The organism is Nonomuraea sp. NPDC048892 (assembly GCF_040649735.1).
GTDB lineage: Bacteria > Actinomycetota > Actinomycetes > Streptosporangiales > Streptosporangiaceae > Nonomuraea > Nonomuraea maheshkhaliensis.
On record NZ_JBEZFZ010000023.1, the window covers coordinates 1 to 57,671 of the forward strand.

Consider the following 57,671-nt stretch of genomic DNA (forward strand, 5'->3'; position numbering starts at 1 on the left):
CCATCCGCCCCCACCACCGCCACCGCACCCGGCGACCGCACCACCTGCCCCTCAAACAACTCCACCAACGACCCCGCCGACACCCCCACACCCGTCTCATTCCACCCCTCCACCACCTGACGCCACTCACCCTCACCCATCACCTCAACCCCACTCACCCGCACCGCAGGCTGAGTGGTCACCACGTCGAGCACCCGCGCCAACCGCGCCACCAGCAACTCGGCTGTCCGCCGGTCGAACAGGTCGGCCGCCGCCACCAGCGACCCCCGCAGCCCGCCCGCCCCCGGCACCTCCACCACCGTGAAGTCCAGGTCGAACTTGGCCGCCGTCGTCCCCGGCGAGATCCCCTCGGCGTGCACCCCCGGCAGGCTCAGCGTCGCCTCGGCGTTGTTCTGAACCTTGAACATCACCTGGAACAGGGGATGCCGCGCCATCGACCGCGCCGGCGCCAGCTCCTCCACCAGCCGCTCGAACGGCACGTCCTGGTGGTCGAACGCCTCCAGGCTCCGCTCCCGCACCCGTGCCAGCAGCTCGCGGAACGTCGGGTCCCCCGACAGGTCCGTCCGGACGACGAGCGTGTTGATGAAGAAGCCGACGAGGTCGTTCAGCGCCTCGTCGTTCCGCCCGGCGGTCGCCGCTCCCATCGGGAGGTCGGTCCCGGCGCCGAGCCGCGACAGCAGCACGGCGAGCGCGGCCTGCACCACCATGTACGTGGTGACGCCCTCCAGCCGCGCCAGCTCGGCGAGCCGGGCGTGCACCTCGGCCGGCACCTCGATCGGCACCAGGTGCCCCCGGTGCGAGGCCGTCTCCGGCCTGGGCCGGTCGAAGGGCAGCTCCAGCTCCTCAGGCGCTCCGGCCAGCGCCGCGCGCCAGTACGCGACCTGCCCGGAGATCAGGCTGTCCGGATCGTTCTCGTCGCCGAGCGACTTCCGCTGCCAGAGCGTGTAGTCGGCGTACTGCACGGGCAGCGGCTCCCACTCCGGGATCGTGCCGGCCACCCTGGCGCGGTACGCGGCGGCGAGGTCGGCGGCCAGCGGCCCCATCGAGGCCCCGTCCGCGGCGATGTGGTGGACCACGACCACCAGCGCGTGCTCGTCCGGCGTCACCGTGAACAGGCAGGCCCTGATCGGCGCCTCGGCCGCCAGGTCGAAGGCGTACGCCGCCGCCTCGGCGACCGCGCCGGGCAGCTCGGCGGCGGTGACGCCGGCCGTCCCCAGCTCCCAGCCGAGCTCGTCGGCCGCGAGGATCCGCTGGCAGGGCTCCCCGCCGGCGACGGGGTAGATCGTGCGCAGCACTTCGTGCCGCCCGATCACGTCCAGGAACGCCGCGTTCAGCGCCGCCGCGTCCACCCCTCCCGACAGCGACAGCGACACGGGGATGTTGTACGTCGGGCTCGGCCCTTCGAGCTGGCCGATGAACCAGAGCCGCTGCTGCGCGTACGACAGGGGCACTCGCTCGGGCCGGTCCATCCGCGCCAGCCCCTCGCGGGCACTGCCGGCGCCGGCCAGCCGGGCGGCGAGCCGCTCGACCGTGGACGCCTCGAACAGGTCCTTCAGCGGCACCTCGACGCCGAGCGCGGCCCGGATCCTGCTGACCAGTCGCACCGCCAGCAGCGAGTGCCCGCCGAGCCGGAAGAAGTCGTCATCGACCCCGACGCTCTCCAGCCCCAGCACCTCGGCGAACGCCTCGCACAGCGCGGCCTCCTCGTGGGTGCCGGGCGGCCGGCCGGAGCCGGCGGTGTACGCGGGAGCAGGCAGCGCCTTGCGGTCGAGCTTGCCGTTGACCGACACGGGCAACGACTCCAGCACGACCACGGCCGACGGCACCATGTACTCCGGCAACCGCTCACCGGCGAAGCGCCGTACCGTCTCCTCGATCCCGGCCCGGTCACCGGCCGGAACCACGTAGGCGACCAGCCGCACGTCCCCCGGCACGTCCTCCCGAGGCACCACCGCCACCTGCCCCACCTCGGGACAGTCGGCCAGGACCAGGCCGACCTCGCTCGGCTCGACCCGGAACCCGCGGATCTTCACCTGGTCGTCGGCCCGCCCGGCGAAGAGCAACTCGCCGTCGGCCGTCCAGCTCACCCGGTCGCCGGTCCGATACATCCGCTCGCCCACTTCGAATGGGCACGCCACGAAGCGCTCGGCCGTCAGTCCGGGACGGCCGGTGTAGCCGCGGGTCACCTGGATCCCGGCGATGTGCAGCTCTCCGACGACGCCGGGCGGCACCGGCCGGAGGAACTCGTCCAGCACGTACGTCCGCGTGTTGGCCACCGGCCGCCCGATCGGCACCGAGGACCCGTCCCAGCCGGGCGGGCACCGCCACGCGGTGACCTCGATCGACGCCTCGGTGGGCCCGTAGTAGTTCTCCAGCCCGACCCCGCCCAGCACCTCGGTGAAGCGCCGCGTCGCGTGCACCGGCAGCGCCTCACCCGAACACGCCACCCACCGCAGCCCGCCGCACTGCGCAGCAACCGGCTCGGCGAGGAACGCCTCCAGCATCGATGGGACGAAGTGGGCCACATCCACCCGCTCACGGCGGATCAACTCAGCCAGATAAGCCGCGTCACGATGCCCGCCGGGCCGGGCCAGGACCAGCACGCCACCCCACAGCAGCGGCCAGAAGAACTCCCACACCGACACGTCGAACCCGAACGACGTCTTCTGCAACACCCGGGTCCCCTGCGGCAGCCGCAGCCGCTCCTGCATCCAGGCCAGCCGGTTCACCACACCCGCATGAGGCACGACGACACCCTTGGGCCGCCCCGTCGAACCCGACGTGAACATCACATAAGCCGCATTCGCGCCGGTCGGCACGCCGCCACGCTCCACGGCGGTCAACGCCTGGCCGGGCTGGGCCGCCAGCTCCGCCCGTACCGCCGGATCGTCCAGCACGACCCGCGCGATCCCGCCGGGCAGCCGCACGCCGGACGAGGTGATCACGCACACCGCGCCGGCCTGCTCCACCAGGTACGCCATCCGTTCGGCCGGATAGTCGGGATCCACCGGCAGATAGGCGGCCCCGGCCTTCAGCACGGCCAGCAGCGCCACCACCAGATCGACGCCGCGTTCCAGCGACACCCCGACCACGGACTCCACCCCGGCGCCACGGGCCACGAGCAGGCGCGCGAGCCGGTTCGCCCGCGCGTCCAGCTCGGCGAAGGTCAGCTCCGTCCCGTCGCCCACCACCGCCGTCGCGTCTGGAAGCGCGGCCGCCCGGGCCTCGAACAGCTCCGCCAGCGTGCCGGCCGGCCGGTCCGCGGCGGTGTCGTTCCACTGCTCCAGCACCCGGTGCCGCTCATCGGCGTCCAGTACGTCCACGTCGCCCAGCCGGGTGCCGGGTTCGGCGGTCAGCGCGTCGAGCACCCGCAGCCACCGCGCCACCAACTGCTCGGCCGTCTCGCGGTCGAACAGGTCGGCGGCGGCCCGCAGCGTGCCGCGCAGCCCCGGCGTCTCGCCCTGAGGGCCGGCGAGCTCGGTCAGGCTCAGCTCCATGTCGAACTTGGCCGGCGGCTCGTGCACCGGCAGCTCGGAGACCCGCACGCCGGGCAGCCGCAGCGCGGCCTCGCCGGTGTTCTGCAGGGTGAGCAGCACCTGGAACAGCGGATGCCGGGCCATCGACCGCGCCGGCGCCAGCTCCTCGACCAGCCGCTCGAACGGCACGTCCTGGTGGTCGAAGGCGGCCACACTCGACTCGCGCACCCGGCCCAGCAGCTCGCGGAACGTCGGATTGCCGGACAGATCGGTGCGCAGGACGAGCGTGTTGACGAAGAAGCCGACGAGGTCGTCCAGCGCCTCGTCCATGCGTCCCGCGTTCGGCGACCCGATCGGGACGTCGGTGCCGGCGCCGAGCCGCGACAGCAGCACCGCCAGCGCGGCCTGCACCACCATGAACGTCGTGACGCCCTCGGCCCGCGCCACCTCGGCCAGCCGCGCGTGCGTCCCGGCCGGGACCTCGACGGGGACGGTGTGCCCCCGGTAGGAGGGCACGGCCGGGCGCGGCCGGTCCACCGGGAGCGCCAGCTCCTCCGGCGCGCCGGCCAGCGCGTCGCGCCAGTGACGGAGCTGCCGGGCGATCACGCTGTCCTCGTCCTGGTCCTCGCCCAGCAGGTCCCGCTGCCAGAGCGCGTAGTCGGCGTACTGCACCGGCAGCGGCTCCCAGTCCGGCGCCCGCCCGTCGCGGCGGGCCGCGTACGCCGCCGACAGGTCCCGCGCGAGCAGGCCCATCGACCAGCCGTCACCGGCGATGTGGTGCACGACCACGACCAGCACGTGCTCGTCCGCCGCTGCCGAGAACAACCACGCCCGCACCGGCACTTCAGCCGACAGATCGAACGCGTGCCCCACGGCCGCACCGACCGCCGCGTCCAGCTCCTGCGGCGCCACCTCGACCGCCGCCAGCTCCCACTCCAGCTCGGCCGACGGCACCACCCGCTGGTACGGCTCCCCGTCCACCTCGGGAAAGACCGTCCGCAGCACCTCGTGCCGCTCGATCACGTCCCGCAACGCCGCCTCCAGCGCCACGGGATCGACCCCGGCGGACAGGCGGAGCACGGCGGGCACGTTGTAGGTGGCGCTCGGCCCTTCGAGCCGGCCGATGAACCAGAGCCGCTGCTGCGCGAACGACAGCGGCACCCGTTCCGGCCGCTCCACCACGCGCAGCGCCTTGCGCGCCGCCCCCGCCTCGCCGATCCGGGCCGCCAGCGCCGCCACCGTCGGCGTCTCGAACAGCCAGCGCAGCGGCACCTCCGTGCCCAGCTCCGCCCGGATCCGGCTGATCATGCGCACGGCCAGCAGCGAGTGGCCGCCCAGCCGGAAGAAGTCGTCGTCCACGCCCACGCTCACGCCGTCCAGCCCCAGCACGTCGGCGAAGGCGCGGCACAGGAGCTCCTCCAGCGGCGTGGCCGCGGCCCGGCCCCGGCTCGGCTCCTCCTGGTCCAGAGCCGGCAGGGCGGCACGGTCCACCTCGCCGTCCGGGGTCAGCGGCAGCGCGTCGAGCACGACCACCGCCGCGGGCATCAGGTGCCTGGGCAGCCGGTCGGCGGCGTGGCGGTGCAGCAGGCGGGGCCGTACGTCCGTGCCCGCGACGTAGGCCACCAGGCGGACGTCACCGGAGGCGTCCTGACGGGCGACCACCGCGGCCCGCGACACCTGCGGGTGCGCCGCCAGCACCGACTCCACCTCGCCCGGTTCGACCCGGAACCCACCGATCCGCACCTGGTCGTCGGTCCGGCCGAGGTGTTCCAGGCTTCCACCGGCGGTCCAGCGGACGAGGTCGCCGCTGCGGTACATACGGGCGCCCGGCTCGTACGGGCAGGCCACGAACCGCTCCGCCGTCAGACCCGGCTTGCCCACGTAACCGCGTGCCACCTGGGCACCCGCGAGATACAACTCACCCGGCACACCGGGCGGCACCGGCCGCAGGCGCTCGTCCAGCACGTACACCCGGCAGTTCGCGACCGGCCGCCCGTCCCGGACACACTCCTCCATCCCGCCCGCCCCCCGGTACGCAGGCCCTCCCTCGACCGCCGCCCCGGACACCAGTTGCGCCCACAGACCCGCCATGGGCGCTTGGGGTGCCCACACGACCTGATTCGCCAGCGCGGCATGCGTCACCACCACAGCCTTGGGGCCGGGCTCGTAGAGCACAGACGCCGCCTGCTCCGGGGCCGGCACGTGCTCCGGCCGGGCGGGAGTAACCTCCGCCGGCCGCCGCTCGGTCTCAGGGGCGTCGAGCACGAGCAGCCGCACCGGCCCCTCAGCCGGCCGCCGCTCCGCTTCCAGGTCGTCGAGCGCGAGCGGCTGCGCCGATCGCCCCGGGAGCTTCGCCGCGAGGTCGGCGCTGGTGAGCGCCAGCGCGGCGCGGCTGTCGGCCAGCATGAAGGCGATCCGCCCCGTCGGGTCCGCGGGGTCGATCGGCAGGCAGGCCGCCCCCGCCTGCCACACCGCCAGCGCCGCGACGACCGCCTCGGCTCCGGGCTCCAGGCACACGCCCACCACCGACTCGGGGCCGACGCCCTCGCTCACCAGCACCCGCGCCAGCCGGCCGGCCCGCTCCCGCACCTCCGCATACGACATCACGCCACCGGCCCAACGCACCGCCGCCGCGTCGGGCGTCCTGACCGCCTGCGCCTCGAACGCCGCCACCACCGAAGCACCGGTGCCGCCGACAGCATCGCCGCCGATCTCGCCGCCGGTGCCAGCACTGGTGCCGGTCTCGCTGCCGGTGCTGGTGCCGATGCCGTTCCACTCCGCCAGCACCCGCCGCCGTTCCGCAGCGTCGAGGAGTTCCACCTCGCTCAGCCGTACCGACGGCTCGGCGGTCACCGCCGACAGCACCCGCACCAGCCGCGACACCAGCAGCTCGGCCGAGGAGCGGTCGAACAGGTCGGCGGCGGCCAGCATGCGCCCGCGCAGCCCGGCCGGCGCGCCGTTCGTGTCGAAGACCTCGCCGGCCAGCACCTCGATGTCGAGCTTGGCCGCCGAGTCACCGGGCGGCAGCTCCTCGGCGCGCACGCCGGGCAGCCGCAGCGACGCCTCGCCGGTGTTCTGCGGGTTCAGCATGACCTGGAACACCGGGTGCCGGGCCATCGACCGCGTCTGTGCCAGCTCCTCCACCAGCCGCTCGAACGGCACGTCCTGGTGGTCGAAGGCCGCCAGGGTGGCCTCGCGTACCCGGTCGAGCAGGTCGCGGAACGTCGGATCCCCCGACAGGTCGGCCCTCACCACCAGCGTGTTGACGAAGCAGCCGACCAGGTCCTCCAGCGCCTCGTCGGTACGCCCGGCGTTGGCCAGCCCGAGCGGCAGGTCCGTCCCCGCTCCCAGGCGCGACAGCAGCACCGCCAGCGCGGACTGAACCACCATGAACGTGGTCACGCCCTCGGCCCTGGCCAGCTCCACCGCGCGGGCGTGCACCCCGGCCGGCACCTCGACCGGCACGCTGTGACTCCGGTAGGAGGGCATCGCCGGGCGCGGCCGATCCGCCGGCAGCGCCAGCTCCTCCGGCGCCCCGGCCAGCGCGTCCCGCCAGTAGGCCAACTGCTCCGACAGCACGCTCTCCGGGTCCCGTTCGTCACCCAGGAGTTCCCGCTGCCACAGCGCATAGTCCGCGTACTGCACCGGCAGCGGCTCCCACTCAGGAGCCCGCCCCTCGCAACGGGCCGCATACGCCGCCGAGACATCCCGCCCCAGCGGCCCCAAAGACCACAAGTCGCCCGCGATGTGGTGCACGACCACGACCAGCACGTGCTCGTCCGGCGCCACCGAGAACAGCCACGCCCGCACCGGCACCTCGGCCGACAGATCGAACGCGTGCCCCACGGCCGCACCGATCGCCGCGTCCAGTTCCTCGGGTGCCACTTCGGCCGTCGTCAGCGCCCAGTCCAGCTCGGCCACCGGCAGCACGTGCTGGTGGGGCTCGCCGTTCACGGTGGGGAAGACCGTGCGCAGCACCTCGTGCCGGCCGATCACGTCCCGCAGTGCCGCGTCCAGCGCCGCCCGGTCGACCTCGCCCGACAGGCGCTGGGCGATCCGGATGTTGTAGATCGCGCTCGGGCCTTCCACCTGCGCGATGAACCAGAGCCGCCGCTGCGCGAATGACAACGGAATCATCAGGAACCCTCCCGGGTACGCATCGGCCGTAGCGCCGGTCTGGCCGGCTTCCTGTCTCCGAGCTGTCGTGCCAGCTGGGCCACCGTCCGCGCGGTGAAGAGCGTGCGCAGCGGCACCTCGACGCCGAGCGCGGTCCGCACCCGGCCGGCCAGCCGCACCGCCAGCAGCGAGTGGCCGCCCAGCGCGAAGAAGTCGTCGTCGACCCCGACCTCGGGCAGCCCGAGCACCTGGGCGAACAGCTCGCACAGGGTCTCCTCGCGGACGCCGGCCGGCTTGCGCCCGCCGCCCGCCCGGTACGCGGGCGCGGGCAGCGCCTTGCGGTCGAGCTTGCCGCTGGTGGTCACGGGCAGCGCGGCCAGCGTCACGACGGCGGCTGGCACCATGTGCGCCGGCAACCGCTCGGCCGCGAACGCCCGCACCGCCTCACCCAGTCCCACATCCTCGGTCTCCCGTCCGTCGTCCTTCTCCGGGACGATGTAGGCGACCAGGGACTTCGTACCCGGGACGTCCTCTCGCGCGATCACCGCCGCCTGGAACACCCCGGGATGGGCGGCCACCACCGCCTGCACCTCTCCCGGCTCGATCCGGAAGCCCCGGATCTTCACCTGGTCGTCGCCACGTCCGGCGAACACCAGCCGCCCGTCCTCCGTCCACCGCACCCGGTCCCCGGTCCGGTACATCCGTCCGCCCTCCGGGCCGAAGGGGTCGGCCAGGAAGCGCTCGGCGCTCAGCCCGGGGCGGCCGGCGTACCCGCGCGCGACCTGCGCGCCGGCCAGGTACAGCTCCCCGGCCACGCCCGGCGGCACCGGGCGCAACCGGTCGTCCAGGACATAGGCCCGGGTGTTCACGTTGGGCCGGCCGATCGACACCTCACCCCCGGAGTCCCCGGGGTCCCGGGAGTCCCCGGACATCGGCTCGTCCGTCATCGCGGAGCAGACCGTCACCTCGGTCGGGCCGTAGGCGTTCACCAGCCGGCGCCCCGGGCCCCAGCGCGCCACCAGCTCAGGCCCCAGCGCCTCGCCGCCGGCCACCAACGTCCGTACGCCGGCCAGGTCGGAGGGCGTCAGCACGCTCAGCGACGAGGGCGGCACCAGCGCGTGACTCACGCGGAGCCGGGCCACCACCTCGGCCAGGCCGGCGCCAGGCAGCAGGTCGTGGGCGTCGGCCACCACCAGGCAGCCGCCCGACCACAACGCCACCAGCACCTCCCAGCAGGCGGCGTCGAAGCCCGGCGAGGCCAGTTGCAGCACCCGGTCTCCGGCGCCCACCTGCCATCCCCCCGCCGTCAGCAGGTTGACCGCGCCTTCGTGGGTGACCATCACCCCCTTCGGCCGCCCGGTGGAGCCGGAGGTGTAGATCACGTACGCCAGGCAGCCCGGCACCAGTCGCCCGGCACGCTCACGGGCGCTCAACCGCTCGCCGGACAGCCCGCCCAGCTCCGTCACGACCGCCGGATCGTCGACCACCACCTGCCGCACGCCGCCGAGCCCGCGCCCGGCCTGCGCCGAGGAGGTCACCACCAGCGCCGCGTCCGCGTCGGCCAGGGAGAACGCGATCCGGTCCGCCGGATACACGGGGTCGAGCGGCAGGAACGCGGCGCCCGCCTTCAGCACGCCCAGCACCGCGACGACCCACTCCACCCCTCGCCCCAGCACGAGGCCGACCGTCGACTCCACCGCCACGCCCCGGCCGATCAGCAGCCTGGCCAGCCGGTTCGCCCGTTCGTCCAGCTCCGCGTACGACAGCTCCGCCTCGCCCGAGGCCACCGCGACCGCGGCGGGCGACCGGGAGACCTGCGCCTCGAAGAGCTCGACCAGCGTCGCGGGCGCCACCTCCGCCGCCGCGCCGTTCCACTCCGTGAGCATCCGGCGGCACTCGGCCGTGTCGAGCACGGACACGGAGTGCAGGGGCTGATCCGGCTCCTCGTCGAGGGCCGATTCCAGCGCGGTCACCAGGCTCTCCGCCGCCGTCCGCACCAGCGCGGCCACGGCATGGGCGTCGATCGGCGCGACGGCGTCCACCGCCAGCCTGATGGCGTCGCCGTCGTCGTCCGCGAGCAGCGCGAGCGGGTAGTTCGTGCGCTCGTGCGCGTACACGAGACGTACGCCCTCCATCGACTCGTCCCAGCGCGCGCCGAGATCCTGCCCGGTGTTGCGCCGGTAGTTGAGGATGGCGGTGAACAGCGGCGTGTCCCCCGTCACCCCGCTCGCCTGCTGCGCCAGGGTGAGCGGCGCGTGTTCGTGCTCCAGCAGCTCCCCGAGCTGGGAACGCATCTCGAACACGGCGTCGCGGGCGCCGATCGCGCCCGTGCGCACACGTACCGGAAGGGTGTTGATGAACGGGCCGGGCACACGGTCGGCGCCCAGGCCCGCGTTCATCCGCCCGAACAGCACGGTGCCGAAGACCACGTCGTCCCGGCCGGAGACCACCGCGATCACCCGCGCCCAGAGCACGTGCAGCACCGTCGCCGGGCTGACGCCGAGGCGGCGCGACACCTCGCGCAGGCGGCCGACCAGCTCCGGCGCCGCCTCGATCGGCGCGCGCACGACGCCGGCGCCGTCGCCACGCACGTCCACCACGCCGTACGGGGCGGTCGGCTCCTCGACGTCGCCGAGCAACGCGCCGAAGTACCGCTCGTGCTCGGACCGCCGCACCCCGCCACGGGCCTGCGCCACGAAGTCGCGGAACGGCAGCGGCTCGGGCAGCTCGTCCCCGCGTCCGGTCATGATGGCGAGGATCTCCGCGAGCAGCACCTCCAGCGCGGTGCCGTCGCGCACCATGTGGTGGGCGCGCACCAGGACCAGCCAGCGCTCGCTGCCCGGCTCGGCCGCGAGGTGCGTGTCGAGCAGCGGCGGCCGGCCCAGGTCCATGATCCGGCCGCCGGCCGCGACCAGCTCGGCCACCGGATCCGCGCCGCGCGGGTCGAGCACCACCTGCTCGACCGGCAGCGCGGCCCGGCGCCACACCACCTGGACCGGCTCGCGCAGCCCTTCCCACACGTACGAGGTGCGGTAGATGTCGTGCCTGGCCACCACCTGCCGCAACGCGTCGAGGAAGGCGTCGAGCCGCTGCCGCGAGTCGAACCGCAGCACGGCCGGCATCACGTACGCGTCGTCGCCGCCGCCGGCGAGCAGGTGGTGGAAGAGCAGCCCTTCCTGGAGCGGCGCGAGCGGGTAGACGTCGGCGACGTTGGCCGCCCCGCCTTCGACCGTGGCGACGATCCGGTCGATCTCCTCGGTGGTCAGCTCCACCAGCGGCAGCATCTCGGGGGTGATCTCGGTGGCGCCGGGCGGGATGAGGTTGGGCGGCGGCGTGACGCGGTCGATGCCCGCCGATCCGGCGAGCGCCGCCACCGTCGGCGTGTCGAACAACGTCCGCACCGACACCGAGACGCCCCGGCCGCGCAGCAGCTCCACGAGGCGGACGGCGAGCAGCGAGTGGCCGCCCAGCTCGAAGAAGTCGTCGTCGACCCCGACCGCGGGCAGCCCGAGCACCTCGGCGAACGCGGCGCACAGCGCCTCCTCGCGGGGGCTGGACGGGCCGCGACCGGCTCCCGTGGCGGCGGCGTGGTCGGGCGCGGGCAGGGCGTGGCGGTCCAGCTTGCCGTTGGCGGTCAGCGGCAGCGACTCCAGCACCACCCAGGCCGACGGCACCATGTGGTCCGGCAGCCGCTCGGCCGCGAAGGCGCGCACCACCGACGGCAGTTCGCCCGCGCCCTCCTGATCGACCGGCACCAGGTATCCGACCAGCCGCACGTCACCCGGGGCCGCCTCGCGGGCCACCACCGCGACCTGGTCCACGCCCCGGCACCTGGCCAGCACGGCGCCGACCTCGCCCGGCTCCACCCGGAAGCCGCGGATCTTGACCTGGTCGTCCACCCGCCCGGCGAAGACCAGCTCACCGCCGGGCGTCCAGCGGGCCCGGTCGCCGGTGCGGTACATGCGTCCGCCGCCGAAGGGGCAGGCCACGAACCGTTCGGCGGTCAGTCCCGGACGCCCGAGGTAGCCGCGGGCCAGTTGCGCGCCGGCGACGTAGAGTTCCCCGGTCACGTTCGCGGGCACCGGCGCCAGGTGCTCGTCCAGCACGTACAGGCGGGTGTTCGCGACCGGCGTCCCGACCGGCACCTCGCCGCCGGCCCGCAGGCGGGTGGTCGCGACGCCGATGGTGGTCTCAGTGGGGCCGTAGTGGTTGAACACCGCGCAGCCGCGCCGCTCCGCCGCCGCGAGCAGGTCTTCCACCCAGCCCGGCGCCGCCGCCTCCCCGCCCAGCACCAGCGCGCGAGCGGGCAGCAGCGGCTCCGGCTCGCCGAGCGCCGCCAGGTGGGAGGGCACCATCTTCAGGTAGTCCACGCTCAGGTCGCGCAGCGCCGCCGGGTCGGTGGCGGCGTCCTCCGGCACGATGTGCAGCCGCCCGCCCCTGGTCAGGGCCGCGAAGAGCACCGTGTTGCCCAGGTCGGTCGCCTGGCCCTGCACCAGCGCGTACCGGCCGTCCGCCATGCCCAGCCGTTCCGGCACCGAGGCGACGTAGTTGGCCAGCGCGGCCTGGGTGACCACGACCCCCTTCGGCCGGCCGGTCGAGCCGGAGGTGTAGATGACGTACGCGGCCTGCCCGCCGTGCATCGCCCGCTCGGGCCTGGTGGCGGGCGCCATGTCGAGGCGCATCCTCGCGAACGGGTCGTCGAGGGTGAGCATGCGGCTCGGGCCCGCGGGCAGCTCCTCGGCCAGCTCCGCACTGGTGACCGTGAGCACGGCGCGGCTGTCGGCCAGCATGAACGCGATCCGCTCCACCGGCTGGCGCGGATCGATCGGCACGTACGCCGCCCCGGCCTTCCACACGCCCAGCAACGCCGCGACGAGGTCGGCGCCCCGCTCCAGGCACACGCCCACCACGGACTCGGGCCCGACGCCCTCGCCGATCAGGACCTGGGCCAGGCGGTTCGCCCGCTCGTCCAGCTCGGCGTACGAGACCTCGATCCCGTCGGCCACCACCGCGACCGCGCCGGGATCCTGCGCCTCGAACCGCTCCAGTACCGGGACGTGAAGCCCGTCCGCCGCCGTGTCGTTCCACTGCTCCAGGACCAGCCGCCGGTCGGCCTCGTCGAGGGTGTCCACACCGCTCAGCGGCAGCTCCTCGCCGCCGTCGAGGGCCTGTTCGAGCGCGGTCACCAGGTTGGCGGCGGCGGTGCGGACCATCAGGCCGACGCCGCGGGCGTCGATCGGGCCGACCGCGTCCACGGCCACCGACGTGCTGTCGCCGTCATCGTCGATCAGGACGACGAGGGGGTAGTTGGTGCGCTCGCGCACGGACAGCAGCCGGACGCCGTCCATCTTCCCGTCCACTCCGGCGCCGGTGTTGTGCCGATAATTCAGGAACGAGGTGAACAGCGGCGCGTCGCCCGCGATCCCGCTGGCCTGCTGGGCCAGGGTGAGTGACGCGTGCTCGTGCTCCAGCAGCTCGGCGAGCTGGCCGCGCATGGCCGACACCGCCGCCAGCACGCCCAGCTCGCCCGTACGCAGTCGTACCGGCAGCGTGTTCATGAACGGGCCCGGCACCCGATCCGCGCCGGTCCCGGCGTTCATCCGGCCGAACAGCACCGTGCCGAACACCACGTCAGGGCGGCTCGACGCGGTGGCGAGCACCCGCGCCCAGGCCACGTGCAGCACCGTCGCCGGGCTCACCCCGAGCCGCCTGGCCACCTCACGCAACCGCCCGTGCAGCCCGGTCCCGAACGGGACCACTTCGTGCACGGTGTCGGCACCGTCGCCACGCACGTCCACCAGCCCGAACGGCGCCGTCGGCTCCTGGACGTCGCCCAGCAGCCGCGCGAAGTACCGCGAGTGCTCGGCGTCCTCGACTCCTCCGCGCGCCTGGGCCACGAAGTTCCGGAACGGCAGCGGCTCGGGCAGGTCGGCTCCCTGCCCGGCGAGGAACGCGGCCACCTCGGCGAGCAGCACCTCCAGGGCGGTGTGGTCCCTGACCACGTGGTGCATGCGGACGAGGGCCAGCCACCGGTCATCGCCGGGGACGGCCGCGAGGTGCACGTCCATCAGCGGCGCCCGGTGCAGGTCCATCGCCGAGCCGGCCAGCTCGACCAGGGCGCCGGCGGGGTCGGCGCAGTCCGGAGCCAGCGTCACTTCCTCGACCGGCAGCACGGCGTGCCGCCGCACCACCTGCACCGGCTCCCGCAGCCCCGACCACACCAGGGAGGTGCGGTAGATGTCGTGCCGGTCGACCACCCGCTGCAACGCCTCGGCGAACCGCTCCGCCCGCTGCCGCGAGTCGAACTCCAGCACGGCGCGCAGCACGTACGCATCCTCGCCGCCGTCGGCCAGCAGGTGGTGGAAGAGCAGCCCTTCCTGGAGGGGCGCGAGGGGGTAGATGTCGGCCACGTCGGCCGCGCCGCCTTCGACCGTGGCGACGATCCGGTCGATCTCCTCGGCGGTCAGGTCCACCAGCGGCAGCAGGTCCGGGGTGATCTCGGTCGCGCCGGGCGGGATCAGGTTCGGCGGGACCTCCACCTGCCGGGGCCCGGCCGCGGCGGCCAGCCCGGCCACCGTCGGCGTCTCGAACAAGGCCCGCACCGACACCGGCACACCCCGCGACCGCAGCCGCTCCACCAGCCGGATCACCAGTAGCGAGTGGCCGCCGAGCCGGAAGAAGTCGTCGTCCACGCCGACGCTGTCCAGGCCCAGGACTTCGGCGAACGCGGCGCACAGCAGTTCCTCGCGGGCGTCGGCCGGGGCGCGTCCGGCTCCTGTCGTGTACTGGGGGGTGGGGAGGGCTTTGCGGTCGAGCTTGCCGTTCACCGTCACCGGCAACTGCTCCAGTACGACCACGGCCGACGGCACCATGTACTCCGGCAACCGCTCGCCGGCGAAGTGCCGCACGGCCTCCTCGATTCCGGCCCGCTCGCCGAGCGGGACGACATAGGCGACCAATCGCACCTCTCCCGGCACGTCCTCCCTGGGCACCACCGCCACCTGCCCCACTCCAGGACACGCGGCCAACATCTCGGTCACCTCACCCGGCTCGACCCGGAAACCCCGGATCTTCACCTGATCGTCGGCCCGCCCGGCGAACAACAACTCACCCTCCGCGTTCCAGCTCACGCGGTCGCCGGTCCGATACATGCGCTCGCCCACCTCGAACGGGCAGGCTACGAACCGCTCGGCGCTCAACTCGGCACGGCCCACATAGCCGCGAGCCAACTGGATTCCCGCCACGTACAGCTCGCCGACCACACCCGGTGGCACCGGCGACAACGACTCATCCAGCACATACGCCCGGGTATTGGCCACCGGCCGCCCGATCGGCACCGACGACCCCTCCCAGCCAGGCGAGCACCGCCAAGCCGTCACATCGACCGACGCCTCGGTAGGGCCGTAATAGTTCTCCAGCCCAACCCCGCCCAGCACTTCGAAGAACCGCCGCGTCAGGTGCGTCGGTAGCGCCTCGCCGGAACACACCACCCACCGCAAGCCATCGCAATCGGCAGCGGCCGGCTCAGCCAGGAAAACCTCCAGCATCGACGGCACAAAATGCGCCACATCCACCCGTTCGCGACGGATCAGCTCTGCCAGATAGGCCGCATCACGATGCCCACCCGGCCGGGCCAACACCAGCACGCCACCCCACAGCAGCGGCCAGAAGAACTCCCACACCGACACGTCAAAACCGAACGACGTCTTCTGCAACACCCGGGTCCCCAGCGGCATCCCCAACCGCTCCTGCATCCAGGCCAGCCGATTCACCACACCCGCATGAGGCACCACCACCCCCTTCGGCCGCCCCGTCGAACCCGACGTGAACATCACATAAGCCGCAGCCGACCCCGGGACCACCACTCCCAGCCGCTGACCCGACAGACCCACCGCGTCATCGGGATCCACCACCTCCACACCACCGAAGTCAGCCCTGGCCACCAACCACCGCGCTCCCGCATCCGTCACCATCACGGCCACACGATCAACCGGCAAACCCGGATCCACCGGCAGATAAGCGGCCCCCGTCTTCAAGACCGCCAGCAACGCGACAACCAGATCAACCCCACGCTCCAAACACACCCCCACCACCGACTCCGCCCCGACACCACGCCCCACCAGCAACCGAGCCAGCCGATTCGCCCGTACATCCAGCTCAGCGAAGGTCCACTCCACCCCGTCACCCACCACCGCCACCGCGTCAGGAACCGCAGCCACCCGCGCCTCGAACAACCCTGCCAACGACTCCGCAGGCACCTCCGCACCCGTGTCGTTCCACTCCTCCACCACCAGCCGCCGCCCGGCCTCATCGAGCACGTCCACCCCGCTCAACGGCAGCTCATGCCCACCATCCAAGGCCACTTCGAGCGCGCTCACCAGGTTGCCGGCGGCGGTGCGGACCATCAGACCGACGCTCCTGGCATCGACCGGCGCGACCGCGTCCACGCCCACCGACATGCTGTCGCCGTCGTCGTCGATCAGCACGCCGAGCGGGTAGTTGGTGCGCTCACGCACCAGCAGCAGCCGTGCCCCGTCCAGCCCCGCGTCCACGCCGGCGCCGGTGTTGTGCCGGTAGTTGAGGAACGAGGTGAACAGCGGCACACCGCCCGCCACCCCACAGGCCTGCTGAGCCACGGTGAGCGGCGCGTGCTCGTGCTCCAGCAGCTCGGCCAGCTGACCGCGCATGGCCGACACCGCCGACAACACGCCCAGCTCGCCCGTACGCACCCGTACCGGCAGCGTGTTCATGAACGGCCCCGGCACCCGATCCGCGCCGGTCCCGGCGTTCATCCGGCCGAACAGCACCGTCCCGAACACCACGTCGCGCCGACCTGAGACAGCCGCCAGCACCCGCGCCCACGCCACGTGCAGCACCGTCGCCGGGCTCACCCCGAGCCGCCTGGCCACCTCCCGCAACCGCCCGTGCAGCTCAGCCCCGAACGGCACCACCTCGTGCACGGAGTCGGCGCCGTCGCCACGCACGTCCACCAGCCCGAACGGCGCCGTCGGCTCCGCCACGTCCCCCAGCAGTTCGGCGAAATAGCGTCCGTGCTCGACGTCCAGGTGCCGTGACTGCGCCACGAAGTTCCGGAACGGCAGCGGCTCGGCCAGCTCGGCTCCCCGATCGGCCAGGAACGCCCTCACCTCGGCGAACAGCACCTCCAACGCCGTGTGATCGCGCACCATGTGATGCATGCGGATGAGGACCAGCCACCGGTCATCTTCGGGGGCCGCCGCGAGGTGCACGTCCATCAGCGGCGCCCGGTGCAGGTCCATCACCGAGCCGGCCAGCTCCACCAGCGCGCCGGCGGGATCGGCACAGTCCGCTGCCGGCACCGTCTCTCGCACCGGCAGCACGGCCTGTCGCCACACCACCTGCACCGGCTCCGGCAGCCCGGCCCAGACGATGGAGGTGCGGTAGATGTCGTGCCGATCCACCACCCGCTGCAACGCCTCGACGAACCGCTCCACCCGGTCCCGCGAGTCGAACTCCAGCACCGCCGGCGTCACGTAGACGTCCGTACCGCCGTCGGCCAGCAGGTGGTGGAAGAGCAGCCCTTCCTGGAGCGGCGCGAGCGGGTAGACGTCGGCCACGTTCGCCGCGCCGCCCTCGACCGTGGCGACGACCCGCCCGATCTCCTCGGCGGTCAGCTCCACCAACGGCAACATCTCCGGCGTGATCTCGGTCGCGTCGGCGGGGATCAGGTTGCCGGGCACGTCGGTCTGCCCGGTGCTCACCGACGCGGCCAGGCCCGCCGGGGTGGGGGTGTCGAACAGGGCGCGTACCGAGACGGAGACGCCGCGCGAGCGCAGGACCTCGACGAGCCGGATCACCAGCAGGGAGTGGCCGCCGAGTCGGTAGAAGTCGTCGTCGGCGCTCACGCTCTCCAAGCCGAGCACGTCGGCGAAGGCGGCACAGACGATCTCCTCGCGCGCGTTGGCGGGGGCACGACCGGTCCCGGCGGCGTATCGGGGGGCGGGGAGCGCCTTGCGGTCGAGCTTGCCGTTCACCGTCACCGGCAACTGCTCCAGCACCACCACGGCCGACGGCACCATGTACTCCGGCAACCGCCCCGCCGCGAAGCTCCGCACCTCCTCCGCGAGCCGCGCGCCGTCCCCATCAGGAACCACGTAGGCGACCAGTCGCACCTCTCCAGGCACGTCCTCCCGCGCCACCACCGCCACCTGCCCCACCCCAGGACAAGCGGCCAGCACCTCAGTGACCTCACCAGGCTCCACCCGGAAACCCCGGATCTTCACCTGATCGTCAGCCCGACCGGCGAACAACAACTCGCCCTCGGCGTTCCAGCTCACGCGGTCGCCGGTCCGATACATCCGCTCGCCCACCTCGAACGGGCACGCCACGAACCGCTCAGCACTCAACCCGGCACGACCCACGTAACCGCGAGCCAACTGGAGTCCCGCCACGTACAGTTCGCCGACTACACCCGGCGGCACCGGCGACAACGACTCATCCAGCACATACGCCCGCGTATTAGCCACCGGCCGCCCAATCGGCACCGACGACCCCTCCCAGCCCGGGGAACACCGCCAAGCCGTCACATCGACCGACGCCTCGGTTGGGCCGTAGTAGTTCTCCAGTCCCACCCCGCCCAGCACCTCGAAGAACCGCCGCATCACATGGAGCGGCAACGCCTCACCCGAACACACCACCCACCGCAAACCCCCACAACCAGCAGCGGCCGGCTCAGCCAGGAAAACCTCCAGCATCGACGGCACAAAATGCGCCACATCCACCCGCTCACGGCGAATCAACTCCGCCAGATAGGCGGCATCCCGATGCCCACCCGGCCGCGCCAACACCAGCACCCCGCCCCACAGCAACGGCCAGAAGAACTCCCACACCGACACGTCAAAACCGAACGACGTCTTCTGCAACACCCGCTCACCCGGCGACAACCCCAACCGGGCCTGCATCCAGACCAGCCGATTCACCACACCCGCATGCGGCACCACCACCCCCTTCGGCCGCCCCGTCGAACCCGACGTGAACATCACATAAGCCGCATCCAACCCCGAAACAGCCACCCCCAGCCGCTCACCCGACAAACCCACCGCGTCATCGAGATGCACCACCTCCACACCACCGAAGTCAGCCCCGGCCCCAGCCACCACCCAGCACGCCCCGGCGTCCGCCACCATCACCGCCGCCCGATCCGCCGGCAGCTCCGGATCCACCGGCAGATAGGCCGCCCCCGCCTTCAACACCCCCAGCAACGCGACGACCAGATCAACCCCACGCTCCAAACACACCCCCACCACCGACCCCATCCCGACACCCCGACGAGCCAGCAGTCGAGCCAGCCGATTCGCCCGCGCGTCCAACTCGGCGAACGACACCTCCACCCCGTCGCCCACCACCGCCACAGCTCCAGGCGACCGCGCGACCCGCGCCTCGAACAACCCTGCCAACGACTCCGCAGGCACCTCCGCAGCCGTGTCGTTCCACTCCTCGACCACCAGCCGCCGTTCCTCGGCGTCGAGGATCTCCAGCCCCCCGACGCGGTCCTCGCCGGTGGCCATCGCCAGCCACCGCAGCACGCTCAGGTATCGGCGCGACACGTCACCGGCCGCGTTCAGGTCGTGCAGATCCGGGTTCACGTCCACGTTGACCTGCAGCCCCGACCGCTCGTAGAGGTCGATCCGCACCCCGTTGACGCTGCCGGTGGACAGGTTGTGCGCGGTGACGGCGCAGTCGCCGAAGCGCAGGTCGTAGTCGAACGCCATGACGTTCACCAGCAGCCCGCACAGCTCGCCCTCGGCGATCCGCAGGTCGGTGTGCAGGTCCTCGTAGCGGTAGCGCTGGTGCCGCAGGCCCTCCCTGATCGCCTGGGAGGTCTGGCGGAGCAGGCCGGCGATCGTGGTGGTGCCGGGGTCGACGGTGAGGCGCAGCGGCAGGATGTTGGAGGTCATGCCGGGGACCGTCATCTCGCGCTTGCCGGTACGGGCGCGTACGGGGATGCCGACGACGACGTCGCGTTCCCCGGTCATCCGGTGCTGGTAGAGGGCGGCGGCGGCGATGGCCAGGCCGGCCAGGCTGGTGCGCAGGCGGCGCGCGGCGGCCTTGAGATCGGCGGCCTCCTCCTGGCCGACGGCGTCGGTGTGCCGGAGCGGGGCGTGCTGGGCGCGGCGGAGCCGGTTCGAGCCGCCGGCCGTCACGATCGGGAGGTCGGCGAGCCGGTCGAGCCAGTACCGGCGGTCCTGCTCCAGGTCGGCGGACTCGCGGTAGGCGCGGTCGGCGTCGAACAGCACCGACACGGGTGCGATGGCCCCGTCCTCGACGGAGCGTCCTTCGAGGAGCGCGGTGTAGAGCTCGGCGGCGCGGGTGGCGATGAGCATGCCGCCCTGGCCGTCCATGGCGCAGTGGTGCACCCACGTGTACCAGTAGGTCAGGTCGTCGGCGAGCTTGATGAGCGCGCTGCCGTACAGCGCGCCGCCGTCGAGGTCGACGGCCTGGCGCAGGTCGGCGCGCATCCAGGCGTCGGCGGCGGCACGCGGGTCGGGTTCGGCGCTGACGTCCACGACGGGCACCGGGTAGTCGGCCGCGTCGTGCACGTACTGCAGGGGGACGCCGTCGACGACGCGGAAGCGCAGGCGGAACGTCTCGACCTCGTCGGCCCGGCGGCGGGCGGCGCGTTCCAGCAGCTCCAGGTCCACCTCGCCGTGGATCTCCATGTACTCGGCGACGCGGAAACTCCAGTTGCCGGGCGCGAAGCGCTGGGCGTACCACATGGCGAGCTGGCCGGACATCAGTTCGTGGAGTTCGCCGTGAGCTGCAGCCATTCCCGAGCACCCCAATTCGTTCGACACGCCTGCTGGACGGGCGGCGCCGAGTCCAAACCTTCTCCGGCCGGAAATCCGGTCACGGGCGCGAGCGCAAAACCGGCCTTCAATGCGATTGATGCGGGATTTACGCGCCGACCACTATGTCCCAGGGCCGAGTTCGGGATCAATGGTGGCGTTCAACTGCTCCGCCGCCGCAGTTGCACGCCCGCGAGCAGGGATAAAGGCGCGCTTGACGGGCCGAGAAAGGCCCTGACACGGTAAGGCGTCCCGCGTTCCGCCGGGCGCGGGAAAGGATGAAGAATGTGAGGCACCGGCATGCCGGAAATGTCAGCGCCGCCGCATATCGATTTGGTGGATCCCGCACTCTACTCACACGGTGACCCGTTCGCGCAATGGCGTTGGCTGCGTGCGAACGCGCCGGTGCACTGGCAGCCGCCGGCCGAGTTGCCCGGATTCTGGTCGCTGACGCGTTATGACGACGTGCGCACGGCGTACCGGGACGCGGAGACGTTCAGCTCCGCGCAGGGCATCCTGCTGCGTCCGAAGGAGCACGGCGCCGACCCGGGAGGCGGGCGGACGCTGGCGCTGACCGATCCGCCGCGGCACCGCCGGCTGCGGGCGCTGGTGGACGAGTGGTTCGCGGTCCGCTCGATCCGGGCGCTTGAGCCGGAGCTGCGCGAGATCACCCGCGGCGTGGTGGACCGCGCGCTCGACCGCGGGACCGTCGACTTCGTCGCCGACGTCGCGGCCCGGGTCCCGCTGTACGTGATCTGCCAGATGATGGGCGTCCCCGAGACGGACTGGGAGCGCCTGTACGAGCTGACCAGCCAGGCGTTCGGCGGCGGCGACCCGCTCACCCGCAGGTTCGCCCACCTGGAGATCCTCGGCTACTTCGAGACCTTGCACGCGGCGAAGGCCGCGGACCCCGGCGACGACCTGGTGAGCGTGCTGGCCACGGCGGAGGTGGACGGCGAGCGGCTCAGCCCGGACGACGTCATCCTCAACTGCGACAACCTGCTGGTGGGCGGCACCGAGAACACGCGCATCGCGGCGGCGGGCGGCATGCTCGCCTTCCTTGAGCGCCCCGGCCAGTGGCAGGCGCTCGCGACGGACCGGGACCTGCTGCCGTCCGCGGTGGAGGAGGTGCTGCGGTGGACGTCCACCGCGACGCACATCATGCGCACCGCGGTCCGGCCGGTCGAGATCCACGGCCGGACCATCGAGGCCGGCGACAAGGTGGTGTTCTGGCTGCCGTCGGCCAACAGGGACGAGCGCGTCTTCGACGACCCGGACGTGTTCGACGTGCGGCGGCAGCCGAACCGGCACCTGGCGCTGGGCTTCGGCGAGCACTTCTGCCTCGGCAGCGTGCTGGCCAGGGCCGAGCTGCGGCTGCTGTACGGCGAGCTGCTCGGCCGGGAGGTGCGCGTCGAGGCGGACGGCGAGCCCGAGCTGCTGGACTCGATCGTGGTCAACGGGCCCGGGCGGCTGCCCGTGGTGCTGAAGCGGGCCGGCTGAAGCAGGCGCCGGCAACTCTTAGGGGACGGCTCAGTCCGACATGGCGACCAGGACGCGGCGGTCACCGGTATAGGGGCGGCGGCCGTGCCCGACGGCGACGTTGTCGATGACCATGAGGTCGCCCTGCTTCCAGTCGACGTCCACGGCCAGCTCCAGCCCCCGATCGTGCACGTGCAGGACGTACTCGTCAGGGATGGGGCTGCCGTCGGCGAGCGTCACCGACTGCGGCAGCTCCTCGGGCGGCAGGATCTGGGCCAGCTCGCGGGCGATGTCGTCGCCGAGCGCGGCCGGGTGGAAGTGGTCGGCCTGGTTGAACCAGACCTCCTCGCCGGTGACCGGGTGCCTGATCCAGGCGGGCCGGACGGGGCTCACCATGCGCAGGCCACCGTCGGACGTCCAGTTCCAGGTGAATTGTCCCTCGTCGAGGAACGCCTCGACCTGCTTCCTGTCGTCGGTCTCGAACGTCTGCTTCCAGCTGCGGCCCAGGCCGAACCCGTCGTGCAGATTCTGCGCGTAGCGGATGCCGCCGGCGAAGGCGTCCCGTACCTTCTCGTCGAGCGACGCGAGCCAGAGCGTGCCGTCCACGACGGGCGTGGCGCCGCCGGAGCCCGGGGTCGTGGCGCAGTAGAACAGCAGCCGGCTGGGCCACTTGTGGCTGTAGGACAGCTCGTTGTGCATCGCGATGGTCTGCTCGCTCGGGTACTCGGTGGAGGTGTAGACGTTCCCCGCGGCCACCTTGGTCCGCGGCGACGTGCCGTGCGTGTACGCCAGCCGGTTCGGCAGCAGCAGGCCCATGACCTCGTCCAGCTCCTGCTCGCCCACCTCGAAGTCGCGGAAGACCACGACCTTGGCCCTGGTGAGCAGGTCACCGAAGTCCCCCGCCGCCGCCAGCGCGCGGCGCAGCCCCTCCGCGCCCCGCTCGGGGCCGTCGGGCCGGACCTCGGCCGGCTTCCAGTCGTTGTGCGCACTCATGAAGAAGACCTCATCTCCGCGGCTCATGGTCGGCCACATCCCGGGCGAGTATGCGGGTCGTGTCCCCGCCCGGGCGAGGTCGTTCAAGTGCGGCGGCGCGCCAGTTGGACGGGTGTTCGACGGGCCCGAGCGGCGCGTGCCATGGTGGGCGACATGCCGTTCGTGAGCACCAACGGGATCCAGCTCAGCTACCAGCGTTCGGGCAGCGGTGACCCGGTCCTGCTCATCATGGGCTCGAACGCCGCGGGCCACGTGTGGACCATGCACCAGACGCCGGCGCTGAACGCCGCCGGATACGAGACGATCGTGTTCGACAACCGGGGCATCGCGCCGTCGAGCGCGCCTCCCGGTGACTACACGCTGGCGGACCTGGTGGCCGACACCAAGGGGCTGATCCAGGCCCTGGACATCGGGCCGTGCCGCGTGGTCGGTACCTCGATGGGCGCCATGATCGCGCAGGAGCTGGCCCTGGAGTGCCCCGAGCTGGTGCGCTCGGCGGTGCTGATCGCGACGCGGTCGCGCTCCGATGTGACCAGGCGGGCGCTGACACGGGCCGACCGGGCGCTGCGGGAGAGCGGCGTCGAGCTTCCTCCCAGGTACGAGGCCATGCGCACGGTCCTGGAGATGTTGTCCCCCGCGACGCTGAACGACGACGCGGCCGCCTCCGGCTGGCTGGAGATCTTCGAGCTGACCACGGGCGCGGGGCGCGAGTCGGCGGGCCAGCTCGGCGTGGACACGGTCGGCGACCGGCGGGCCGCCCTGCGCGGCGTCACTGTGCCGTGCCGGGCCATCGCCTTCGCCGACGACCTGATCTGCCCGCCGCACCTGGTGGCCGAGGTGGCCGACGCCATCCCCGACTGCGACCTGGTGGAGCTGCCCGGCTGCGGCCACCTGGGCAATCTGGAACGCCCCGACGCGGTGAACGCCGCGATCATCGAGTTCCTGGACAAGAACTGATCATCCGGCCTGGGCCCGGACGAAGCGGCTCAGGCGGGCGCAGCCCTCAGGGATGAGGGAGGCGGGCAGGTAGCTGACGGACAGCCGGATGGCGTGGTCACCACCGCCCTGCGGATAGAAGTACGACATCGGCGTCCAGATGACCCCGAACTCCTCCGCCGACCGGACCAGGGCCTCGTTGCCGGCCGCGAACGGGACCCGCAGGGTCAGAAAGAAGCCTCCTGTGGGCTCGTTCCAGCTCACGCTGAGCTGCTCCGCGTCGGGGAAGCAGGCGGCGAGCTCGCGCAGCGTGACCCGCATCGCCTCGCCGTAGTGGGCGGCCGGGCCGGTGTTGAGCTCCGACGTACGTCCCCGAGCGGCGAGCAGCATCCCGGCCACGACCGCCTGGCTCACGGCGGAGGTGTTCACCGTCACCATGCTCTTGATCTTGGACAGCTCGTCGGCCAGCAGCCCGCCGCCCTCGACCGGCTGGTCGGCCACGGCGTAGCCGACGCGCGCGCCGGGGAAGAGCGTCTTGGAGAACGAGCCGAGCTGTACCACGCGGCGCTCACGGTCGAGCGCCTTGAGCGTGGGCAACTGAGGGCCGGGGCTGACCATTCGGTACGGGCTGTCCTCCAGCAGCAGCACGTCGTGCCGGGCGCACACGCGCAGCAGCTCCTCGCGGGTGCCGAGTGGCATGGTGGCGCCGGACGGGTTGGAGTGGTCGGGCACCACGTAGAAGGCGCGGGGACGGCGGCCGCGGGCCCGTTCGGCCAGGATGACCGCCTCCACGTCGGCGCAGCGCAGCCCCTCCGCCCCCTCCTCGACCACGGCCGTGGCGACGTCGAGCAGCCGGGCCGCGCCGGTGATGCCGACGTAGCAGGGGCTGGAGACCAGCAGCACGTCCTCGGGGCCCCTGATGAGGGCGCGGAGCGCGAGCAGCATCGCCTCCTGCGCGCCGACGGTCACGACGATGGACGCGGGCGGCACGTCGATGCCCTCGTCCGCGCGCAGCGAGGCGGCGACCAGCTCGCGGATCTGGCCGTTGGTGGGGCCGTACTGGTAGAGGGCGGAGCGGACCTCGGCGGGCGTGGCGCCGCCCCGCTCCAGGTGCTCGACGTAGCGGCGCAGGTGGGTGAAGACGTCCTCGGTGTCGAAGAAGCCGTCGTGGGGGCGACCGGGGGCGAACGAGAGCGCGTCCGGGTAGCGGTGCGTGATCTCGTTGAGGAAGTTCATGGTGTCGAGCAGCGGATCGTTCAGGCTGCCGTGCAGGTCGTGCCTGCGCAGCGTGACACCACCCGCCACAGGCTCGGAAGGCGCCGGCGCGGTCGTCGTCACAGCGGCCGGGAGCTCGGACGCCGCCGCGGCCGGGGACGCGGCGGTGAGCAGGGCCGGGCCTGCGTCGCGAGGGGCCGGGACGCCGGTGAGGAGCATGGCCTCCGCCAGCTCGTCGATGACGATGCCGAGCACTCCGGCCACGCCGTCGCTCCCGCCCGCGGCCAGCCCGTGCAGCACGGGCCGCCCGAGCAGGACGGCGTCCGCGCCCAGGGCCAGGCAGGCCAGGACGTCGGCGCCACGGCGCACTCCGCCGTCGACAAGCACGGTGCAGCTCCCGCGCAGCGCCGCCGCGATCTCCGGCAGCACGTCGAACGTGGCCGGCGCGCCGTCGAGCTGCCGCCCGCCGTGGTTGGACACCACGACGCCGCCGGCCCCCGCCTCCCTCGCCAGGACCGCGTCCGAGGCGGTCAGCACCCCCTTGACCAGCACGGGCAGCGAGCTGATCGAGCGCAGCCAGGCGACGACCGACCAGTCCAGCGCGGCGTCGAACTCGGCCGCCGCGTGCCCGCCGGGCGAGGAGAAACCGGTGCCGGTCAGGTTGGCCGGTGCCACACCGGACGGCAGCAGGAAGCCGTTGCGCAGGTCGCGCACCCGGCGCCCCAGCCGGGGCGCGTCGGCGGTCAGCACCAGCGCCTCGAAGCCGGCCGCCTCCGCCCGTTCGACCAGCCGCCGCGTCGTCGTACGGTCGCGGAAGCAGTACACCTGCAGCCACAGTGGCGCTGAGGCGGCCGCGGCGATGTCCTCGAACGTGCGCCCGGCGAAGGTGCTCACCACGAGCGGCGCCCCGGCGCGGGCCGTGGCGACCTCCCCCTCGGGGTCGGCGAGCGTGTGGTAGGCCATGGGCGCGACGCCGATCGGCGCGTCCCACACCCGGCCGAGGACCTCGGTCTTGGTGTGGGGCAGGCCGAGGCCGGTCAGGACACGGGGGCGCAGCCGTACGTGCTCGAAGGCCGCGAGGTTGGCGGCGAGGGTGCGCTCGGCGCCGGCGCCGCCCTCCACGAAGTCCCAGACGGCCGGGCCGAGCCGCGCCCGCGCCAGTTCCGCGTAGTCGGCGAGGGTGACCGGCCCGGCCCGGCCGTGGCCGGTCATCCCGCGCTCAGCCGGTCACGCTGGACGGCCTCGTACAGCGCGCGGATGTTGGAGCTGCCGAACCCGCGCGAGCCCAGACGCTGGATGAGCTCGTAGAACAGCGTGTTGCGCTCGTAGGGCGAGCGGCTGAAGAGCTGCAGGAGCTGCCCCCACTCGTCGTGGTCGGCCAGCACGTGCGCCTGCCTGAGGTCGGCGAGCGTGAACGGGCCCTCCTGGAGGCGGTCGGCGAGCGCGTCGTAGTAGGAGGCGGGCGTGGTCAGGAACTCCACGCCGCGCTCGCGGCAGTCGCGCACGGCCGTGATGATGTCCCGGACGAGGAAGGCCAGGTGCTGCACGCCGGGGCCGCCGTTGCGTTCGAGGAACGCGTCGAGCTGCCCGCCGTCCTTGCCCGGGTCCGGCGCGACCAGCGTGAACGTGACCCGCTCCGACGCGCTGCGCACGACGATCGAGTCCATCGCCTGGCCGCCCGTGTCGACGTACTCGGAGGAGTAGCGGGAGAAGCCGAAGGCGTCGCGGTAGTAGTCGGCGTACTCGCCGAGCCTGCCCCCCTCGACGCAGACGGCCACGTGGTCGAGCAGTTCGATGTGGCCTTCCGCGCCCGCGGGGCCGTCCGGGGTGGGGACCCAGTTGCGGCCGGCGGGCGGCACGGCCGAGGGCTCGTCCGCCTGCGGGTGCAGGGTGTGGGTGACGCCGCCGAAGCCGGGGACGACCGTGTTGCCGCGTACGGTCATGACGGGCCCGGCGCCGGCCGCGACCGCGGCGGCTTCGGTGGCGGTGACGTCGTCACAGGTCATGCCGATGTCGGCGATGCCGTCACCATAGGTGTCGAGGAACCTCCAGATCCCGCGGCCGGAGGTGACGACCAGTTGCACGCCGCCCTGCCGCAGCAGCACGGAGCTCCGATCGACCTCCACGGAATCGGCGACCCGGGTGAAGCCCATGGCTGTGACGAAATAGTCGACGGCTGAGATCTTGTCCTGCGTGAACAGCTCGACGTACGAGATGTCTTGCACAGCCATGGCATACCTCCTGGAGAACCGATGGCCACGTCGTCAATGGGGGTGGGCCGGCAGCCTGCTGGCTACCAGCGCCATTCCTGCTGCTTGAACAGGTGGCCGGCCTTGATGCCACGGTCGGAGCACCATGCGAGGAACTCGTTGATCTGCTTGATCTGGTAGGTGTCCTCGTTGTACGTGGTGGCCATGACGTGGCCGAGCCAGGCCTCCTCGCCCATGGCGTAGATGTAGCCCTCCTTGGCCCCCAGCTCGGTCATGATCGCCCCGGCCTGCTCGGCGTTCGAGCCCGACAGCTTGCGCGAGTCGCTCATCTTCTTGGGGATCGGGATGGTCAGCAGCGCCTGGTAGAGCCAGGTCAGCGGGGCGCCGTCGCACTCCATGCCGAGGAAGGCGTAGTCGGCCGTGCCCAGGTGGCCCTTGATGTAGCGGTACAGGGCGGGGTCGATGCCGGAGGAGTCGGCGCCGATGAAGACGTTCTTGCCCGCCAGCTCGGCCCAGTAGGTCGACTTGGCGCGAATGTCCAGGTCGCAGTGCTCGCCGAGGAACGGCGTGGCCGTCACCTTGCCGCCGGGGAAGGGGATCTCGTCGAAGTCGTCCACCTCAAGCACGGGGAAACCCTGGTGGCTGAGCATCAGCGCCATCGACGGGTCGCACAGGTTGCCGCGCGAGGAGCGAGGGACGACGACGGCGCCAACCCGGCCGCGGAGCTGCAGCAGCGTCTCCAGGACGATGTGGTCCTGGTGGCCGTGCGTGATGAGCACGAGGTCGATGTAGTCGGGCAGGTCGTCCAGGGTGTAGCGGTCGCCGGCGGTGCTGTCCGCGCTGATGAACGGGTCCGTCACGATGGCGGCCTCGGGCGTCTGGAGCACCAGGCAGGCGTGGCCGAAGTAGCGGATCCGGCCGCCGGACTCGATGTGCCGGTCGGGCGACAGGCTGGGCCGGTCGCTGAGCATGCCGGACAGCCGGGCCGCCTGGGCGTCGTCCAGCTCCAGCGCCTCGCGCAGGTGACTCAGGGTCGTCGGCCGCACCCGGGCCTTGAACAGCTCCTCCAGGCCGGGGTGGCGGAAGGGGATGGCCAGTTCGAGGACGTCCGGGGACGGCAGCCGCGGGGTGCTGAGGATGAAGGGACGCTCGATGCCGGTCTCGAACGACAACTGCACCGACTGGCGCGCCTCGGTGTAGGCGTCGCTCTTGTAGACGAGCGGCTCCATGAAGCGCAGTTGCGCCTGGTTGTCGGTGTCGTAGGCCAGCTCGACCAGGCCGGCGAGCTCGGCGGGCAGCTTCGGGTAGAGCGGGGTCAGGTCGAACCCGGTGGCGCTCGCGCGCAGGATCTCCTGCCCGGCCATGACGGCGTCGGCGAAGCGCAGCATGCCGGCGCGGTCGCGCTTGATGGTGTCGAGCAGGTCGCGTACCTCGTCGACGCGGCTCTCCGGGATGTTGATGAAGTAGCCGCCGCGCAGCTCGGGGTTGTTGCTGGCCGCCACGTGCACCTGCGGCGACTGCAGGTACGACTCCAGCAACGGCACCTGGAGCCGGGCCAGGTTCAGCGCCGCCTGCACCGGCGCGATCGTGTGCGGCCAGGCGAAGAACCTGTCCACCAGCGGTTCGACAATGACCTTGGACTTCAGGAACAGCTGCTCTTCAGCCATCAACGCGCTCCCTCCGAGAGAACCGACATCGTGAACCGGCCCGGGGCGCACGGGTGTGCTGCGCAGGTCTCGCGCATGGCACAGCGGCGGACCGTGAGAATCGGACGAGTTACCGGGTGATCGGGGTCCCGCACTTCAGGCGCCGGCGATGAAAGAATGACGGGGCGGTGCTTTCCGCGGCAAGGTGCGAGCTTGTTGAACACCCACCCGCCGTTCAACTGAGGCGGCGCGGCAGTTGAACGCCGGAAAACGCCGCGGTAATGCGGCGGTTGGACACGCGAAAACGCGGCCGCAATGCGACGGCCGGAGTCACGGGCGTAATGCGGCGGCCGGACGCTCGAAAGCGCGGGCGTATTGACGGAAACGTCATTACGTCCGGGGCGGTGTTTTGCGCAAGGGCGTGCTCGCGCGGTGGCTCATGGCGGCGCCGAACGTCTATGGTCCGGGATCGACCGGGCGCTCCCGAAGCCCGCCGCGTCGTAGTCGTAGAGGAGCGCGCGTGCGTGGTCCTTCCCGGCGGCTGCTGCTCGCACCCGTCACCATCACCGCCACCAAGCCCTTGCTGCCCACGCACGTCAAGGGCTTCCTCTGGGTGGACACGCTCTTCCGGAGCACCCGGCTGGTCCGCGACCTCGAGTACTACTGGAACCCGCGCGCCGCGAACCTGACCGGCCAGACGATCCAGTTCTGGGACCATCTCGACCGCCGGCATCCGGACCTCGACCACGACACGGTGTCCGTCGAGGACCTCGGTCACCTCTACGTACGCTTCCACGCCTCAGGCGACGCCCGCCCGATGGACCGCCTGCGCCACTACACCGAGCGCGTCGAGCGGGAGGGCTGGGTGCACCCGTCCACGCGCGCGGCCACCCGCGACTGGCAGCGGCAGCTCGGCCTGCTCGGCGTGCACGACCCCGGCCTGACCGCCGACCGGCCCGCCGCCGCCTCGATCGACGAGACCGTCGAACTGCTGGTACGGCGGCACCTGTGCGTGGACCACCGCGGGCACGGCGGCCCCGCCTATCTGGACGGCACCCGCTGGGGCATGCCGCTGCGCCCGGTGATCGGCGCCGACGGGCACGCCAACTACCTCCTGGTCATCCTGCGGGACCTGCTCCCCCGCCTGGCCGAGGGCGGCCAGGCGCTGCTCGTCTATGACGACGACCTGGCCCACGACTACGCGCTGCTCGCGCGGGTGCTGGGCGAGCTGGGGGCGCGGCCGTCGCGGCTGCCGCTGGGACGGGTGCCGATCGGGCGCGCCGCCCGCTCCAGCCGGTACGGCGGATGGGACGGGCACTCCCTCGGCCGGCTGGCGGAGCTGTGCCTGCGGGAGTTCGACCCGGCCGTGTACCGCCTGGGGATGCGCCTGTACTTCATCGCGATGCTCAAACGCACAGCCGCCGAACCGTTCCGCCCCGACCTGCTGCGCCGCGCCATGAGACGGGCCGCCCGAATGCTGGACGAGGCCGGCGGGGCCGGCGACGGGGACGATCTGCTGGCGTACCTGGGTGGATTCGCCGCTCCGGGGGGCTGGATCGACCCCTACCGCCTCACCGACGGCCTGTTCGCCCGGCGACCCTCATCGGACCTGCTCAAGCAGGTCTACCTGTGACGCGCATCGACCGACCACCGACCACCCACGAACGATCACCAGGAGGGCCATGACCACCGAACGTTCCTTCGCCTCCTCCGCCGGGAACGCCACGGGGGACGCCGGAGCCGCGGCCGTGCGCGCGGAAGCGTACCGGCGGCGGGTCCTGCTGGAGAGCGGCAAGGCCCTGGCCTCGCTGGACGACCCGCGCGCCGCCCAGTCCTCGGTGCTGGCCGAGCTGCTCGCCACGAACGGCGGCACCGCCTTCGGCCGCGAGCACGGCCTGCCCGCGGTGCGCGACGCGGCCGGTTACCGGCGGGCGACGCCGATCCGCGGGCACGAGGAGTTCCGGCCCTGGCTGGAGCGCGTGCACGCCGGCGAGCGGCAGGTGCTGACCAGCGAGGAGCCCACGGCCTTCTTCGCCAGCAGCGGCACGACCGGCGGGGAGAAGAGCATCCCGGTGACGGCCGGGTTCCTGCGCCGCTGCTTCCTGCCGTTCTACTTCGCGGGCTTCGCACAGCTCGTACGGCATCATCCGGATCTGCCCGCCCGCGATGACGCGGTGCTCAACCTGTGGCAGGACCCCCACTCGCCCACGGGCCGGACCAGCGACGGCCGGCCGCACCTCGGCCCGAGTCAGCTCGACTTCGCCAAGGCGGGCGAGGACCTCGCCGTCGGCCTCGGCAACCGCGCGCCTTGGAGCCGGCTCCCGGCCGAGCTGGGCGGCGCCGGCCCGTGGGAACGCGCCTACCTGCGGTTGCGGATGGCGGCCGAGCACGACGTACGGGGGATCATCGCCGTCAACCCGGCCATCGCGGCGGCACTCCCCCACCAGCTCCGCGAGTGGTGGCCCCGCATGGTCGAGGAGATCAGGAACGGAACGGTCGGCGGCATACCGCTGCGTCCGCCCGCCCCCGGCCGGGCGGCCGAGCTGGAACGCGTCGCCGCCCGCCGCGGCACACTGCGCCCCGCCGATCTCTGGCCCAGGCTGGAGCTCCTCCTGACCTGGAACACCTACGTGTCCCGGCTCTACCTGCCGGCGCTGCGCGAGGAGTACGGTGCGGGGCTGCGGATCCGTCCCGCGCCGATCGGCTCGTCGGAGGGGCCGCTGGCCGTCCCCCTGGCCGGGCGATCGTCGGGCGGGGCGCTGATGGTCTCCGGCTGCCTGTACGAGTTCATCCCGGCCGGCGACCGGATCGAGCCGTGGAGCGACACCCTGGAGCCGCACGAGCTCCAGGAGGGCGAGGAGTACCACGTCGTGGTCTCGCACGTCGGCGGCCTGTACCGGTGCGCGGTGCGCGACATCGTGCGGGTGGTGGGGTTCGCCGGGGCGACGCCGATCGTCGAGTACTCCTGCCGCGACGGCCGGGTCTCCGAGGCGGGCGAGCGCGTCCGCGAGTCACACGTGCTACGCGCGGTCGCGGCGGCCGGCGAGACGACCGGCCTGCCCGTCCAGCAGGTGATGTACCGAGCGCGCCCGAACGCCGGCCCGCCTGGACACCAGACGGCCGACACCTCCGCCGGCCCGCCCCAACCCGAAGCCGCCGCCTTCGCCGGCCTGCCCCGGCACGAGGCGGCCGTGGCCTTCACCGCCCCGCCGGCGGACCTCACTCCGTTCCGCGACACCCTCGACCAGGCCCTGTGCCGCGAGGAGCCCGGCTACGCCGCCGCCCGCCGCTCGGGAGCCCTGGCCGCGCCGCTGGTGCACGCGGTGCCGGTGGAGGCGTTCTGGCGGGAGTGGCGGCGCCGGGTCGAGGAGGGCGAACGGCCCACCAGAGTCAAGGACCGGGTGTTCAGGGACGATCCGGCCGCGTGGCAGCGCGTGCTCTCGTTCGCTGGAGGACGACGTTGACCGCCGAGCCCCAGGCCGGGCCGCTGCGCGAGACGCCGTACCCGACCCTGCCGGGGCGCGGCCAGTACACCGAACGCGCCCGCCGGGACTTGCTGGCCTGGTTACGAACCACCACGAAGGCCGCACTGCCCGCCCTGGAGCACTCGACCATCGACCCGCGCACACTCCCGGGCAACCTGGAGAACTACGTCGGCGTGGTCGAGGTCCCCGTCGGCCTGGCGGGGCCGCTGCTGTTCACCGGCCGCCACGCCCAGGGCATGGTGACGGCGCCGCTGGCCACCACCGAGGGCGCCCTGGTCGCCTCGGTCGCGCGCGGCGCGAAGGCGATCACGCTGGCCGGCGGGGTGACCAGCCAGGTCATCTCCCAGCGGATGACCAGGGCGCCGGTGTTCGAGTTCGCCGGGCTGGGCGCGGCGGCCGAGTTCGCCCGCTGGATCGTCACCCGCAAGGCCGACCTGGACCGGCGGGTGGCCGAGGTGTCGGCCCACTCGCGGCTGACGGCGGTCGATCCCGTGCAGCTCGGCCGGGCCGTACACGTGCGGTTCGTGTACGAGACCGCCGACGCTGGCGGCCAGAACATGACCACGGCGGCCACCTGGCGGGCCTGCCAATGGATCAACGACCGGCTGGCCGTCATGCCGGGGCTCGCGCCGACCTGGTTCGCGATCGAGGCGAACCTGAGCGGCGACAAGAAGTTCACCCACCTGAACATGATCTCAGGGCGCGGCACCCGGGTCGCCGCCGAGTGCGTCCTGGACCGCGAGACCCTGCGGCGCGTGCTGAAGAGCACGCCGGAGGCGGTGGACCGGCTCTACCGGCACAGCGTGCTGGCCGGCCAGCAGGCCGGCATGGCGGGTCACGACATCGACGCGGCGAACGTCATCGCGGCCATCTTCGTCGCCACCGGCCAGGACATCGCCAGCGTGTACGAGTCCGGCACCGGCCTGTTCTCCGTGGACGTGTCGGAAGGCGACCTGCGCGCCACGCTCGTCCTGCCGAGCCTGGTCACCGGCGTGGTCGGGGGCGGCACCAGGCTCGTGCGCCAGAGCGATTATCTGGACGTGCTCGGCTGCCGCGGCGAAGGCCACGCCGCCCGGTTCGCGGAGATCATCTGCGGGTTCGCGCTCGCGCTCAACCTGTCCACGATGGCGGCGGTGGCCGGCGGCCAGTTCGCCGACGCGCACGAGCGGCTCGGCCGGAGCCGGCGGGTGAACTGGCTCGGCCGCGACGACCTCGGTGCCCCCATGCTAAGCCCGATGCTGGCCCGCGCCCTGGAGGCGCCCGGCCTGGAGGTCACCGACGTCGTCTGGCTCGACCAGGACCCGGGATCGAGCCTCATCACGGAGCTCACCTCCCGATCGGAACGCCGCAAGGTCACGGGGATCCTCCCGGTTCGCGCGGCCTGGAAGTGGGACGGCGGCGACGGCGAGACGGACCTGGTGCTCAAGGTCAAGCCGCTCGACCAGGAGGTCGTCATCGAGGCCGCCAAGCTCGCCTCGCTGTGCGGGGGCCGGGTGGCCGACCTGTATCCGCGCTGGCGCGACTGGACCGGCTTCACGGGCCTGCACACGCGTGAGCTCGCCGTCTACCGTCATCCCGAGCCGGCGCTGCGGGCGGTGCTGCCGCGGGCGTACGGGGTGCACGAGGACGCCGGGCGCGAGGCGTACGTCATCGCCATGGAACGCCTCGGCCCTGACGTGCTGCACCTGGACAGCGCGGACCACCCCGAACGGTGGCGCCCCGCCGACCTCAAGGCGGCCGTACGCGGGATCGCCGCCGTGCACGCCGCCTTCCTCGGCCGCGACGACGAGCTGCGCACCTGGCTGGCGCCGGTGCAGAGCGCCGAGCGCATGACGTCCATGCGTGAGCTGTGGTCGGCGCTGCTGGAGCACGCCGCGTCCGAACATCCCGAACTCCTGCCCGCCGCCGGGGCGGACCGGCTCGGCCGGATCATCGAGGAGATCCCGCAGTGGTGGCGCCGGCTGGAGCAACTGCCCCGCACCCTCGTCCACCACGACTTCAACCCCCGCAACCTGGCCCTGCGCCGCACGGGGTCGGCCCTCTCCCTGGTGGCCTATGACTGGGAGCTCGCCACGCTGCACGTGCCCCAGCGGGACCTGGCGGAGCTGCTGGCCTTCGTCCTTCCCCCCGACGCCGGCGAGTCGCAGGTCACCGCCCTCCTCGACCTGCACCGCGAGGCCGTGGGCCACGGGCAAGAGCGTCGGGTCTGGCGCGAGGGTCATCGGCTCGCGTTGTGGGACTTCGCCGTGACCCGGCTGCTGCTGTACGCGATGGTGCACACGCAGCGGGAGCTGCCGTTCCTGCCCCGCGTCGCGGCCACGACCCTACGCCTGATCGCCATCGAGGACGCCGCCGCGGAGCACCCATGACCCCTGACCATGCCCCAGCACGCACCGCCATCCCGACCCGGGGGAACCCTGCGCCGGCCCGGACCACACCGCCCACCCCGCCACCCGCCGCGAGCATGCCACCGGCCCCGGCCCCGGCGCCTGCCGCGGGTCCGGTCCGGGTCGCGCTGCTCGGTGTCGACGGCTCAGGCAAGAGCACCTGCGCCCGTCTACTCGCCCAGCGCTCCTCCGCCGACCGCCCCCACGTCGTCCTGTCCTGCCTGCGCCCGCACGAGAACCCCGGCGGCCCGCTACACGAGCTGTCCCGGCACCTCGACACCCTGTCCTCGGCCGCCGACCACCTCGGCAGCCCCGATCTCAAGCTCGCCGTCCTCTACCTGCAGATGTGCACGTACGGCGTGGCCGAGCGCTTCTTCACCGGCCGCCCGGCAGCCGCGATCATCACCGAACGCCACCCCCTCATCGACACACTCGTCTACCTGCCGCTCTACCGAAACGCCATCACCACGACAATCACCCCGAACCCACAGACCCCCACCCCGAACGGCACGCCCGCCCAACACGACCAGCCCCCCACCCCGAACGGCACGCCCGCCCAACACGACCGGTTCCCCATCCCGGACCGCGCCGGCACCCTGCGCGAGCAACTCACCCGGCTGCCGACCCCAGCCGTCCAGGCCGCCCTGGGCTGGTGCCGCACCCTCGCCCCGCGCCACCGCGGCCGCGTCCCCCGCCTCGACACCCTGGCCACCGAACTGATCGCCCTCCTGGACCTGCCCTCAGCAGCCCTGATGACCGAACTCACCACCCGATACGCCGTGTCACCCCCCGACGTGGCGATCCTGCTCGACCTCGACCCCGCCGAGGCCGCCCGCCGCGTCCAGGCCCGCGACCGCCGCCCGGAACCCCACGAACGCGCCGACCTGCTCCCCCTCATCCGCGACGGCTACGACGAGGCTCTAAAGGCGTTCACCTCGACCAGGGTCCACCGCATCGTCGTCGGCCACCGCCCCGCCCACGAGGTGGCCGCCGAGATCGCCAGGACAGCCGGCCTATGACCGCACCCGCCCCCGAACAGCACCTGCTGCGCACCCACCTCGACGCGAGACTCGCCCGCGTCCGCCACGCCAGATCCCTCCGCACAACACTCGACGACCCCCCGGCCCCGGCCCAGGACACCGGCGTGATCGCGGTCCTGCGCACCTTCGACCCCGCCACTTTCATCACGTCCGCGCACGCCTTCGCCTCCGCTCTCCCCCAGTCGCGAAGCGCCCCTTGGTACGCCGCCTTCACCAGAACGATCTTCCTGGCCGGCGACCCCGCCAACCTGGCCACCCGCCACCCCTTCGACCACCTCTCCCCCGACGGCTCCATCGCCTGGTACGCCCCCGCTCCCCTGTCGTCCCGCGAAGGACTCCGCCGCCTGCTGCGCCCGTTCCGCGGCCCGCACGCCCTCCCCGCCCCGCGAACCCAGCAGATCCGCTTACCGAACCAACCCGCCACACCCACGACGGCCCACCTGGACATCCCCGTGACGGCGCTCCCGATCGAGGCGTACCTGATCCACGTCAACCACCTGATCGCGGAGGCCACCCTGGACGGCCTCCTCGCCAAGGTCACCCACCTGCGGCTGAACCACCTACCCCATCTCCCGGACCCGGCCACCTCCCACACCCGCATCCGCGTCACCCCGGACCCCACCGCACCGGACCACCTCCGCCCCCACGCCTACCTGACCCTCCCCACCTGACCCCGCCGTCCACCCCCTCCACGCCCAGGTAACCACCCCGTAACGATCTCTATGCCATGATCATCCAACATCTCGAATCTGCGATGGGAGCACGATGATCGCTTTAGCCGGCCGCCTGCTGCGCGCCGTCCTCGCAGGCGGTTTGGCCGTCGCCGTCGCGACCTCCCCGGCCTACGCCCAGGAGCGGGCCGCCGCGCCGGCGTCCGTCTCGGTCGACTTCACCAAGCCGGTCCGTACGCTGTCCGCCACCGACTACGGCATCGGCATCACGGGGTACGGCAACCAGTCGTACATCACCAACGACGCCCGGCACCGAGAGCTCATCCGCAGGCTCGGCCCCGGCCGGATGCGCATCGAGCTGCACTACGAGGTGCCCGGCGACCACGACAGCCCGATCGTCTGCGGCGGCTTCTTCTGCGACACCAAGATCACCGGCGACGCCTGGATCACCGCCATCCGCGACCTGGGCGCCGAGCCGGTCATCATCCTGCCGGTGGACGCCCGCCAGAGCGCCGAGGTCAACCGGGACGACGCGGTCGCGCTCTACGAGCACTTCGCCGCCACGGGCGACCCGGTGCGGCGATTCATCGTGGGGAACGAGACCGACTGCAGCTGCGTGCCGGGCAAGCCGGAGATCCCGGCCGCCGAGTACAGCAGGCGCTTCAACCTGATCGCCGACGCCCTGCGCGCGAAGGACCCGGCTGTGCGGCTCGGCGGCCCCGCCACGTCGTCGAACAAGCTCGACTATCTGCGTACGTTCCTCACCGTGTCGGGTGACCGCGTCGACTTCCTCGACTACCACGACTACGGCAGCGGCAACGACGCCGTCACCGACGAGCAGCTGCTCGGCCCGGTCATCCGCCAGTACGAGACCGACCTGAAGGAGGTGGCCGCGCTCGCCAGGTCGATCCTCGGCCACGAGATCGACCTGCAGATCGGCGAGTTCAACTCCGACTGGCAGGACGACGACGGCCACCGTACGCTGACGCACTTCAACACGCTGTGGGGCGCGGCGGCGCTCGGCCAGATCCTGCACGCGGGGGCGGCCGCCTACCAGTACGGCGACAAGAACGGCCAGCTCGGCCTGACCAGCACCGACGGCGAGGGCGGAGTGCCGCGCAACGAGCCGCTGCCCATCTACCACGGCATCGGCATGTTCACCGGCGAAGAACTGTTCCGGCCGTTCGGCGCCACAATGGTGACGGCGACGTCCGACGACGACGCGCTGCACGTGTTCGCCTCCGACGCGGCCAAGAACATCGTCCTGGTCAACGTCGGCGACGAGCCGCTGCCCACCACGCTGTCGTTCACCGGCCTGACCGCCGCCACGGCCGCCGTCTGGCGCAGCACCTCCGACGCGTGGGCCCCGCACCGCGCCGGCTCCGCCACCGTCGCGGGCGGCGCCACCACGCTCACCCTGCCCGCCGCCTCGGTCACGACCCTGGTCGTCGAGGAGGAGGGCCTGAACGCCACCTACTTCGACAACGCCGACCTGACCAACCCCAAGGTGACCCGCGTCGACCCCAACGTCGACTTCGACTGGGGGTCCGCCTCCCCTGACCCGGCCCTGGAGCCGGACACGTTCAGCGTGCGGTGGACGGGCAAGGTGATCGCCGACCGCGCCGAGACGTACACCTTCATCACCACCAGCGACGACGGCGTCCGCCTCTGGGTGGACGGGACGCTGCTCGTGGACAACTGGACCGACCACTCCAAGCGGGAGGACACCGGGCAGATCGCCCTGACGGCGGGGGCGCACGACATCAGGATGGAGTTCTACGACGGCGGCTTCGACGCCATCGCCCAGCTCCACTGGTCGAGCCCCAGCATCGTGCGCCAGGTCGTCCCGAAGGAGAAACTCCGCACCGGAGCGGCCTGACGAGCCGGCACGTGAACGGCCCCCGGCGTGAGCTGTTCAGCCCCTCGCGCCGGGGTCACACTGTTGCCCATGAGCGATCCACGTCTCCGGATCGAGCGCGTGGGCCGACGTCCTGAGCGACCCAGTGGACATCGTCCCCCATTTCGAGAGGGACTCGGTGCGAGCATTCACTCCGAAACCAGCTCTCCTGAGCTGAGCCGCGCAGAGGTCATCAGAGGGAGTCGAGCCGCTTGCTCCCCTTGTCCGTCAGCGACGCCAGGTGCACCGCCACGCCGAAGGTGGTGAACCCCTCCCTGGCCGCCCGCGTGAACTCCGTGATCACCGCGTCGGACGGGTATTGCTTGACCAGGACGTCGTAAGCGGCGAATCCGTTGTCGCGGATGGCGGCGAGGACCACGTCCGTGTTCAGCTCAGCGTGTGCCACGATCTCCTCCAGCAGGTCACCTTGCCTTTCACAGTCCCACCAACTCCGGCGGCTGTCACCACCGGGAACCTTCGGCCTTCCCGCGCCCGCAAGTGATCGTCAAGCGCTTCTTGATCCGGCCTCCCTATGGTGCGGACATGCCCAACATCGGTGTCCCGGAACTGGTCTTCGCCTTCATCATCCCCGCGGCTGTGCTCTGGATCGTCATCTACACCGCCGTACGCGCGGCGCTCCGCCACAGCAAGTGACGCAAGGGCCGGGCCGTCACCGCGGCCCGGCCACCAGCACGGACGAACCGTCAGGGCAGCCGGGCCGCCAGCCCGTCGAGGACGACGCCGAGTTGCCGTTCGAACCTCTGGTCCCCGTCGTCGCGCAGATGCCCCGCCGCCTTGACCAGCTCGGCGCCTTCCCCCAGCCACGCGTCCCGCTCGGCGAGCGAGTAGCGGTCCGGGTCGCCGCCTGACTGGCCGCGTTCCTGCTCCTCGATCACGAAGCCGACCACGAACGCGGTGACCAGGTCGAGGGTGTCGTCCGCCTCGGCCAGCGAGAACCCGGCCCCCGTCAGGCGTTCGAGCCAGCGTTCCTTCGCCTTCACCACGTCGGGGTCGGAGAAGCGGGTGCCGCTGAAGATGCGCGCCCCGTCGCGGTGCCGCAGGTATTCGGAGCGCAGGACGCGGCCGTAGGCGGCCACGTCGTCACGCCAGCCCGCGCCGGGCGCGATCTCGGAGAGGGCGTCGGTGACGCGGCGCATGACGAACGTGCTCATCTCGTCGAGCAGTTCCTGCTTGTTGCGGACGTGCCAGTAGAGCGCCGGGGCTCCCACGCCGAGCCGGGACGCGAGCGCGCGGACGGTGAGCGCGTCCATGCCCTTGTCGTTCAGCAGGTCGAGGGCCGCCGCCACGATCCGCTCCCGAGTGATGCCCTTCGCCACGGTTGACACCTTAACAAAGTTCAGGCACGGTTGGTGACGTCCGAATTGAACTTAGTTCAGGAGCGTGTCATGCGTGCTGCCGTCGTCAACTCCGCCGATGCGACACCCGTCTGCGCGGACTTCCCGGCCCCGCAACCACAGCCGGGCCGCCCCCCACTGAGCCTCGTGGGCGCCGGGCTGCACCACGTCGTCCGAGGCATGGCCACCGGCCGCCACTACCGCAGCGGCAAGGCGTTCCCCCTGGTCCCCGGCGTGGACGCCGTGGCCAGGACCGAGGACGGGCGGCTGGTCTACACGGGCCTGGCCCGGTCGCCCTGGGGCACGATGGCCGAAACGATGGTCACCCCGTTCGAGGTGGACCTGCCCGCCGGAGCCGACCCGCTCGCGGTCGCCGCCGGCATGAACCCCGCCTCGGCGGGCTGGATGCCGCTGGTCGCCCACCGCAGGGAGGCGGGCGAGCTCGGCACCGTGCTGGTGCTCGGCGCGACCGGCATGTCGGGCAGCCTGGCCGTACGGGCCGCGCTGGCGCTCGGGGCGAAGCAGGTCGTCGCGGCCGGACGCGACCGCGAGGCGCTGGAACGACTGAGCGACCTCGGCGCCGTCACCGTCCCGCTCGCGGACCCGGCGCCCAACACCATGAAGACCGCACTCGCCGCCACCCTCGCTGAGGCGCAGCCCTCGCTCATCCTCGACTTCGTGTGGGGCCCCGTGGCCGAGGCCGTCTTCACCGCGCTGAGCAGTGTCCGCCCGGACGACGAGAGCGCGGCGACGTCGTACGTCCAGATCGGCTCACTCGCCGGGACCGAGGCGGCACTGCCCGCGGCACTCCTGCGCAGCCGCCGGATCCGGATCACCGGCAGCGGAATGGGCTCGGTCTCCAAGGCCGAGATGATCGCCGAGTTCCCCGAGATGATCACCCGGTTCGCCGACGGCACCTTCGACGCGTCGTACACGACCTACCCGCTCAGCCGCGTCGGCGCGGCCTGGGCGCACCAGGGACGCACCCGCGCCGTCGTCGTCCCCGGCTGACCACTGAAGAGAGGAACGAACATCATGCGGAAACGCGCGTTGGTGGTCGGGCTCGGCATCGCCGGCATGTCCGCGGCGATCGGGCTGCGGCAGGCCGGCTGGCACCCGGTCATCGTGGAGAAGGCTCCGGAACGCCGGAGGGGCGGCTATTTCGTCGGTCTCATGCCCGAAGGCCGACAGGCCGCCGCCGACCTCGGCATCCGCGACCACCTGCACACCCGCAACCCGCCCGGCGGCGGAAAGGCGTGGTCGCTGAACCGGCGCGGGAACCTTGAGCCTGGCCTGGGGTTCCTGCACCAGCCCGGCGACCCGGCGGCGGTGGTCCGGGGCGACATCGAGGCCGCACTCTGGGAGGGCATCAGCGGGAACGGAACGGACGACCCCATCCCGGTGCACTTCGCCACGAAACCCGTGGAGATCGACGACACCGGCGCAGACGTCCGCGCCCTGCTCGAAGAAGCCGGCGTGTGGCGGCGCGAGCGCTTCGACCTGGTCGTCGGCGCCGACGGCATGCGGTCGAACGTGCGCCGCATGGTCTTCGGCCCGCCCGAGAACTACCTGACCGGGTGGAACGCGATGATCTGCGCGTTCCAGCTCAGGGAACAGGTGCCGTCGTTCGAGGAGGCGGACAGCATCATCAGCGCCCGGGCCGGCCGTGGGGCGTGGGTGTTCGGGTTCGCCGACCGGCCACCGACCGCCCTGCTGACCTACCGGACCGAGGACGTCGAAGGAGAGTTCACCGGATCCAGGATCGAACGGCTGCGCGCCGCGTTCTCCGACATGGACGACCCGGTGGTGCGGCACGCCCTGGACTCGCTGGAGGAGACGCCCGACTTCCTGTTCGACTCGGTGCACCAGGTGAAGATGCCCAGGTGGAGCCGGGGAAGGGTGGTGCTCGTGGGCGACGCGGCGTGGTGCCTGAACCTCTACTCGGGCATGGGCGCCACGTTCGCCCTCCGCGGCGGCGCCGAGCTCGGCCGTGAACTGCGGGCGAGCCCCGGCGATCTCGGCGCCGCACTGACCGCCTGGGAGTCACGGCTGCGCCCGTCCGTCGTCAGGCACCAGCACCTCGCCCGGGTGAAGCAGCAACTGTTCGTGCCGTCGAACCGCCCCGCCGAAGCCGTCCGCTCGGTGGTCGTCCGCCTCGCGTGCACGGTCCGGGAACGCAGGCTGGCCGATGCCCGTGCCGAGGCCCGTGCCGATGCCCGTGCCGAGGCCCGTACCGAGGAAGGAAGAGCGGCATGACGGTGACCGTCACCGAGGAGCCGTGGGACAGCACGGACGGCGTCCGCCTGCGGCCCGAGGTCGCGGTCAGACGCCGAACGGGGCGGGGTAGACGATGGAGCCGCCGTCCGGCGCCGGGGCCGCCGGGTCCAGGGTGAGCGCCATCATCGCCTCGTCGGGGACCTCGAACGGGGGACGGATGCCGTAGGCGGAGGCGGGCGTGAAGCCGAACCGCGGATAGTACGCGGGGTGGCCGAGCACCAGGACGAGGTTCTCACCCAGGTCGCGGGCGGCGGACAGCCCGGCGCGGATCGCGGCCGAGCCGGCGCCCTGCCGCTGGTGGCGGGGCAGCACTGCGCAGGGGGCCAGGGCGAGAGCGGGCGCGTCACCGACGTGGCAGCGGGTGAGCAGGGCGTATCCGGCGGGTCCTTCGGCGGTCGTGGCGACGATGGACAGGGCCGGGATCCAGGCGGGATCCTTGCGCAGGGCGTCGACGAGGTCGGCCTCCAGCGCGGTGGGGAACGCCGCCAGCAGGATCTCGCGGATCGCCGGAACGTCCTGTTCGGTCTCCGCGCGAGTGCTCCAGACGATCTGAGACATGGTGTGTCGGGCTTCCTTTAGCAACTTTTACGTATCTACGCGACCATAGCGGGCGTTAGATAGACACGCAAACGTAGCTACTGCTGGCGGGATGTCGATCATCCGGCCGTCCGGCGTCGGCGATACGAGCGGGCGTGGACCCGAGGAGGGTCGCGACCAGGCGAAGGAGGTCGACCGGAGGAGGCCGGGACATTGGCTCGCGGCCGGGCGGAGGAGGCGTGGGCAGAGGCTCGCGGCAGGGGGAAGGAGGCGGGGGGCGTTCCGCTCTACGCGAAGCAGGCGGCACGCGAACGCCCCGCCTGTCTATGGTGAATTATGGCCTCCACCATCCCGCCGCTGCGCCCAGCCATCGACAGGACCGTCCCCACGCCGTCGCCGGTCGGCGAGCCGCTGTGGCGGCACGTGCTCGGTGAGTGCCTGCGTGGCCTCCGTCACGAGCGGGGCGAGAAGCTGAGCGAGACGGCGAGCCGCGCCGGGGTCTCGCCGCAATATCTCTCCGAGATGGAGCGAGGCCTCAAGGAGCCGTCGAGCGAGATGATCGCCGCGGTCGCCGGCGCGCTGGACGTGACCCTGATCGATCTGACCCTCGCCGTCGCCGACAACCTGCGCTCCGCCCAGCACAGCACGTCGAGGGGCGCCACCTGCTCGGCCGCCGCGTACGCCCTGGCGGCGTAGCACGACCGGCTCGGCCTGCTCGACCGCTTACCGCCGCCGGCTCGGTCGCGTACGCCCTGGCGGCGTGACGCGACCGGCCGGGGTGGCGCGCGGGCTTACGAGTGCTCCTCGATGATCTGGTCGAGGAGCCCGTACTCCATGGCCGCGGTCGCGGTGAACACCCGATCGTGGTCGGTGTCGGCGCGCAGGGTCTCGATGCTCTGACCGGTGTGCCGTGACAGGATGCGCTCGATGTCGGCCCGTACGCGGACGACCTCGTCGGCCTGCAGGATGAGATCGGGGATCGCGCCCCGCCCCTGGGCGGCCGGCTGGTGCAGGATGACCCGCGCGTGCGGAAGGGCGGCCCGTTTCCCCTCGGCGCCCGCGGCGAGCAGCACGGCACCCACCGCGACGGCCTGTCCGACGCACGTCGTGGAAACGCGCGGCCGGATGTGCCGCATGGTGTCGTAAATCGCGAGCATCGCGCTCGGATCCCCGCCTTCGCAGTTGATGTAGAACTGAATTTCCGCGTCGGGGTTGTCCGACTCCAGGAAAATCAGCTGCGCGATGAGCGCATTCGCCACACCGGCGTCGATCGCGGTGCCCAGATAGACGATGCGCTCGGTGAGCAGGTGCGAATAAACGTCCATCACGCGCTCGCCGCGCGGATTCTGCGCGATGACGTTCGGGATCGTATAGGTGCTCACTGGCCGACTCCTTCGGTGACGCCGAATCCGGGACGGGGGCGATGCTGCGGCGCTATTTCGTCGAAGGTCTGCACGATCGCGTCGATGAAGCCGTAGTCGAGCGCCTCCTGCGCCGTGTACCAGCGGTCGTGCAGCGAATCCTCGAAGATGCGCTCGACCGGCTGGCCCGTGTCCTCGGCGATCAGGCCGAGCACGGTGTCACGCGTATGCCGCAGGTCACCGGCCTGCAACTCGATGTCGACCGCGGTGCCGCCGATGCCCGCCGACCCCTGGTGCATCAGAACGCGTGCGTGCGGCAGGGCACGACGCTTTCCCTTGGCCCCCGACGACAGCAGGAATTGCCCGGCGCTGTAAGCGATTCCCAGCACGAGAGTGGAAACGTCACAGGGAATGATGCGCATGACGTCGCGGATCGCCAGCATCGAGGGAACGGAACCGCCCGGGGAATGAATCCACAAAGCGATGTCGGCCGACGTGTCATGCGTGGCGAGCGCCATCATCTGCGTGGCCAGCAGGGTCCCGTTGTCGTCGTCGAGCGGGCCGTCGAGAACGAGAACTCGCTGCTCGTAGAGTTCGCGTCGCACCCGCGCGTTGAACAGGGGAAGTTTTGATTCTTCGCTCATGTGTCCATCATGTGAGGCGCTCAGACCCGAAGTCGACGCGATCCGCCTGGGGCGGATCTGCTGTGAGCAGATGGAAATTCCGGGCGGCCGGTTCAGCGCTTCCGGTCGTGCACGGCCCTGGCGACGGAATCCCGGTGGGGACGGGCCCGGACGGCGCGGGGTCGTCCGGAAGGCCCACCCACCGCAGAGCCAGAAGCAGCACGGCGAGCAGGGCCGCCGCCACCGCGATGCGGGCCACGGCCCGATGCCGCCCGGGGGTGGTCGTGTCGAGGGCGGATCGCAGCGGGAACGGCTTCGCCGCTTCGGTGGCGAAGCCGTTCTCGTTCGCCAGGAACGTCCGATAGACGGCCAGGGCGGTGATCAACGCCGTGCGGAGGTCGGCTTCGTCGGGTCTGATGGTGCGGGCGCGGGGGCAGACGAATCCGTAGAGGAGGTGCAGCGGGCGGCCGTGCTCGTCCCTGGGGGCGTCGGTCTGGCCGAGGTCGGCCGCGGAGACCTGGTGGGTGGCGTGGACGACGCTGATCGGCCGCCCGGAGGGGGTTTTCAGCTCGATGACGCCGGGCCGGTCGGGCGCAGCGCCGGGCTCGACGTGGTCGGCGAGCACAGTGTGGTCGCCGACGGCGAGGAGCGGCGCGGGCGCCAGGAGGGTGCGGTAACCGGCGCGGTGCCCGCGGCCGATCAGGAACGGCCATCCGTGGGCGTCCATCGTCTTCGGCCTTCCTTGGGCGTCCATCGTCTTCGGCCACCCTTGGGCGTCCATGGTCAGCTCCCCGACAGGCGGGAGCTGGGCAGCCGGCCTTCCAGCATGGCCGGTTTGGCGCGCATGTCCTGCAGCACCTGCCGCCGGACGTGGACGAACTCATCGACCCGCCGCTCCGCCTCGCCCGCGTGTGGACCGGGGATCGCCTGCTCCTGACCGGCGGTCAATGCGCGGGACTCGAAGAACATGCCCATGAGCACGTCGCCGGCGACGGCCGCGGGGGGCGGGCCGAGGGCGTACAGGAGGGCGCGTCCTGAGGTTTGAAAGGTCAGCATGGCGGCTGAGCGGAGGCGTTCCAGCGGGGTTCGCCAGAGGTGGCGGCGGGCCTCTTCGTCGAGTGCCGCGCGGAGTGTGGCGTCCAATCCCATCTCGGCCTGGTCGAACAGGTCGGGGACCACGGCCGAGAGCGGGACGTCGACGTAGGCGGGCCGGGCCTGGGCACTGCGGATCTTCACCACGTGGCCGGAGGTGTCCACGGAGGCGAAACCCGGCCCGACGGCGCTGACCGGGATGAGCCGGACCACACGCCGGTCGCTGTGCAGCCGGACCAGCGTGCGGAAGTGCTCGTTGGACATCAGCAGGTCGCGCACGAGGGCCAGCCGGGTGTTCTCGTCCTCGTGCAGGTGTGACAGCAGGTCCCATTTGGTGACCACGAAGCTGACCGGGCAGCTCGCGCCGATCAGGTGCGGGACGAGGATGTTCAGGGTGCGGTGCAGTTCCGTCCAGCCCTGCGGGTCGCCGTCCAGATGCTGGCGGATGCGTCCGCCGTCGATGATGCCCAGTAAGGCGTGGGCCGAGCGGACCTGGTCGAACAGCTCCGTATGCCGGCCGGACTCGGCCTCGGCGGCGTCGGTGAGCAGTTCGCCGGCGTACTCCAGCAGGTCCAGCCGGAGCACCTCGTGCACCGTGTCCCCGGCCCTGGCCTTGACCCCGAAGGAGAAGTGCCGGGTCTCGCTGGTGAACGTGCCCCGCGGCCACTGATCGGCCCGCGTGGTGTCGGCCATCTGCGCGAACCAGCCGGTCAACCTGGCCACGTCACCCTCCGCCGCCGACAGGTAGTAACTCTGCCGCGACGGCGTCTGCAGCTCGTTGAACATGCTGGCCAGCAGCAGCGTCTTGCCCGACCCCGGCAGACCCAGCGCCACCACCCGGAAGATGGGGACGGCCGCCCGGATCCCCGCCTCACCCGGCGGCGAACCGCCGTTCCGCCGCCTGCGCGAGCCGAGGAACGCCGTCAGGGTCGCCACGATCCCGGCCGTGAGGAAGATCCCGAGGAGAATGTCCATGGTCGTCACCGTTTCTCGATGAGGGACAGGGTCACGACGTCGCCCAGCCGGGTCATGACGTCGCCGAGCCAGGGCACGATGCCGCCGAGCAGGAACGGACCGTCGCCGGGCCGGGGCGGGCCGAGCGGGCCAGCCACGCCAGCGCCAGCCCGCTCAGCAGCCCGACCGGCGGGAACGGGCCGAGCAGCGACGCGACGCCGGCCAGGATCAGCAGGACGGCTGCGCCCTTCGGCATCGTCTGGCGGCGCCAGCCGAGCACGGCCAGCGTGGTGAAGCCGGCCAGGCACACCACACCCATGGGCACGAACAGCAGGTGCATCAGGACGGCCTGGTCCGCCACGTCCCTGAACTGCCGCGCGGGTAGCAGCCGGGCCAGGTCCGGGATCAGGCTGGCGTACGCCCAGGCCTGGACGGCGATGAGGCCGCAGCCTGTGGCGGCGAAGGTGAGCGCCCAGCGCGGCAACCGGGTCGCCCCGGCGAGCCCGCCGAGGGTGCTGGCCAGGACCAGGTGGGCCACCCCTGCCAGCAGGGATTCGGCGACGGTGAGCGGCGCGCGCTGCGCCTCGGCGTCGGTCAGGCCCGACAGCAGGAACAGGCCGGCGAGGTACCCGGCGGACGCGATCGCACCGACGAGGGCCGCCGCGGTGACGGCGGTACGGGTGCCGGTCCCCGGGGAGACGGACGGTGATGCGGTGCTGGAGGCGGTCGGCATGGCTGCTCCTCGGTCGGGGACGGTGGTTGTCCGGTTTCAGTGTGGGGAGCCGTTCTCGTCCGCACAGCGGCCGTGGGGCGGGTTCGTTCCTGCCGCCGTGCGGGTGAAGGCGGGCTCCCGTTCCGCCCTACGGGGGAACGGGGAATGCCCCCGCAGGGCTGATCCCACGCGAGCGCCTCGGCCGTACGCTGCTGATGTGAGCGATCTCGCAGCCGGCGGAGCGGCGACGCACGCGTGGCGACCGAGCGAGGCGCTGGTCGACGCGATCATCGCCGTGGCGCTGGCGGTGCTCGTGGTGATCAGCGTGACGGCACCGGAGCCGATCTTCACGCACGCCTACCGCCCGCCCAACGGCTGGACGGTCCTCCTCGGTCTCGCCGCGAGCCTGCCGCTGGCGGCCCGGCGCCGCCGGCCGCTCACCGTCTCACTGACGGTCACCGGAGCGATCCTGCTGCTGACGGCGCTGCGCTGGGCGCCGGGCATCACCCCGTTCTGCCATATGGCGGCGCTGTACGCGGTCGCCGCCTGGCGTGAGCGCCGCGCGGCGGCCGTCGGGCTGGGGGCCGCGTACGCGTCGATGGTGACCTTGACCGTGCTCGGCGCCCCGTCGTTCGACCATCCGCTGATCCTGGTCGACGTGCTCGCCCAGACCATCGCCTGGGGAACGGGCCGGGTGATGCGGCGGCGCCGCCAGCTCACGGAGGTCGCCCAGGCGAACGCCGTGGCCGCCGAGCGGGCCAGGGCCGTCACCGCCGAACGGGCGGTGCTGGCCGAACGGCTGCGCATCGCGCGTGAGCTGCACGACGTCGTCTCGCACACGCTCTCGGTCATCGCGGTGCAGTCGGGGGTGGCCCGCTACCAGAGGGAGGGCGCCGCCGACCCGGTGGCGTCGGCTCTCGGAGTCATCGAGCGAGCGAGCCGGTCGGCGCTGGACGACCTGCGCCGCATGCTCGGACTCCTGCGTGCCCGACCGGACCAGGACCCCGACCCGGCACTCGCCGCACTCCCCGCCCCGGCGCCGGCATGGGTGCGCGAGTGGGTGGTGGACCTCGCCATCGCCGTCGTGCTGGCCGTGCTGGGGCTCGTCATGGTCGTCTTCACCTATCCCGCCGCCGCCCAGCAGTACACCGAGCCGACCTGGTGGTCGGTGCTGTTGCTGCTGGCCGCGACGCTCTCGCTGGCGGTGCGCCGGCGCTGGCCGGTCGCGGTGCTGGTGGTGACCCTGGCCACGGGCGTCCTGACCGCCATCGGGGGCTGGGATTCCGACATGCCGTTCCTGTGCTCCTACGTCGCCGTGTACTCGGTGACCGCCTGGCGGTCGCTGCCGGTCGCACTGGGCGCGATGGTCCTGCACCTCGCCGTCGAGGCGGCGGGCGCGTTCGTGGACACGGCGCACTACGACCCGAGCGTGGACCCCACCGTGGCCGGCGTCCTGATCCCCTTCGGACTGGGGCTGATCGTCCGCCGGTGGCGGCGGCAACAGGACTCGGCCATGCGCCGCACCATCGAGGCGGAACGTGGTACCGCCCGCGCCGCTGAGCAGGCCGTCATCGCCGAGCGGCTGCGGATCGCCGAAGAGATGCACGATGTCATCGCGCACACCCTTTCGGCCATCAGCGTGCAGGCGGGCGTGGCCCGGCACGGTCTGGCCGGCCCGGACAACCCAGCCGGACCGGCGCTGGCCGCCATCGAGACGGCCAGCCGCTCCGCGCTCACGGACCTGCGCCGGATGCTCGGCGCGCTGCACGCGCAGCGGCCCGGCGAACCGGCCAGCCTGGCGCCCAGCCCGGGGCTCGACGAGATCCGGCTGCTCGCCTCGGCCCACCGCGCCGCCTGCGGCCCGATCGAGCTCACCGTCGATCCGGGCGTCGAGACGGCGCCGGAGAGCCTGCGCATGACCGCGTACCGCCTGGTCCAGGAGGCTCTGACGAACGTGCGCAAGCACGCCGCGGGGTCGGCGGCGGTGGTGCGGATCGTCCTGGACGGCCCCGACGTGGTCGTCCAGGTGGACAATGAGCCGCCGGCCGGGACGCCCGCGCCGGGCACGTCCTCCGGATTCGGGCTGGCCGGGATGCGGGAGCGGGTGGCCATGTTCGGCGGCACCCTCGATGCCGGAGCCGATGACCGAGGTGGATTCAGCGTACGCGCGGTGCTGCGAGCGGAAGGGGCGCCGGCATGAACGAGCCGGTACGGGTCGTCGTCGTCGACGATCAGGAACTGGTGCTGGCCGGGTTCGCGGCGCTGCTGTCCGGCGCCCCGGACATGACGGTGGTCGGCCAGGCCCGCCAGGGTGAGGAGGCGCTGCGCCTGGTCCGCGCGACCCGGCCGGACGTCGTCCTGATGGACGTGCGGATGCCGGTGCTCGACGGTATCGAGGCCACCCGCCGGATCAGGGCCGATCCCGGGCTGTCGGACACGCGCGTCATCATCCTGACGACGTTCGGGCTGGACGAGTACGTCTTCGGCGCGCTGCGCGCGGGCGCCGTCGGCTTCCTGCTCAAGGACACGCCGCCGGAGGAGCTGCTGCGTTCGGTACGCGTCGTCATGGCGGGAGAGTCGCTGCTGTCACCGTCGATCACCAGACGCCTGGTCGAGGTGTTCGCCACCGCACCGGCCCCCGCGCCGGCCCGGACCATGCCCGAGCTGACCGACCGCGAGACCGACGTCCTCGCGCTGGTCGCTCAGGGCCTGTCGAACGCCGACATCGCCGCCCGGCTGCAGATCGGCCCGGCCACGGTGAAGACGTACGTGAGCCGCCTGCTGACCAAGCTCGGCGGCACGGCCCGCGTCCATCTGGTGATCGCCGCCTACGAGTCCGGCCTGGCCTCGTAGGCCGCCCGGTCGCGGGCGCCGTGGAAACGCCGCGGGTGGCACGAAACGCCGGGGTGCCGTGGAACGCCGGCGTGCCGTGGAAACGCCCGGGAAACAAGGGTCGTGATTGTCTCCCTGTCGCATCCGTTCTCGTGACAGGAGATTCCATGGCATCACCGCACTCCTCGCCCCGCCACGGCCTCTCGCGCCGGACCACCCTCGGAGGGCTGCTGGGCGCGTTGCCGCTGGCGGCGGCCGCGCCGGGGGTCGCCGCGGCGAACACGTCGGTCCCGGCACAACCTGGCCAGGTCCCGCCGGGACTGCGTCCTGGAGGGGCCTTCGACCGGTACGTCAAGGAACTGGCCGACAAGGAGGAGTTCTCCGGCACCGTGCTGATCGCCCACCGGGGCCGTCCGGTCCTGGCCCGCGCCTACGGCTGGGCGGACAAGGAGAACCAGGTCCGCAACAGGATCGACGGCATCTACGCCCTGGCCTCCACGGCCAAGCTGTTCACCGGGCTGGCCGTAGTCCAGCTCGCCCAGCGGGGCAAGCTGGCGTTCCACGACCTGGTGGGCAAACACCTGGACGGCCTGCCGGCGCCGATGGCCGAGCGCATCACCGCGCACCATCTCCTGACGCACACCAGCGGGCTGGGCGACGCCCGGCGGCCCGGCGAGAAGCCGCCGCCGGAGAAGATTTACGACAGCTACGAAGCGCAGATGGCCGACTTCTGGGCGAGCCTGCGGACCTTCGAGCTGGAGTTCGCTCCCGGCACGAAGAAGGCGTACAGCAGCATGGGCTACACCTTGCTCGGCGAGCTCGTGGCCAGGGTCGCCGGCATGTCGTTCCAGGAATACGTCCGCCGGCACATCTTCCTGCCGGCCGGCATGAAGGACTCCGCCTACTACACGCGCCGCCAGTGGCTGACCGACCGGCGCATCGCGCATCCGTACATGTATCAGGCGGACGGCACGCGGGTGGACGCCGTCCGCAACCTCGACAAGGGCTCCGTGTACGGCGACGCCGGCCAGGGCAGCAACTCCGCCAGGGGCTGGATGGGTACGGGCGGCGGCAACGGCTTCGCCAGCGCCCCCGACCTGGTCCGGTTCGCGACCGCACTGCAGGCCGGGAAACTCGCCTCCCGGCCGTACACCGAGCTGTACGTGAACGGGAAGATCTCCGCCAAACCCATGAAAGAGGACCCCTCCGGCGGTTCCCTGCGCGGGGAGACCTTCCAGGCGTACGGGCCGATCGCCCCCACCTTCAACGGTCAACGCATCATCACCCACGGAGGCGGCGCCGGAGGCATCTCGACGAGCTGGTCCCTCTACCTCGACCTGGACTGGACGGCCGTCATCCTGAGCAACTACGACCTGCGGAGCATCGAGCCGGTCATCGACCTGGAACGCCGCCTGATCACCGGCGCACAGTGACTCCGGGAGCTCAGGTGCCGTCCGGCCGGCCGGGCCGGCCCGTCATGATCGCCGCGAGCCACGCCGCCGCCCGCGCCGTGCTCTCCCACCCCCGCTTCAGCGCCCGCGGCGACCTCAAGCGCAGCCCCATCCCCATGGGGCAGGCCGGTCTGGGCGAGGAGATGGCGCGGCCGGGGATGTTCATCCACTTGGACCCGCCGGAGCAGACCCGGTACCGGCGGCTGCTGACCCCGCAGTTCACGCTGCGCCGGATGCGCCGGCTGGAGCCCGGCATCGCGAAGATCACGGCGGTCCGGCTCGACGCCATGGAACGGCACGGCCCACCGGCCGACCTGGTGGAGCTGTTCGCGCTGCCCATCCCGTCGCTGGTCATCTGCGAGCTGCTCGGCGTCCCATACGCGGACCGCGACCGGTTCCAGCGCGACACCGCCGTGATCATGAGCATCGAGGCCACCCCCGACCAGGTCATGGAGGACGTCGAGATCGACGGCCAGGTGATCAAGGCGGGCGAGGTCGTCACCGTGTCCCTGCCGGCGGCGAATCGCGACCCGGAGCACTTCGACGACCCCGACGTGCTCGACCTCACCCGCCACGCCTCCGGCCATCTGGGCTTCGGCCACGGCGTGCACCAGTGCATCGGCCAGCAGCTCGCCCGCATCGAGCTGCGCATCGCCTGCACGGCTCTGTTCGAACGCTTCCCCGCGCTGCGCCTCGCCGTCCCCGCAGCGGAGGTGCCCATGCGCACCGACATGACCGTGTACGGCGTGCACCGGCTCCCCGTGACCTGGTGATGATCACGCACGAGCGTACGTCACCAGGGGCATGATGGCCCGGTCGAGGAACTCCTGGATGCGCTCCTCGCCGGGCGGCGTGCCCGTGTAGATGTAGTGCTGCAACATCAGGCTGCTCGCCACCTCGATCGGGATGGACGTGACGGCCTCGCCGGATATCTGCCCTCGCTCGGCGGCCCGTTCCAGCGCCGCCAGGAACAGGCGCTGGCGCGGGCGGACGATCTCGTCCACCACCGCCTCCGCGATCTCGGGATGGCGCCGGCGTTCGCCGGCCACCGTCAGCAGCACCTGGCCGGTTAGTCCGTCGAGCGAGGCGGACATGCGGCGGAGCATCACCAGGAAGTCCTCACGCACGTGACCGGTGTCCGCCGGCTGGTCGGGGACCGGCAGGGCGTGCCTGAGGGCGTCGATGACCAGGCCCTCCTTGGTGCCCCAGTGGCGGTAGATGGAGGTCTTCGCCGCCCCGGCGCGGGCCGCCACGCCCTCGATCGAGACCTCTCCGTAGCCGCGCTCCACGAGTTCGTCCAGCATCGCCTGGCGTACCGCCTGGAGCAGCACTTCGCGTCCGCGCCGCTTGGGACGAGCGGAGGTGTCGGTCACCCGCCCATCTTAGCGACGCCACAGTAGCTAAAAGGGTTTCCGGGACGCGGGCGACGGCTGCCGATCGGCCACCGCCCGCGTCGTGATCCCGGGTCACGCCCCCGGCAGGTAGCCGATCAGGGGCGCGTGGTCGGAGTACCCGTTCGGCGGGCCGCTGTCCGGCTCGTTCTCGGTGCGATCCATGAGCGACTGGTCGGCGTCGCACCAGGTGAAGCGCCGGCTCGTGCCGGTCTTGATGTTCTTGACCTGCTGGGCGCGGCGCGGATCCGCGGGGTCGGCGAGCACGTGGGTGGTGCAGATCCGGGTGCCGGCCCAGGTGTCGGTGCGTACGCACAGCGTCGGCAGGGTTTGCTTGCTCTGCCCGGTGGGATCGGACGGCAGCGTCTGCGTGACCGTGGTGTCGGTGATCTGCGCCTTCACCGCGATGCCGAGGCCGAGGTCGCCCGACAGCGAGCCACGGCAGTCGACCCGGCCGCCGGGGCGGGCGCCCTGCGCCCTGGCGAAGGACCAGCCGGGGCCGAGGGCCGCCTTCAGCAGTTCCAGGTGGCTGCCGGGGGCGCCGCCGCACACCTCCTGCAGCAGCAGCACGTTGGCCCGGTGCTTGGAGACGAGGCCGGCGATCTGCGCCACCTTCTTGTCGGGTTCGTTGCGGTACGGGCAGTAGCCGGCGTCGCCACGCTGCCCGCCCGCCTCACCGCAGATGTTCACGAGATGGCGCGGAGCTCCGTCGCCGCGGCGGCGGGCAGCGGCAGTAACGGCATGACCAGCGCCGCGGCCACGGCCGCCCAGAGGGGTTTCGCTCGTTCGATCATGGGGCCGAGCGTAGAGACGATCGCTTTAACCGCGCTATAGGGAGGGCTGGCGCTACTGGTTCCTGGCGCTCTCCGGAGGCGCCTCACCCCACGCGGCCTCGATCAGCCTGCTGACGGGCACGGGCCGACCGGCCGCCTCCGCGAACGCCACGTCGGCTTCCAGCCAGCCGCCCCAACATTTCCGTTTTTTTCGAATAGATCCTGACGCATCGCCCGATCCCGCTTTGATGCGCGTATGAGATCTCTCCGACAGGGCGCCTTACTGGCCGCGGCCACGGTCATGACGGCCGTGATCACTCCCGTGGCGGCGACGGCCGCGCCGGTCTCGTGCGAGGCGCCGGCCCGCGGCAGTACCGGTTACAACGACTTCGTGCTCTCGTACAAGTCCGAATGTGCCGCGAAGAAGAACTACGACCGGACGTTCTCGGACGTCACGGTGTCGACCCTGGTCGACAAGCGCAACAAGCTGTCGGTCACGACGTCCACGGCGCTGGCCGGCTCGATCGCGTCGGTCAAGGTGAACGACAAGGAGTTCATCTCCAGCGGCGGCCACGGCGCGGCCTTCCAGTACGCCTTCCACGCCTGGCAGCAGGGCGAGTCGCCGAGCGAGTGCTACAACCCCACGCAGGCCGGCGCCCGCAAGGACGACGACCGCCAGGCGCCGCCGTACCACGGCCCCAGCACCAGCGCGCTCTACACCATGGCCAAGTCCGGCGCCTCCATCCGCACGGCGGGCAGGCCCGCGTTCTTCGTCACCCTCGACGACCCGAAGCCGGGCTGGGGCGACTGCCGCGCCGCCGACCTCCAGCCCAAGAAGGTCCCGTTCACCATGGGCCTGTCGCCGTACTGGCTGCAGACCTCGATCGAACTCGCGCCCGACCACGACGTGCCCAAGCTGGAGAACGTCTTCCGCACCTCCGCCACGATCACCTCGGAGGACGAACGGCACGACCACTTCGACGGCGTCTTCGTCGCCTACCTGCAGCCGGACTTCACCAAGGTCTTCTCCTACAGCCTGGCCACCGGCCGCCTGTCGGCCAAGCCCGCCGACTCCCACACGAGCAAGGACCCCATGGTCCGCTGCACCGCGGACGGCGACTACTGCCTCGGCATGTACGTCCGGCCCGACGTGCTCGGGAGCAAGGCGTACTACTACACGATGTCCCGCCCACCGATGGACTACAACGGCCACTTCGGCGAGAACACCATCCAGGTCACCAGCCCGAGCGGGGCCATGGACAAGGGGGAGAAGGCCAGTTACGAGACGTACATCGTGGTCGGCAACAAGAGCCGCGTCCAGAGCACGATGACCCAACTCCACCGCGCCCTGCGCTAGGCGCTTCTTTGCCGGGCACGGCACGGAACCGGCCATCGGCGCTGGTGGCTCTCGCGTCAGCCGAGCGGGACGATGATCTCGGCCAGGTCGCCGGGCATGGAGAGGAACGGCGAGTGGGAGGCGTCGAGCGTGACGACGGAGGTCGGATTGTCGGGAAACGCCGCGTCGGCCTCAGCAATGAACATCGTCTGCACGGCCGGCGGAAGGGCCAGGTCACGCGTGCAGACGATGTACGTGCGCCGCACCGACCCCCAGCCGTCGTGCGTCAAGGTGGTGGTGCCCAGCATGATGCCGATCGGGCCGTCGGGCGTCAGTAGGCCGGTGGCGGCCTCGGCGAGGGCCGGGTCGACGTCGCCGTAGAACGCCTCGCGCAGCCGCCGCCGGTAGGCCGGGTCGTCCGTGGCGAAGTCGAGCCGCAGCGCGCCCGTCCGGGCCGGATCGCCGCGTAACAGCGGCGCGACCAGGCCGTCGGCGGCCTCGGGGATCCGCGTGTACGCCGCTGCGGACACGTCCGACGCCGGCATGTACGCGGTGAGGTACACCGCGTGCGCGACCAGTTCGGGCGTGCGCTGCGCCGTTCGCGTCAGCACCGGGCCGGCCGCGCTGTGGGCGACCGCCGTCACCGGCGCGCCACCGCCGATCCGCTTGATCTGCGCGGTCAGCAGGTCGGCCGCGTCGTCGAGACTCACGTCCGCCACGGGTGAGACCTCGGCTCCGACCGTCTCGGGGTCGTACGGCTGCCCGGTGAACCACCGGGGCCGGCGGGCGTACAGCCCGTGCCCCGCCATGTCCACCGCCACGGCCGGGCGTCCGGCGGCCACGACGTACGGGACGACTTCGCTCCAGCACCAGGAGCCGTGCCAGAAACCGTGGACCAACACCAGCGTGGACATGGATGCTCCCTGAGATGGCGCCTGTGTCGAGGCTCGTGGGATCGGGTGAACGGTGGCGGTCGCAGGCCGCGCCGGCGCTGGGCGGAGCGGCCCCGTGATCCATACTGCCCGCGCCGCGCACAGCGCCACGGCCACGCGACGAGCCCAGCTCCGCCGGGGGCGGGGGCGAGGACGGGTGCGGTGGCGGCCATGGTCACATGATGAGGTCCACGACCGCGCTTGTCCTGGGTGCGGTACTCCTAGCCTGCCGGGCAACCGGTCGCTGCCGGGCAACCGGTCGCTGCCGGGCAACCGGTCGCTGCCGAGCACACCCGGCGGCCCTTGTGTCGTCGCCGAAGTACGGCGCGACCCGGCTCCCTTTGCGGCATCGCCGACGTGGCCGTCGTTCCGCTGCCTTCAGCCTCTTCCGCTGAGAGGGTTGCATGAGCATCCGGTGATCGGGTAGGCCGGACGCTATGTCGGTTTCGCGGTGTGAAGGCTGGCTCCTGGCCGGACGCTACCGGCTCCAGGCCGAGTTGGGGCGCGGCGGCATGGGCCGCGTCTGGCGCGGCTATGACGAGGTGCTGGACCGCCCGGTCGCGGTCAAGGAGGTCACCCTCGACGAGCGGCCGCAGGCCGAACGCGAGCTGTTGCTCAGCCGCACCATGACCGAGGCCCGGCTGGCCGCCCGGCTCTCCCACCCGAACATCGCCACCGTCTACGACGTAGTGGAGGCCGACGAGCGGCCGTGGATCGTGCTCCAACTGGTCTCGGCTCCCACCCTGGCCAGGGTGCTGGCCAAGCGGGGGCCGCTGGCGCCCGTGGTGGTCGCCCGGATCGGGCTGCAGGTGCTGGACGCCTTACAGGCCGCGCACGCCGCCGGGGTCGTGCACCGCGACGTCAAGCCCGCCAACATCCTGCTGGACGCCGGCGAGAGCCACGCCGTACTCACCGACTTCGGCCTGGCCACCAGCGTGGAGCGGCCGGTGGACCTCACCGGGGTGGGCATCGTGGTCGGCACGCCCGCCTTCATCGCTCCGGAACGCGCCCGCGGCGGCCCGCCGACCCCGCTGACCGACCTGTGGTCGCTGGGCGTGACCTTGTACACGGCGGTGGAGGGACGCTGCCCCTTCGGCCAGGGCGGCGTGCTGGCCACGATCAGCGCCGTACTGACCGCCGAGCCGGCTCCGTTCGAGCGCGCGGGGCCGCTGGCTCCCCTGCTCACGAGCCTGCTGGCCAAGGACCCTGAGCAGCGCATCGGCACGCGCGCGGCTCGGCGGCAGCTTGAGGAGATCTGCGCCCCGCCGACCGACTTCCTGCCGCAGACCGGGGACGTGGTGCCACCCGCCGCACCCGACCCCGTCCCTTCGCCGTCAGCCGCACCCGACGTCACGCCCACCGCCTGGCCCGCGCCACCAGCCGAATCCGACGCCACGCCTTCAGCTGCACCCGGCACGGAGCGACGCGCCCAGATCCGGCATGTGGTCGTGGCGGCCGCGCTCACCGTCGGAGCACTGGCCGTCAGCTTCTGGCCGGAAGCCCCACCCGAGCCGCCCCCAGCCACACCCCAACCCACCGACCGACTCCAGGCCGCACCCACCACCACGGCCACCACGCCCGCCCCAACCCCAACACCGCAGCGGTCGTCACCTAAGTCCACCCCCACGGCGACGCCGACGACAACTCCCCCCAAAGTGCCCCAAGATCAG

34 protein-coding genes (1 of these 34 running past the window's edge) are annotated in these 57,671 nt (G+C 72.2%); 17 read left to right on the top strand and 17 right to left on the bottom strand.

Annotated features, from left to right (window positions below):
* Both AB0C28_RS43570 and AB0C28_RS43575 read right to left on the bottom strand, forming a co-directional pair.
* A partial coding sequence (locus AB0C28_RS43570) for an amino acid adenylation domain-containing protein (protein ID WP_358081674.1) occupies positions 1-7,613 on the bottom strand: 7,613 nt, incomplete at its 3' end.
* A complete protein-coding gene (locus tag AB0C28_RS43575; RefSeq protein ID WP_358081677.1) occupies positions 7,613-20,398 on the bottom strand; it encodes an amino acid adenylation domain-containing protein in 12,786 nt (4,261 codons plus the stop codon). The genes AB0C28_RS43570 and AB0C28_RS43575, both read right to left, overlap by 1 nt.
* Positions 20,399-20,752: 354 nt before the next feature.
* Between AB0C28_RS43575 and AB0C28_RS43580 the strand changes: the two genes are divergently transcribed.
* Positions 20,753-21,916, top strand: coding sequence for a cytochrome P450 (locus AB0C28_RS43580; RefSeq protein WP_358081680.1), 1,164 nt, complete (start codon positions 20,753-20,755; stop codon positions 21,914-21,916).
* Between the two features lie 30 nt (positions 21,917-21,946).
* On the opposite strand, the gene AB0C28_RS43585 is transcribed toward AB0C28_RS43580, so the two are convergent.
* Positions 21,947-22,915 (bottom strand): TauD/TfdA family dioxygenase, encoded by a 969-nt coding sequence (locus tag AB0C28_RS43585; RefSeq protein ID WP_357861425.1) that lies wholly within the window; start codon positions 22,913-22,915, stop codon positions 21,947-21,949.
* 126 nt (positions 22,916-23,041) lie between these two features.
* On the opposite strand from AB0C28_RS43585, the gene AB0C28_RS43590 reads away from it, so the two are divergent.
* Positions 23,042-23,845, top strand: coding sequence for an alpha/beta fold hydrolase (locus AB0C28_RS43590; RefSeq protein ID WP_357861423.1), 804 nt, complete (start codon positions 23,042-23,044; stop codon positions 23,843-23,845).
* On the opposite strand, the gene AB0C28_RS43595 is transcribed toward AB0C28_RS43590, so the two are convergent.
* The 3 genes from AB0C28_RS43595 to AB0C28_RS43605 form a co-directional block, all read right to left on the bottom strand.
* Positions 23,846-26,251 (bottom strand): aminotransferase class I/II-fold pyridoxal phosphate-dependent enzyme, encoded by a 2,406-nt coding sequence (locus AB0C28_RS43595; protein WP_357861421.1) that lies wholly within the window; start codon positions 26,249-26,251, stop codon positions 23,846-23,848.
* Positions 26,248-27,270, bottom strand: coding sequence for a 4-hydroxyphenylpyruvate dioxygenase (hppD, locus tag AB0C28_RS43600; RefSeq protein ID WP_357861419.1), 1,023 nt, complete (start codon positions 27,268-27,270; stop codon positions 26,248-26,250). Before hppD ends, AB0C28_RS43595 begins: the two co-directional genes overlap by 4 nt.
* 62 nt (positions 27,271-27,332) lie before the next feature.
* Entirely contained in the window at positions 27,333-28,916 is a 1,584-nt protein-coding gene (locus AB0C28_RS43605) for an MBL fold metallo-hydrolase (RefSeq protein ID WP_358081683.1), read from the bottom strand.
* 499 nt (positions 28,917-29,415) lie between these two features.
* Here AB0C28_RS43605 and AB0C28_RS43610 point away from each other — a divergent pair, with 499 nt between their 5' ends.
* From AB0C28_RS43610 to AB0C28_RS43635, 6 genes are all read left to right on the top strand, one after another.
* Positions 29,416-30,528, top strand: coding sequence for a hypothetical protein (locus AB0C28_RS43610; RefSeq protein ID WP_358081685.1), 1,113 nt, complete (start codon positions 29,416-29,418; stop codon positions 30,526-30,528).
* A 49-nt stretch (positions 30,529-30,577) separates the two neighbouring features.
* On the top strand, positions 30,578-32,359 hold the full coding sequence (locus AB0C28_RS43615) for a GH3 auxin-responsive promoter family protein (RefSeq protein WP_358081688.1): 1,782 nt from the start codon (positions 30,578-30,580) through the stop codon (positions 32,357-32,359).
* A complete protein-coding gene (locus AB0C28_RS43620; protein WP_358081691.1) occupies positions 32,356-34,749 on the top strand; it encodes a hypothetical protein in 2,394 nt (797 codons plus the stop codon). Before AB0C28_RS43615 ends, AB0C28_RS43620 begins: the two co-directional genes overlap by 4 nt.
* Positions 34,750-34,844: 95 nt before the next feature.
* A complete protein-coding gene (locus tag AB0C28_RS43625; protein ID WP_358081694.1) occupies positions 34,845-35,786 on the top strand; it encodes a hypothetical protein in 942 nt (313 codons plus the stop codon).
* The gene (locus tag AB0C28_RS43630; RefSeq protein ID WP_358081697.1) at positions 35,783-36,478 is read left to right on the top strand and encodes a DUF6182 family protein; all 696 of its coding nucleotides are present in this window, start codon (positions 35,783-35,785) and stop codon (positions 36,476-36,478) included. Before AB0C28_RS43625 ends, AB0C28_RS43630 begins: the two co-directional genes overlap by 4 nt.
* A gap of 94 nt (positions 36,479-36,572) precedes the next feature.
* Entirely contained in the window at positions 36,573-38,357 is a 1,785-nt protein-coding gene (locus AB0C28_RS43635; protein WP_358081700.1) for a PA14 domain-containing protein, read from the top strand.
* A gap of 211 nt (positions 38,358-38,568) precedes the next feature.
* Here the strand turns inward: AB0C28_RS43635 and AB0C28_RS43640 are convergent, their stop codons facing one another.
* A complete protein-coding gene (locus tag AB0C28_RS43640; RefSeq protein ID WP_346109955.1) occupies positions 38,569-38,781 on the bottom strand; it encodes a hypothetical protein in 213 nt (70 codons plus the stop codon).
* A 298-nt stretch (positions 38,782-39,079) separates the two neighbouring features.
* Complete coding sequence (locus AB0C28_RS43645) at positions 39,080-39,712, bottom strand: TetR/AcrR family transcriptional regulator C-terminal domain-containing protein (RefSeq protein WP_358081703.1); 633 nt, start codon at positions 39,710-39,712, stop codon at positions 39,080-39,082.
* Positions 39,713-39,781: 69 nt separating this feature from the next.
* Between AB0C28_RS43645 and AB0C28_RS43650 the strand changes: the two genes are divergently transcribed.
* The gene (locus AB0C28_RS43650; protein ID WP_358081706.1) at positions 39,782-40,741 is read left to right on the top strand and encodes a hypothetical protein; all 960 of its coding nucleotides are present in this window, start codon (positions 39,782-39,784) and stop codon (positions 40,739-40,741) included.
* A 24-nt stretch (positions 40,742-40,765) separates the two neighbouring features.
* Positions 40,766-41,986 carry an FAD-dependent monooxygenase gene (locus tag AB0C28_RS43655; RefSeq protein WP_358081708.1) on the top strand — a complete coding sequence of 407 codons (1,221 nt, stop codon included), beginning with the start codon at positions 40,766-40,768 and terminating at the stop codon, positions 41,984-41,986.
* 66 nt (positions 41,987-42,052) lie between these two features.
* Here the strand turns inward: AB0C28_RS43655 and AB0C28_RS43660 are convergent, their stop codons facing one another.
* The gene (locus tag AB0C28_RS43660; RefSeq protein ID WP_358081710.1) at positions 42,053-42,565 is read right to left on the bottom strand and encodes an N-acetyltransferase; all 513 of its coding nucleotides are present in this window, start codon (positions 42,563-42,565) and stop codon (positions 42,053-42,055) included.
* Positions 42,566-42,880: 315 nt separating this feature from the next.
* Here AB0C28_RS43660 and AB0C28_RS43665 point away from each other — a divergent pair, with 315 nt between their 5' ends.
* Positions 42,881-43,240 (top strand): helix-turn-helix transcriptional regulator, encoded by a 360-nt coding sequence (locus AB0C28_RS43665; protein ID WP_357861389.1) that lies wholly within the window; start codon positions 42,881-42,883, stop codon positions 43,238-43,240.
* Between the two features lie 95 nt (positions 43,241-43,335).
* Here the strand turns inward: AB0C28_RS43665 and AB0C28_RS43670 are convergent, their stop codons facing one another.
* The 5 genes from AB0C28_RS43670 to AB0C28_RS43690 are packed head-to-tail and all read right to left on the bottom strand — an operon-like array spanning position 43,336 to position 47,307.
* Positions 43,336-43,926: an ATP-dependent Clp protease proteolytic subunit gene (locus tag AB0C28_RS43670; protein ID WP_346109961.1), complete on the bottom strand. Its 591-nt coding sequence runs from the start codon at positions 43,924-43,926 to the stop codon at positions 43,336-43,338.
* Entirely contained in the window at positions 43,923-44,549 is a 627-nt protein-coding gene (locus tag AB0C28_RS43675) for an ATP-dependent Clp protease proteolytic subunit (RefSeq protein ID WP_357861386.1), read from the bottom strand. Before AB0C28_RS43675 ends, AB0C28_RS43670 begins: the two co-directional genes overlap by 4 nt.
* A 7-nt stretch (positions 44,550-44,556) precedes the next feature.
* Positions 44,557-45,309, bottom strand: coding sequence for a hypothetical protein (locus AB0C28_RS43680; RefSeq protein WP_357861383.1), 753 nt, complete (start codon positions 45,307-45,309; stop codon positions 44,557-44,559).
* A gap of 2 nt (positions 45,310-45,311) precedes the next feature.
* Positions 45,312-46,595, bottom strand: coding sequence for a hypothetical protein (locus AB0C28_RS43685; protein ID WP_358081712.1), 1,284 nt, complete (start codon positions 46,593-46,595; stop codon positions 45,312-45,314).
* A gap of 52 nt (positions 46,596-46,647) precedes the next feature.
* Positions 46,648-47,307, bottom strand: coding sequence for a hypothetical protein (locus AB0C28_RS43690; protein WP_357861377.1), 660 nt, complete (start codon positions 47,305-47,307; stop codon positions 46,648-46,650).
* Positions 47,308-47,503: 196 nt separating this feature from the next.
* On the opposite strand from AB0C28_RS43690, the gene AB0C28_RS43695 reads away from it, so the two are divergent.
* The 4 genes from AB0C28_RS43695 (at position 47,504) to AB0C28_RS43710 (ending at position 52,342) form a co-directional block, all read left to right on the top strand.
* Positions 47,504-49,486, top strand: coding sequence for a histidine kinase (locus AB0C28_RS43695; RefSeq protein ID WP_358081714.1), 1,983 nt, complete (start codon positions 47,504-47,506; stop codon positions 49,484-49,486).
* The gene (locus AB0C28_RS43700; RefSeq protein WP_358081716.1) at positions 49,483-50,139 is read left to right on the top strand and encodes a response regulator transcription factor; all 657 of its coding nucleotides are present in this window, start codon (positions 49,483-49,485) and stop codon (positions 50,137-50,139) included. The genes AB0C28_RS43695 and AB0C28_RS43700 overlap by 4 nt, the downstream gene beginning before the upstream one ends.
* Positions 50,140-50,285: 146 nt before the next feature.
* Positions 50,286-51,551 carry a serine hydrolase domain-containing protein gene (locus tag AB0C28_RS43705; RefSeq protein ID WP_358081718.1) on the top strand — a complete coding sequence of 422 codons (1,266 nt, stop codon included), beginning with the start codon at positions 50,286-50,288 and terminating at the stop codon, positions 51,549-51,551.
* On the top strand, positions 51,548-52,342 hold the full coding sequence (locus AB0C28_RS43710; RefSeq protein ID WP_358081721.1) for a cytochrome P450: 795 nt from the start codon (positions 51,548-51,550) through the stop codon (positions 52,340-52,342). The genes AB0C28_RS43705 and AB0C28_RS43710 overlap by 4 nt, the downstream gene beginning before the upstream one ends.
* 3 nt (positions 52,343-52,345) lie before the next feature.
* On the opposite strand, the gene AB0C28_RS43715 is transcribed toward AB0C28_RS43710, so the two are convergent.
* Together AB0C28_RS43715 and AB0C28_RS43720 are read right to left on the bottom strand one after the other, a co-directional pair.
* Complete coding sequence (locus tag AB0C28_RS43715) at positions 52,346-52,942, bottom strand: TetR/AcrR family transcriptional regulator (RefSeq protein ID WP_358081724.1); 597 nt, start codon at positions 52,940-52,942, stop codon at positions 52,346-52,348.
* 93 nt (positions 52,943-53,035) lie between these two features.
* Entirely contained in the window at positions 53,036-53,650 is a 615-nt protein-coding gene (locus AB0C28_RS43720) for a hypothetical protein (protein ID WP_358081726.1), read from the bottom strand.
* Positions 53,651-53,989: 339 nt separating this feature from the next.
* Between AB0C28_RS43720 and AB0C28_RS43725 the strand changes: the two genes are divergently transcribed.
* Positions 53,990-55,090, top strand: coding sequence for a hypothetical protein (locus AB0C28_RS43725; RefSeq protein WP_358081729.1), 1,101 nt, complete (start codon positions 53,990-53,992; stop codon positions 55,088-55,090).
* A gap of 56 nt (positions 55,091-55,146) precedes the next feature.
* On the opposite strand, the gene AB0C28_RS43730 is transcribed toward AB0C28_RS43725, so the two are convergent.
* Positions 55,147-55,983, bottom strand: coding sequence for an alpha/beta fold hydrolase (locus tag AB0C28_RS43730; protein WP_357861353.1), 837 nt, complete (start codon positions 55,981-55,983; stop codon positions 55,147-55,149).
* A gap of 455 nt (positions 55,984-56,438) precedes the next feature.
* On the opposite strand from AB0C28_RS43730, the gene AB0C28_RS43735 reads away from it, so the two are divergent.
* Positions 56,439-57,671, top strand: the 5' portion of a protein-coding gene (locus AB0C28_RS43735) for a serine/threonine-protein kinase (protein ID WP_357861350.1). 156 nt of this gene lie beyond the right edge of the window; 1,233 of the gene's 1,389 nt are visible here — the first part of the coding sequence; its start codon is at positions 56,439-56,441; its stop codon lies beyond the right edge, outside the window.

Bases quoted from the DNA above. Each gene is read 5' to 3' on its own strand.
- AB0C28_RS43730 (WP_357861353.1), bottom strand. From the start codon at position 55,983: ATGTCCACGCTGGTGTTGGTCCACGGTTTCTGGCACGGCTCCTGGTGC.
- AB0C28_RS43685 (WP_358081712.1), bottom strand. From the start codon at position 46,595: ATGGACATTCTCCTCGGGATCTTCCTCACGGCCGGGATCGTGGCGACC.
- AB0C28_RS43630 (WP_358081697.1), top strand. From the start codon at position 35,783: ATGACCGCACCCGCCCCCGAACAGCACCTGCTGCGCACCCACCTCGAC.
- AB0C28_RS43650 (WP_358081706.1), top strand. From the start codon at position 39,782: ATGCGTGCTGCCGTCGTCAACTCCGCCGATGCGACACCCGTCTGCGCG.
- AB0C28_RS43585 (WP_357861425.1), bottom strand. From the start codon at position 22,915: ATGAGCCGCGGAGATGAGGTCTTCTTCATGAGTGCGCACAACGACTGG.
- AB0C28_RS43635 (WP_358081700.1), top strand. From the start codon at position 36,573: ATGATCGCTTTAGCCGGCCGCCTGCTGCGCGCCGTCCTCGCAGGCGGT.
- AB0C28_RS43700 (WP_358081716.1), top strand. From the start codon at position 49,483: ATGAACGAGCCGGTACGGGTCGTCGTCGTCGACGATCAGGAACTGGTG.
- AB0C28_RS43595 (WP_357861421.1), bottom strand. From the start codon at position 26,251: ATGACCGGCCACGGCCGGGCCGGGCCGGTCACCCTCGCCGACTACGCG.
- AB0C28_RS43690 (WP_357861377.1), bottom strand. From the start codon at position 47,307: ATGCCGACCGCCTCCAGCACCGCATCACCGTCCGTCTCCCCGGGGACC.
- AB0C28_RS43625 (WP_358081694.1), top strand. From the start codon at position 34,845: ATGCCACCGGCCCCGGCCCCGGCGCCTGCCGCGGGTCCGGTCCGGGTC.
- AB0C28_RS43575 (WP_358081677.1), bottom strand. From the start codon at position 20,398: ATGGCTGCAGCTCACGGCGAACTCCACGAACTGATGTCCGGCCAGCTC.
- AB0C28_RS43725 (WP_358081729.1), top strand. From the start codon at position 53,990: ATGAGATCTCTCCGACAGGGCGCCTTACTGGCCGCGGCCACGGTCATG.
- AB0C28_RS43615 (WP_358081688.1), top strand. From the start codon at position 30,578: ATGACCACCGAACGTTCCTTCGCCTCCTCCGCCGGGAACGCCACGGGG.
- AB0C28_RS43590 (WP_357861423.1), top strand. From the start codon at position 23,042: ATGCCGTTCGTGAGCACCAACGGGATCCAGCTCAGCTACCAGCGTTCG.
- AB0C28_RS43660 (WP_358081710.1), bottom strand. From the start codon at position 42,565: ATGTCTCAGATCGTCTGGAGCACTCGCGCGGAGACCGAACAGGACGTT.
- AB0C28_RS43655 (WP_358081708.1), top strand. From the start codon at position 40,766: ATGCGGAAACGCGCGTTGGTGGTCGGGCTCGGCATCGCCGGCATGTCC.
- AB0C28_RS43605 (WP_358081683.1), bottom strand. From the start codon at position 28,916: ATGGCTGAAGAGCAGCTGTTCCTGAAGTCCAAGGTCATTGTCGAACCG.
- AB0C28_RS43705 (WP_358081718.1), top strand. From the start codon at position 50,286: ATGGCATCACCGCACTCCTCGCCCCGCCACGGCCTCTCGCGCCGGACC.
- AB0C28_RS43675 (WP_357861386.1), bottom strand. From the start codon at position 44,549: ATGAGCGAAGAATCAAAACTTCCCCTGTTCAACGCGCGGGTGCGACGC.
- AB0C28_RS43680 (WP_357861383.1), bottom strand. From the start codon at position 45,309: ATGGACGCCCAAGGGTGGCCGAAGACGATGGACGCCCAAGGAAGGCCG.
- AB0C28_RS43665 (WP_357861389.1), top strand. From the start codon at position 42,881: ATGGCCTCCACCATCCCGCCGCTGCGCCCAGCCATCGACAGGACCGTC.
- hppD (WP_357861419.1), bottom strand. From the start codon at position 27,270: ATGGCTGTGCAAGACATCTCGTACGTCGAGCTGTTCACGCAGGACAAG.